Annotated in this window: 46 protein-coding genes, 1 tRNA gene and 1 pseudogene; 29 read left to right on the forward strand and 19 right to left on the reverse strand. The window is 66.1% G+C overall.

Annotated elements, in window-relative coordinates:
• Window positions 1-387 precede the first annotated feature (387 nt).
• From asd to rsgA, 3 genes are all read right to left on the reverse strand, one after another.
• Window positions 388-1251, reverse strand: coding sequence for an archaetidylserine decarboxylase (asd, locus tag ISO4_RS12070; RefSeq protein ID WP_194856387.1), 864 nt, complete (start codon window positions 1249-1251; stop codon window positions 388-390).
• 19 nt (window positions 1252-1270) lie between these two features.
• Window positions 1271-2095: a sulfurtransferase gene (locus ISO4_RS12075; protein WP_194856388.1), complete on the reverse strand. Its 825-nt coding sequence runs from the start codon at window positions 2093-2095 to the stop codon at window positions 1271-1273.
• 93 nt (window positions 2096-2188) lie between these two features.
• The gene (gene rsgA / locus ISO4_RS12080; RefSeq protein ID WP_194856389.1) at window positions 2189-3223 is read right to left on the reverse strand and encodes a small ribosomal subunit biogenesis GTPase RsgA; all 1035 of its coding nucleotides are present in this window, start codon (window positions 3221-3223) and stop codon (window positions 2189-2191) included.
• A 113-nt stretch (window positions 3224-3336) separates the two neighbouring features.
• Between rsgA and orn the strand changes: the two genes are divergently transcribed.
• Window positions 3337-3882: an oligoribonuclease gene (orn, locus tag ISO4_RS12085; RefSeq protein WP_194856390.1), complete on the forward strand. Its 546-nt coding sequence runs from the start codon at window positions 3337-3339 to the stop codon at window positions 3880-3882.
• 195 nt (window positions 3883-4077) lie between these two features.
• On the opposite strand, the gene queG is transcribed toward orn, so the two are convergent.
• The gene (gene queG / locus ISO4_RS12090) at window positions 4078-5127 is read right to left on the reverse strand and encodes a tRNA epoxyqueuosine(34) reductase QueG (RefSeq protein WP_194856391.1); all 1050 of its coding nucleotides are present in this window, start codon (window positions 5125-5127) and stop codon (window positions 4078-4080) included.
• 59 nt (window positions 5128-5186) lie between these two features.
• Here queG and ISO4_RS12095 point away from each other — a divergent pair, with 59 nt between their 5' ends.
• The 12 genes and pseudogenes from ISO4_RS12095 (at window position 5187) to ISO4_RS12145 (ending at window position 18222) form a co-directional block, all read left to right on the forward strand.
• On the forward strand, window positions 5187-6686 hold the full coding sequence (locus tag ISO4_RS12095) for an NAD(P)H-hydrate dehydratase (RefSeq protein WP_194856392.1): 1500 nt from the start codon (window positions 5187-5189) through the stop codon (window positions 6684-6686).
• Complete coding sequence (gene tsaE, locus ISO4_RS12100) at window positions 6687-7112, forward strand: tRNA (adenosine(37)-N6)-threonylcarbamoyltransferase complex ATPase subunit type 1 TsaE (RefSeq protein ID WP_142947436.1); 426 nt, start codon at window positions 6687-6689, stop codon at window positions 7110-7112.
• 37 nt (window positions 7113-7149) lie between these two features.
• Window positions 7150-8454, forward strand: a complete 1305-nt coding sequence (locus ISO4_RS12105) for an N-acetylmuramoyl-L-alanine amidase (protein ID WP_228548097.1) — start codon at window positions 7150-7152, stop codon at window positions 8452-8454.
• A 34-nt stretch (window positions 8455-8488) separates the two neighbouring features.
• The gene (gene mutL, locus ISO4_RS12110; protein WP_194856393.1) at window positions 8489-10345 is read left to right on the forward strand and encodes a DNA mismatch repair endonuclease MutL; all 1857 of its coding nucleotides are present in this window, start codon (window positions 8489-8491) and stop codon (window positions 10343-10345) included.
• A gap of 25 nt (window positions 10346-10370) precedes the next feature.
• Window positions 10371-11321 carry a tRNA (adenosine(37)-N6)-dimethylallyltransferase MiaA gene (miaA, locus tag ISO4_RS12115; RefSeq protein WP_194856418.1) on the forward strand — a complete coding sequence of 317 codons (951 nt, stop codon included), beginning with the start codon at window positions 10371-10373 and terminating at the stop codon, window positions 11319-11321.
• A gap of 242 nt (window positions 11322-11563) precedes the next feature.
• Window positions 11564-11857, forward strand: a complete 294-nt coding sequence (gene hfq / locus ISO4_RS12120) for an RNA chaperone Hfq (RefSeq protein WP_142947434.1) — start codon at window positions 11564-11566, stop codon at window positions 11855-11857.
• 69 nt (window positions 11858-11926) lie between these two features.
• Window positions 11927-13297, forward strand: a complete 1371-nt coding sequence (gene hflX, locus ISO4_RS12125) for a ribosome rescue GTPase HflX (protein WP_142947433.1) — start codon at window positions 11927-11929, stop codon at window positions 13295-13297.
• 11 nt (window positions 13298-13308) lie between these two features.
• The gene (gene hflK, locus ISO4_RS12130) at window positions 13309-14505 is read left to right on the forward strand and encodes an FtsH protease activity modulator HflK (RefSeq protein WP_142947432.1); all 1197 of its coding nucleotides are present in this window, start codon (window positions 13309-13311) and stop codon (window positions 14503-14505) included.
• Window positions 14505-15584 (forward strand): protease modulator HflC, encoded by a 1080-nt coding sequence (hflC, locus tag ISO4_RS12135; protein WP_142947431.1) that lies wholly within the window; start codon window positions 14505-14507, stop codon window positions 15582-15584. Before hflK ends, hflC begins: the two co-directional genes overlap by 1 nt.
• A 157-nt stretch (window positions 15585-15741) precedes the next feature.
• Window positions 15742-16634 (forward strand): annotated as a pseudogene (locus tag ISO4_RS12140) (ATP phosphoribosyltransferase regulatory subunit); the annotation flags it as partial.
• 6 nt (window positions 16635-16640) lie between these two features.
• Window positions 16641-16910 (forward strand): hypothetical protein, encoded by a 270-nt coding sequence (locus ISO4_RS17310; RefSeq protein ID WP_407647930.1) that lies wholly within the window; start codon window positions 16641-16643, stop codon window positions 16908-16910.
• 19 nt (window positions 16911-16929) lie between these two features.
• Window positions 16930-18222: an adenylosuccinate synthase gene (locus ISO4_RS12145; protein WP_194856394.1), complete on the forward strand. Its 1293-nt coding sequence runs from the start codon at window positions 16930-16932 to the stop codon at window positions 18220-18222.
• Between the two features lie 18 nt (window positions 18223-18240).
• On the opposite strand, the gene ISO4_RS12150 is transcribed toward ISO4_RS12145, so the two are convergent.
• The 4 genes from ISO4_RS12150 to ISO4_RS12165 form a co-directional block, all read right to left on the reverse strand.
• Entirely contained in the window at window positions 18241-19902 is a 1662-nt protein-coding gene (locus ISO4_RS12150) for a hypothetical protein (protein ID WP_194856395.1), read from the reverse strand.
• Window positions 19903-19980: 78 nt separating this feature from the next.
• Window positions 19981-21750 carry an alkaline phosphatase PhoX gene (locus ISO4_RS12155; RefSeq protein WP_142947427.1) on the reverse strand — a complete coding sequence of 590 codons (1770 nt, stop codon included), beginning with the start codon at window positions 21748-21750 and terminating at the stop codon, window positions 19981-19983.
• Window positions 21751-21875: 125 nt separating this feature from the next.
• A complete protein-coding gene (locus ISO4_RS12160; RefSeq protein ID WP_194856396.1) occupies window positions 21876-22091 on the reverse strand; it encodes a hypothetical protein in 216 nt (71 codons plus the stop codon).
• 60 nt (window positions 22092-22151) lie between these two features.
• Window positions 22152-22238, reverse strand: a tRNA-Leu gene (locus ISO4_RS12165).
• A 253-nt stretch (window positions 22239-22491) separates the two neighbouring features.
• Between ISO4_RS12165 and rnr the strand changes: the two genes are divergently transcribed.
• The 11 genes from rnr to ISO4_RS12220 all read left to right on the forward strand — a co-directional run bounded on the left by rnr (window position 22492) and on the right by ISO4_RS12220 (window position 33369).
• The gene (gene rnr, locus ISO4_RS12170) at window positions 22492-24969 is read left to right on the forward strand and encodes a ribonuclease R (protein WP_194856397.1); all 2478 of its coding nucleotides are present in this window, start codon (window positions 22492-22494) and stop codon (window positions 24967-24969) included.
• The gene (rlmB, locus tag ISO4_RS12175) at window positions 24966-25718 is read left to right on the forward strand and encodes a 23S rRNA (guanosine(2251)-2'-O)-methyltransferase RlmB (protein ID WP_194856398.1); all 753 of its coding nucleotides are present in this window, start codon (window positions 24966-24968) and stop codon (window positions 25716-25718) included. The genes rnr and rlmB overlap by 4 nt, the downstream gene beginning before the upstream one ends.
• Window positions 25719-26039: 321 nt before the next feature.
• Window positions 26040-26381: a 30S ribosomal protein S6 gene (gene rpsF, locus ISO4_RS12180; RefSeq protein WP_194856399.1), complete on the forward strand. Its 342-nt coding sequence runs from the start codon at window positions 26040-26042 to the stop codon at window positions 26379-26381.
• Complete coding sequence (gene priB / locus ISO4_RS12185; protein WP_194856419.1) at window positions 26381-26695, forward strand: primosomal replication protein N; 315 nt, start codon at window positions 26381-26383, stop codon at window positions 26693-26695. Before rpsF ends, priB begins: the two co-directional genes overlap by 1 nt.
• A gap of 21 nt (window positions 26696-26716) precedes the next feature.
• Window positions 26717-26947, forward strand: a complete 231-nt coding sequence (gene rpsR / locus ISO4_RS12190; RefSeq protein WP_067611543.1) for a 30S ribosomal protein S18 — start codon at window positions 26717-26719, stop codon at window positions 26945-26947.
• Window positions 26948-26962: 15 nt separating this feature from the next.
• Window positions 26963-27415 carry a 50S ribosomal protein L9 gene (rplI, locus tag ISO4_RS12195; RefSeq protein ID WP_142947422.1) on the forward strand — a complete coding sequence of 151 codons (453 nt, stop codon included), beginning with the start codon at window positions 26963-26965 and terminating at the stop codon, window positions 27413-27415.
• Window positions 27416-27515: 100 nt separating this feature from the next.
• Entirely contained in the window at window positions 27516-28907 is a 1392-nt protein-coding gene (gene dnaB / locus ISO4_RS12200; RefSeq protein WP_194856400.1) for a replicative DNA helicase, read from the forward strand.
• A gap of 6 nt (window positions 28908-28913) precedes the next feature.
• On the forward strand, window positions 28914-29981 hold the full coding sequence (gene alr, locus ISO4_RS12205) for an alanine racemase (protein ID WP_194856401.1): 1068 nt from the start codon (window positions 28914-28916) through the stop codon (window positions 29979-29981).
• Window positions 29982-29990: 9 nt separating this feature from the next.
• Window positions 29991-31355 carry a DNA repair protein RadA gene (gene radA / locus ISO4_RS12210; protein ID WP_194856402.1) on the forward strand — a complete coding sequence of 455 codons (1365 nt, stop codon included), beginning with the start codon at window positions 29991-29993 and terminating at the stop codon, window positions 31353-31355.
• On the forward strand, window positions 31352-32002 hold the full coding sequence (locus ISO4_RS12215; RefSeq protein WP_067606441.1) for a potassium channel family protein: 651 nt from the start codon (window positions 31352-31354) through the stop codon (window positions 32000-32002). Before radA ends, ISO4_RS12215 begins: the two co-directional genes overlap by 4 nt.
• Window positions 31999-33369 (forward strand): TrkH family potassium uptake protein, encoded by a 1371-nt coding sequence (locus tag ISO4_RS12220; protein WP_194856403.1) that lies wholly within the window; start codon window positions 31999-32001, stop codon window positions 33367-33369. The genes ISO4_RS12215 and ISO4_RS12220 overlap by 4 nt, the downstream gene beginning before the upstream one ends.
• Window positions 33370-33384: 15 nt before the next feature.
• Here the strand turns inward: ISO4_RS12220 and ISO4_RS12225 are convergent, their stop codons facing one another.
• The 10 genes from ISO4_RS12225 to ettA all read right to left on the reverse strand — a co-directional run bounded on the left by ISO4_RS12225 (window position 33385) and on the right by ettA (window position 44851).
• Window positions 33385-33816, reverse strand: coding sequence for a hypothetical protein (locus ISO4_RS12225; protein WP_194856404.1), 432 nt, complete (start codon window positions 33814-33816; stop codon window positions 33385-33387).
• Between the two features lie 156 nt (window positions 33817-33972).
• Window positions 33973-35067, reverse strand: coding sequence for a PepSY-associated TM helix domain-containing protein (locus tag ISO4_RS12230; protein WP_194856405.1), 1095 nt, complete (start codon window positions 35065-35067; stop codon window positions 33973-33975).
• Between the two features lie 18 nt (window positions 35068-35085).
• Complete coding sequence (locus ISO4_RS12235; protein ID WP_194856406.1) at window positions 35086-37209, reverse strand: TonB-dependent receptor; 2124 nt, start codon at window positions 37207-37209, stop codon at window positions 35086-35088.
• 108 nt (window positions 37210-37317) lie between these two features.
• Entirely contained in the window at window positions 37318-38133 is an 816-nt protein-coding gene (locus ISO4_RS12240; RefSeq protein WP_194856407.1) for a DUF547 domain-containing protein, read from the reverse strand.
• 19 nt (window positions 38134-38152) lie between these two features.
• Complete coding sequence (locus tag ISO4_RS12245) at window positions 38153-40297, reverse strand: FAD-dependent oxidoreductase (RefSeq protein WP_194856408.1); 2145 nt, start codon at window positions 40295-40297, stop codon at window positions 38153-38155.
• 185 nt (window positions 40298-40482) lie between these two features.
• Window positions 40483-41529, reverse strand: coding sequence for a methyltransferase domain-containing protein (locus ISO4_RS12250; protein WP_194856409.1), 1047 nt, complete (start codon window positions 41527-41529; stop codon window positions 40483-40485).
• A gap of 66 nt (window positions 41530-41595) precedes the next feature.
• Entirely contained in the window at window positions 41596-42285 is a 690-nt protein-coding gene (locus tag ISO4_RS12255; protein ID WP_194856410.1) for an HvfX family Cu-binding RiPP maturation protein, read from the reverse strand.
• A gap of 33 nt (window positions 42286-42318) precedes the next feature.
• The gene (locus tag ISO4_RS12260) at window positions 42319-42552 is read right to left on the reverse strand and encodes an anti-sigma factor family protein (protein WP_142947409.1); all 234 of its coding nucleotides are present in this window, start codon (window positions 42550-42552) and stop codon (window positions 42319-42321) included.
• Window positions 42546-43163 carry an RNA polymerase sigma factor gene (locus tag ISO4_RS12265; RefSeq protein WP_194856411.1) on the reverse strand — a complete coding sequence of 206 codons (618 nt, stop codon included), beginning with the start codon at window positions 43161-43163 and terminating at the stop codon, window positions 42546-42548. The genes ISO4_RS12260 and ISO4_RS12265 overlap by 7 nt, the downstream gene beginning before the upstream one ends.
• Window positions 43164-43183: 20 nt before the next feature.
• On the reverse strand, window positions 43184-44851 hold the full coding sequence (ettA, locus tag ISO4_RS12270; RefSeq protein WP_194856412.1) for an energy-dependent translational throttle protein EttA: 1668 nt from the start codon (window positions 44849-44851) through the stop codon (window positions 43184-43186).
• 231 nt (window positions 44852-45082) lie between these two features.
• On the opposite strand from ettA, the gene ISO4_RS12275 reads away from it, so the two are divergent.
• Window positions 45083-46726, forward strand: coding sequence for a methyl-accepting chemotaxis protein (locus ISO4_RS12275; protein WP_194856413.1), 1644 nt, complete (start codon window positions 45083-45085; stop codon window positions 46724-46726).
• A gap of 15 nt (window positions 46727-46741) precedes the next feature.
• Here the strand turns inward: ISO4_RS12275 and ISO4_RS12280 are convergent, their stop codons facing one another.
• Window positions 46742-47863: a LuxR C-terminal-related transcriptional regulator gene (locus tag ISO4_RS12280; RefSeq protein ID WP_194856414.1), complete on the reverse strand. Its 1122-nt coding sequence runs from the start codon at window positions 47861-47863 to the stop codon at window positions 46742-46744.
• Window positions 47864-48083: 220 nt separating this feature from the next.
• Between ISO4_RS12280 and glyA the strand changes: the two genes are divergently transcribed.
• The 4 genes from glyA to ribD form a co-directional block, all read left to right on the forward strand.
• On the forward strand, window positions 48084-49340 hold the full coding sequence (glyA, locus tag ISO4_RS12285) for a serine hydroxymethyltransferase (RefSeq protein WP_142947404.1): 1257 nt from the start codon (window positions 48084-48086) through the stop codon (window positions 49338-49340).
• A gap of 60 nt (window positions 49341-49400) precedes the next feature.
• Complete coding sequence (locus ISO4_RS12290; RefSeq protein WP_194856415.1) at window positions 49401-49757, forward strand: four helix bundle protein; 357 nt, start codon at window positions 49401-49403, stop codon at window positions 49755-49757.
• Window positions 49758-49819: 62 nt separating this feature from the next.
• Window positions 49820-50314 (forward strand): transcriptional regulator NrdR, encoded by a 495-nt coding sequence (gene nrdR / locus ISO4_RS12295; RefSeq protein WP_067608907.1) that lies wholly within the window; start codon window positions 49820-49822, stop codon window positions 50312-50314.
• The coding region (gene ribD / locus ISO4_RS12300; RefSeq protein ID WP_194856416.1) for a bifunctional diaminohydroxyphosphoribosylaminopyrimidine deaminase/5-amino-6-(5-phosphoribosylamino)uracil reductase RibD at window positions 50311-51171 on the forward strand (861 nt) is incomplete at its 3' end. The genes nrdR and ribD, both read left to right, overlap by 4 nt.

Below are 51171 nucleotides of genomic sequence, written 5' to 3' on the forward strand. Positions count from 1 at the left end.
GTGGGAGCGGGCCATGCCCGCGAAAGGCGCGGAGCTCCCGGCAAAGGTTGCCCCGCAGGATGCCAGAGAGATTTCTGGCGGCAGCATGATCAGAGTCTCTGGAATCCTGCCGGCCGGCGTTGCCGGCCTTTCGCTTGCAAGGCAAGCTCGCACAAACCCCAAGCTTCGTAGAAAGGTTCGGCGCTGGCGATAACCCGGGGCGGCGGAATCTACCCAGGGAGCGGGTCTGTGTTCTGCCCTTCCGGGACCCTGGAGAACAGGACGTTCGACAGGGAGCCTACAGGGACGTATTCACGGCGTTCCCGGAAGGGCAGAACACAGACCCGCTCCCTGGGTAGATTCCGCCGCCGATGGAGAGAACACCAGGCCCCCGCCGAACCGGCGTCTCTACTGACGCACCGACCCGAAGGCCTCGCCCATCCGCACGGCGGCGCCCGCCGTCAGCTCCGAACCGAACTCAGCGGCGCCCTCCGGGAACAGCACGATCACCGTGGAGCCGAGCAGGAAGCGGCCCAGCTCGTCGCCCTTGCGCAGGGTCACCGGCGCCGGATTGCGGTAGTCGACCCGGGTCACGGTGGTGGACTGCGGCGTCACCTGGCCGGCGAACACGGTCTCGATGCCGGCGACGATCATGGCCCCCACCAGCACCACCGCCATCGGCCCCACCTCGGTATCGAACACGCACACCAGCCGTTCATTGCGCGCGAACAGGCGCGGCACCCGCTCGGTGGTGGTCTGGTTCACCGAGAACAGGCGCCCGGGCACGTAGCAGATTTCGCGCAGGGTGCCGGTGAACGGCATGTGCACGCGGTGATAATCCTTCGGCGACAAATAGACGGTGGCGAAGTGGCCGTTCTGGAACTCCGCCGCCAGCGCGCCGTCGCCGCCCAGCAGCTCGAAGGCGGAATAATGGTGGCCCTTGGCCTGGAACAGGTCGCCGCCGCGCAGCGGGCCCAGCTGGCTGACGGTGCCGTCCGCCGGGCAGGCCAGCACCCGCTCGCCGTCGGCGATGGGGCGGGCGCCGTCTTTCAACGCGCGGGTGAAGAAGGCGTTGAAGTTCTCGAAGCGGTCCGGGTCTTCGATTTCCGCTTCGCTGAGGTCCACCCCGAAGTGCTGGATGAAGCGGTTGATGAAGGTGGTTTTGATCCACGGAATCTCGCTGCGCGCCACCCAGCCCACCAGGCGGGACAGGAGGTGCTGGGGGACGACGTGCTGAAGCGCGATAAACAGCTTTTCTTTTAGAGCGTGCAAAGAGTGAGCCTCAAGGTGATTACTCGGACTTTTCCGTGGGGGTGTCGGGGTGGTTGCCCCATTCGGCCCAGGAGCCGGGGTAGCCGCGAATGCGCTCGAAACCGAGGATTTTGCCCACCAGCCAGGTGAAGCTGGAGCGGTGGTGGGTCTGGCAGTGTGTGATCACTTCCTTGTTGCTCTGGATGCCGCGCTCGGCCAGCTCCCGGCGTATCTCTTCCAGATCGCGCAGGCGCAGGTTGTTGTGCTTGTCCATGGCGTCGGTCCACTCGTAGTGGGTGGCGCCGGGGATATGGCCGGCCTTCTGGGCGAAGGCGCGCACGCCGGCGAATTCCTCCTCCGAGCGGGCGTCCCAGATCACCACGTCCGGGTCGGTGTGGTGCTTGAGCACGTAGTCCAGATCGACACTGGTGGCCGGGTCGTGCTCGCCGACCCGATAGTCGCTGGGCTCCGGCCGGGTGCGGTCGCTGCTGGTGCTCAGTTCCGCCGCCAGCCAGCCGTGGATGCCGCCATTGAGGTAGGAATATTTCTTGTGGCCGATCACATCCAGGGTCCACAGCAGGCGCCCGGCCCAGCCGCCGCCTTCGTCGTCGTAGGCGACCACCTGGGTGTCCGGGGTCAGGCCCAGTTCGGAGAACAGCGCGGACAGGGCGTCGTCGCTGGGCAGCAGCCCGGGCGCCGGCTGGGTGCCGGCGAGCAGGCGCTTGAAGTCCAGGTGCACGGCGCCGGGCACGTGGGCCTGGTCGTAGACCTGATCCTTGCTCAGATCCACGATCAGCAGATTGTCGTCGTCCAAATGGGCCGCCAGGTCGGCGGGTTCCAGCAGTAGCGGCAGTTGAGCGGTCATGGCTAATCGTCTTCGCTGCGGAATGGGGTGCGTGAAAACAAACCTGATTGTAATGGAGGGACCCCATGGCTGTCAGATGTGTTCCCCGAAGGTCTACCGGTAGCGCTCGCGGCCTTCCTCATCCAGGGTGTCGGCGATCTGGAAGAAATTGTGCAGCCGCTCCTCGCTCACCTCGCCGTTTTCCGCCGCCTCACGCAGGGCGCAGCCCGGTTCGTGGCGGTGGGTGCAGTTGCGGAAGCGGCAGTGACCGGCCCGTTCGGAGAGCTCCCGATAGCCGTGCAGCAGCTCCTCTTCGCTGATGTGCCAGAGCCCGAATTCGCGGATCCCCGGTGAATCGATCAGCCGGCCGCCGTCCGGCAGGCGGAACAGGCGCGCGGTGGTGGTGGTGTGCTGGCCCAGGCCGGACACCCCGGACAGGTCGCCCACCGCCAGCTCGGCGCCGGGCAGCACCGCGTTCACCAGCGACGACTTGCCGACCCCGGACTGGCCCACGAACGCGCAGGTGTACCCGGTCAGCGCGGTTTTAAGCGCGGCCAGGCCGGCGCCGTCCTCGGCGGACGCCTCGATCACCGGGTAGCCCAGGTGGCGGTAAATGTCGGTGATCTCGTCCAGGGCGTCGCGGCTCTCGGCGTCGATCAGATCGGCCTTGTTCAGCACCAGGGTGGCGGGAATCCCGGACAGCTCCGCCGCCACCAGGTAGCGGTCGAGCAGGGCGGTGGAGGGCACCGGCATGGGCGCGAACACCACCAGCAACCGGTCCACGTTGGCGGCCACCGGCTTCAGGTTGCCGTAGTTATCCGGCCGCTTGAGCACGCTCTGGCGGGGTTCGATGGCGGTGACCACGCCGTCGCCGTCGCCTTCCACCCGCGGCGCCTGCCAGATCACCCGGTCGCCCACCACCAGCTGCTCCAGATTGGCGCGGAAGTGGCAGCGTGCCGGAACGCCGGCCTCGTCTTCCACCAGCACCTGGCCGCCGAAGTGGGCCACCACCGTGCCCAATTGCTCATCGCCCAGGGCGGTGGCCACCGGGTTTTCCTGGCCGGCCCGGCGTTGGGCCCGCTGGCGCCGTTCCGCCTGGATTTTCTCGATCCGCCACTTCTGGCGCCGGTTCAGTTTGCGTTTCGCCATAAATCACTGGGCGGCCGTACCGCCGTTAGCTGGGGATGCAGGCTGCAGGATACAGGAGCGCGCCCCGATCCGTTATCCTGCAACCTGCATCGCATTGATCATTCGGGAGCCCCATGACGCAATCACGAGACAACCTGATCTGGATCGACCTGGAAATGACCGGGCTGGACCCGGCCAATGACCGCATCATCGAGATCGCCACCATTGTCACCGACGCCCATTTGAACGTCCTCGCGGAGGGGCCCGTGATGGCGGTGCATCAGAGCGACGCGCTGCTCAACGGCATGGACGATTGGAACACCGAGCACCACAACAATTCCGGCCTGGTGGAGCGGGTCCGCAAAAGCGACCTGGACGACGCCGAGGCGGAGCGCCGCACCCTGGTGTTTCTGGAGCAGTACGTGGAAGCGGGCATGTCGCCGATGTGCGGCAACAGCATCTGTCAGGACCGCCGTTTCCTGGCCAATTACATGCCGCGCCTGGAAGCGTTTTTCCACTACCGCAACCTGGATGTGTCCACCCTCAAGGAGCTGGCGCGGCGCTGGAAGCCGGACATTCTGCCCGGCTTCAAGAAGGAAAATAAGCACCTGGCGCTGGACGACATCCGAGAGTCCATCCAGGAACTGGCCTACTACCGCGAGCACCTGATCCGCCTGTAACGCCGGACTTTCTTGCCTTTCTACGAAGCTCGAATTGTGGGAGCTTGCCTTGCAAGCGAAAGGGTGGCTTTAGCCACCCGGCAGGATACCAGAGAGGTTGTTTGTGCTGCCGTTAGATAGGTCTCTGGGATCCTGCCGGGAGCTTCGCTCCCTTTCGCGGGCGAGGCCCGCTCGCACAACCGCTCCCACAGGATCTTACTTTTCGCGAAGGCGCCGCAGCGCCCAAGAGGCGTGCTCCCGGACCAAATCGCTGGGATCGCCGATCGCCGCTTCCAGGGCCGCCAGAGCCTGGGGCGAGGCCGGCCCGTTACCCAGCGCCACCGCCAGGTTGCGCCGCCAGCGTTCGAAGCCGGCGCGGCGGATCGGTGAGCCTTCGGTGCGGCGCAGAAACGTCTCTTCGTCCCATTGGAACAGCGTCACCAGCTCGCTGTCCGCCAGGCCGTGGCGCGGCTGGAAATCGGTTTCCTTGCTGTGCGAGGCGAAGCGGTTCCAGGGGCACATCAACTGGCAGTCGTCGCAGCCGAACACCCGGTTGCCGATGCCGCGGCGCAGGTCCTCCGGAATCGATCCGGGATGCTCGATGGTCAGGTAGGAGATGCAGCGCCGGGCGTCCAGCTGGTAGGGCGCGACAATGGCATCGGTCGGGCACACCGTCATGCAGGCGGAGCACTTGCCGCAGTGGTCCTCGGCGGGCTCGTCCACCGGCAGCGGCAGGTCGGTGTAAATCTCGCCGAGGAAAAACCAGCTGCCCGCGTGGCGATTGAGAATCAGGGTGTGCTTGCCCTGCCAGCCGAGCCCGGCTTTCTCGGCGAGGGGTTTTTCCATCACCGGCGCGCTGTCCACGAAGGCGCGGGCCAGACGGGTGTCGGCCACTTCTTCGCGGATCAGCGCCGCCAGCCGCGCCAGCCGTTTGCGCACCAGCTTGTGGTAGTCGCGGCCCAGGGCGTAGCGGGACACATAGGCTTTCTCTTTTTGCTGCAGCACCTTGACCGGCTGGGTGTCCGGCGGCAGGTAGTCCATGCGCAGCGACAGCACACGCACGGTGTCCGGCTCCAGCTCCGCCGGCCGCGAGCGCTTGTTGCCGTGGGCGGCCATCCAGCCCATCTCGCCGTGGCGGCCGGCGGCTAGCCAGTCGTGCAGGCGCTGTTCCGCCTGGCTCAGGTCCAGGTCGGCGACGCCCATCTGCTGGAAGCCCAGCGCCCGGGCGTGCTCGGCGATGCGTGTTTTCAGGTCGCTGAAATCCATGGAAGCCAAGGTGGGTGATATAGTGTGGGTCATCCGTTCGAACGCAAGGATAACAGTGAATGCCGGTTAGATCGTTGCCCGAGGCGCTGTACAGCGCCGATCAGACCCGCGAACTGGACCGCCTGGCCGGTGAGGCCGGCCTCAGCGGTGAGGAACTGATGGAGCGCGCCGGCCGCGCCGCGTTCGATGTGCTGCTGTCGCGCTGGCCGGACGTGTCGCGGCCGGCGGTGCTGTGCGGCGGCGGCAACAACGGCGGCGACGGCTATGTGGTGGCGCGGCTGGCCCGCGAAGCCGGCCTGGAGCCGGTGATCCACCATCTGCGCGACCCGGAGCGAATGAAGGGCGATGCCCTGACCATGGCGCGGCGCGCCCGCGATGCCGGCGTGCCGATGCGGCCGTTGTCCGTGGACGATCTGCCGGTCGACGCGCCGCTGCTGGTGGACGGCCTGCTCGGCACCGGCATCAGCGACGCCCTGCGCGACGATATCCGCGCGCTGATCGAAGCGCTGGGCCGTCTCGGCAAGCCGGTGCTGGCCCTGGACGTGCCCTCCGGCCTCAACGCGGATACCGGCGCCCCGGCCGGCGCGGTGCTGAGCGCCGACTGCACCATTACCTTTATCGGTGTGAACCGGGGCCTGCTCACCGGCGCCGGCCCGGTGCACAGCGGCGAGCTGCTGTTCGACGACCTGGGTGTGGACCGGCCGGTCTACCAGCACATCGACCGCCCCGTTTGGCGGCCCTCGCCGGCTCGCCTGCGGCACTGGCTGCCGCCCCGGCGCCGCGACGCGCACAAGGGCCACTTCGGCCATGTGCTGGTGGTGGGCGGCGATCATGGCTTCGCCGGGGCGCCGTTGATGACGGCCCAGGCGGCGGCCCGTTGCGGCGCCGGCCTGGTGAGCCTGGCCACGCGGCCGGAGCACGCCCCGGCGGTGCTCGCCCGCCAGCCGGAGATCATGGTGCGCGGCGTGGACGGCGCCGAATCGCTGCGGCCGCTGCTGGAAAAAGCGTCGGTGGTGGCGGTGGGTCCGGGCCTGGGCACCGGTCCCTGGGGCCGGGTGTTGCTGGAGGAAGTGCTGGAAAGCGGTCTGCCGCTGGTGATCGACGCGGACGGCCTGAACGTGTTGATCGAACTGGATGCGGACGCCCGTGACAACTGGATTCTTACCCCGCACCCCGGCGAGGCGGGCCGGCTCCTGGGCAGCGACGGCGCCACCGTCCAGGCCGACCGCTTCGCGGCGCTGGAAAGCCTGGCCGCTCGTTACGGCGGCACGGTGCTGCTCAAAGGACTGGGCACCCTGGTGCGCGGTGACGGCGGCACCGCGCTGATCAGCGACGGCAACCCGGGCATGGCCACCGGCGGCATGGGCGACGTGCTCACCGGGGTGATCGCCGCCCTGCACGCCCAGGGTCTGCCCGGCTACCAGGCGGCGGCGCTGGGCGCCATGGCCCACGCCCGCGCCGCCGACCGGGCCGCCGCCGCGGGCGGCGAGCGGGGTTTGCTGGCCACCGACCTGCTGGCCGCGCTGCGGCCGGTGCTGAACGGAGACGACGAGCGTTAGATGAACGAACAGCATTTTCTCGCCGACGAGCAGGCCACGCTGGATCTGGGCGCGGCGCTGGCGTCACGTCTGGGCGCCGGCCAGTGCGTGTATCTGCGCGGCGACCTGGGCGCCGGTAAAACCACGCTGGTGCGCGGCCTGCTGCGCGCGCTCGGCCACGCCGGCTCGGTGAAGAGCCCGACGTACACCCTGGTGGAACCCTATGACGTGGCCGGCGTCCATATCTATCATTTTGATTTATATCGGCTCGGGGACCCCGAGGAACTGGAGATGATCGGCATTCGCGACTACTTTGACGGTCATGCACTGTGCGTGCTGGAGTGGCCTGAACGTGGAAGCGGGGTTATTCCGCCGCCGGACCTCACCGTTACCCTGGCCGTGGAGAAACAGGGACGATATGCGAAGCTGGAATGGGCCGATGGCTGATAACTGTGTCCGAAGGATGCGCCGCAACGGACTGAAAATGGCCGTGTTGATCGCCGGCCTGCTGGCGATGGTCGGCGCCCGCGCGGCGATTACCGTGGATTCCGTGCGCCTGCACCGGGCCCCGGACCACACCCGTATCGTCTTCGATCTGCCCGAGCCGGTGGAGCATACCCTGGACAAACTGGCCGATCCGGACCGGGTGGTGGTGGATCTGATGGACGCGGATCTGGCCTTCGACGTGAGCGCCCTGGATTACAAGGACAGCCCGATCGAGAACATCCGCGTCGGCAAGCACGAGGACAAGACGCGGGTGGTGTTCGACCTCAGCGCCGCGGTGCGCCCGCGCACCAACCTGCTGAAACCGGTGGACCCGCACAGCTGGCGGCTGGTGGTGGATCTCTTCGACAGCGACCCTAAGCCGGTGAAAACCATCGAGGAACCCGAGGCCGACAGCGGCGAACCGCGCCAGATGATCGTCGCCATCGACCCGGGCCACGGCGGCGAGGACCCGGGCGCCCTGGGCCCCGGCAATTTGCTGGAAAAAGAGGTGGTGCTGCAGATCGCCCGCAAGGTGAAGGCGCGCATCGACCGCGAGCCGGGCATGAAGGCGGTGATGGTCCGCGACGGCGACTACTACGTGCCGCTGGCCGAACGCCGCCGGGTGGCGCGCCAGGACAACCACGCGGATGTGTTTATTTCCATCCACGCGGACGCCTTCACCGACCCGCGCGCCCATGGCGCCAGCGTGTTCGCCCTCTCCAATCGCGGCGCCACCAGCGCCCGCGCCGCCTATGTGGCGAAAATGGCCAACGAGTCGGACAAAGTGGCCGGGGTCTACGAGGAAGAGAAGGACGATTCCAACCTGCTCAATGTGCTGGCGGACATGCGCATGAGCGGCTCCATGGCCCACAGCCTGTACCTGGGCCGCCAGATTCTCGAGGAAATGGGACAGATCACCAAGCTGCACGGCGGCCGCAAGACCGTGGAGCAGGCCGCCTTCGTGGTGCTCAAGGAGCCGGAGATGGTCTCCGTGCTGGTGGAAACCGGCTTTATTTCCAACCGGGAAGAGGCGCGCAATCTCAGTTCCAGCGCCCACCAGGAAAAGCTGGCGCGCTCCATCGTCAACGGCGTGAAGCAGTATTTCCGCACCCATCCGGCGCCGGGCAGCTGGTTCGCCGCCCAGCGCCGTGAGAACGGCGAGCAGCATCGCATCCAGCCCGGTGATACCCTGTCCGGCATCGCCCGCCAGTACCAGGTCTCCGAGCAGGCCCTGCGCGCCGCCAATGATATTCGCGATGACCGCATCATGGTGGGCCAGACCCTGACCATTCCCCGGTCCTGACGGCACAACCCGGTTTTAGTAAAGAGAGTTCTCTGTGGCAAAGATTCATCGGCTGGATTCCCGGCTCGCCAACCAGATCGCCGCCGGCGAGGTGGTGGAGCGCCCCGCCTCGGTGCTTAAGGAGTTGCTGGAAAACGCGCTCGACGCCGGCGCCCGCCAGATCAGCGTGGACGTGGAGCAGGGCGGCACCAAGCTGATCCGGGTGCGCGACGACGGCAGCGGCATCGACCAGGATGACCTGCCGCTGGCCCTGTCCCGCCACGCCACCAGCAAGATCCGCGGCCTCGAAGACCTGGAGGCGATCGGTACCCTCGGTTTCCGGGGCGAGGCGCTGGCGGCGATCAGTTCGGTGTCGCGGTTGAGCCTGGCCAGTAACAGCGGCGACCAGGCCGAAGGCTGGCAGGTCACCGTGGAAGGGCGCGACATGGCGCCGTCCGTGGCGCCCACCGCGCACCCGCGCGGCTGCACCGTGACCATGCGCGACCTGTTCTTCAACACCCCGGCCCGGCGCCGTTTCCTGCGCACCGAGAAAACCGAATTCAACCACCTGGAAGAGGTGTTCCGGCGGGTCGCCCTGAGCGAATTCCAGACCGGCTTCCGCCTCAGCCACAACCAGAAAGTGATCCACCAGCTGCCGCCCGGGGACGACGACACCCTGCGCGCCGCCCGTGTGGCGCGGTTGTGCGGCCGCGCCTTCATGGATCAGGCGCTGACCGTGGACATCGAGCACGCCGGCCTGCGGCTGCACGGCTGGATGGGCCTGCCCACCTTCTCCCGGTCCCAGGCGGATTTGCAGTATTTCTACGTCAACGGCCGGGTGATCCGCGACAAGGTGGTCAGCCACGCGGTGCGCCAGGCCTACGCGGACGTGCTCTACCACGGCCGCCACCCGGCCTATGTGCTGTTCTTCGAAGTGGACCCGGCGCTGGTGGATGTGAACGTGCACCCCACCAAGCACGAGGTGCGGTTCCGCGAACAGCGCATGGTCCACGACTTCCTGTTCCGCAGCCTGCACCGGGCCATCGCCGAGGTGCGCCCCGGCGAGGGTCAGCACGGCGAGGGCCGCCCCGGCGACGCCGCGCCGGCCATGGAAGAGGGGCCGGCGCCCAGCCAGGGCCATATGGCCCTGGGCACCCCGGCCAGTGGCGCGCCGGGCGTCTCGGAGGGGCCGCGCCGGTCTTTCGGCGGCGGCTACGGCGGTGCGTTCAGCGGTGGCACGATCGCCGACGGCGCCCGCCAGGCCGGCGCCTACGGGCAGATGGTGTCGGCCACGCCCGCGCCCGGCGGTGACCCGGAGGCGTCGCACACGCCGCCGCTGGGCTATGCGGTGGCGCAGCTGCACGGCATTTTCATCGTCGCCGAGAACGAACACGGCATGGTGCTGGTGGACATGCACGCCGCCCACGAACGGATCACCTACGAGCGTCTGAAACGGGACTGGGCCGAGGAGAAAGTGCGCAGCCAGCCGCTGCTGGTGCCGGTGTCCATGGCGGTGTCGTCCCGCGAGGCGGATTTCGCCGAGCAGCAGCCCCAGGTGTTCCAGCGCCTGGGCTTCATGGTCGAACGGGCCGGCCCGGAAACCCTGGTGGTGCGCGAGGTGCCGGCGCTGCTGCGCAACGCGGACAGCGAGACGCTGGTCCGGGACGTGCTCAGCGATCTGCTCGCCCACGGCAGCAGCGAGCGCATCGAGCAGCAGCTGGACGCGCTGCTCTCGTCCATGGCCTGCCACGGCAGCGTGCGCGCCAACCGGCGCCTGACCGTGCCGGAGATGAACGCCCTGCTGCGCGACATGGAGGCCACCGAGCGCTCCGGGCAGTGCAACCACGGACGCCCCACCTGGACCCAGATGAGCGTCAAGGAGCTGGACCGGCTCTTTATGCGGGGGCAGTAGCGTGCCCGACCCGATTATCCTCCTGATGGGCCCCACCGGGGCCGGCAAGACCGAGCTGGCGATCCAGGCCGCCGAAACCCTGCCCGTGGAACTGATCAACGTGGACTCGGCGCTGGTCTACCAGGGGCTGGACATCGGCGCGGCGCGGCCCTCGGCGGCGGAGCTGGCGCGGGCGCCGCACCGGCTGATGGGGTTCCGCGACCCGGCCCGGCCCTATTCGGCGGCGGATTTCCGCGCCGACGCCCTGGCGGAAATCGAGGCGATCAGCGCCGCCGGCCGCATTCCGCTGCTGGTGGGCGGCACCATGCTTTACTTCAAGGCGCTGGTGGAAGGCCTGGCGCCGTTGCCCGAGGCCGACCCGGCGGTGCGCGCGGAAATCGCCGCCCTGGCGGAGCGGGAAGGCTGGCCGGCGGTGCACCGCGAGCTGGCCCGGGTGGACCCGCCCAGTGCCGACCGTCTCAAGCCCACGGATGGCCAGCGGCTGCAGCGCGCCCTGGAGGTGTTCCGCCTTACCGGCCGGCCGCTGAGCGCCTTTCACGGCGAGCACGACACCGCCGCCACGCCCCTGGGGGACGGCTTTTTCCGCTTCCCGGGCCTGGACCGGCCGGTGCTGAGTCTGGCGGTGGTGCCGCCGCGCCCGGAGCTGCACCGGCGCATCGAACACCGCTTCATGGCCATGCTGGAAGCCGGGCTGGTGGAGGAGGTGGCGGCCTTGCGCCGGCGCGGCGACCTGCACGCCGAGCTGCCGGCGCTCAAGGCGGTGGGATATCGCCAGGTGTGGCGCTATCTGGAGGGCGATTGGGATTACCCTACCATGGTGGAAAAGGGTATTATTGCCACACGGCAGTTGGCCAAACGGCAGCTTACCTGGCTGCGTAAATGGCCTGGAGTGGAAACCTACGACAACACCCGTGACGAGGGTCGCATCGCCTGTAAAGAGCGGCTTGCAGGGGTTTGTAAAACCGTGTTTAGTTGACTCGCGGACTGTTTTTTTAAGGCTTGTTTTATTGGGACCAAGCCCCATAAAAGAACAACGAGTTAACAGGGCTTTCGGATGGTGGGGTCGGAAACTTTTCCTCGGGAAGGCTGCCATAGAAGTCCCATGGCCCCAGGACCGACCGGCATGGATGGCCGGCGGCACGTGGCCCGGACGTTAGCGCTGATAATTGCCCGCACTGTTTGGGCACCCACTTTTTATGACTCTTAAGGAGATTTGCCATGTCAAAAGGGCACTCGCTACAAGACCCTTTTCTCAATGCCCTGAGAAAGGAGCGCATCCCGGTTTCGATCTTTCTGGTGAACGGCATAAAGTTGCAGGGACAGATTGAGTCCTTCGACCAGTACGTGGTGCTGTTGAAGAACGCCGTCAGCCAGATGGTCTACAAGCACGCTATTTCCACCGTGGTTCCGGCCCGTAATCCGCGTGCCGCGGGCACCGGCGGCAACCCGGCCATGGCCGGCACGGCGGCACCGCAGAACGACGGCCCCGGCGAGGACTTCGGCAATCAGTAAGCCGATTCCCGGATTTCGCCCCCGTCAAAGCCACGCCGTCCGGCGTGGCTTTGTTTTATATTGAGGTCTATGGATCTATTCGATCGTACAGAACAGGTTCGTACCGGCGCCGGTGAGAAAGCGGTGCTGGTGCATATCGACCTGCCCGACGCCCTGGGTCGCGAGGACCTGGACGAGTTTTATCATCTGGTGACCTCCTCCGGGGTGGAGCCGGTGGTGGAGTTGCTGGGCAAGCGCGACCGCCCCGACCCGGCGCTGTTTATCGGTTCCGGCAAGGCGGAAGAGCTGGCGGCGCTGGTGCGCGAGCATCAGGCCGACGTGGTGCTGTTCAACCATGGTCTGAGCGCCGGCCAGGAGCGCAACCTGGAGCGTGCGGTGAAATGCCGCGTGCTCGACCGCACCGGTCTGATTCTGGATATTTTCGCCCAACGGGCGCGTACCCACGAAGGCCGTCTGCAGGTGGAGCTGGCGCAATTGCAGCATCTCTCCACCCGGCTGGTGCGCGGCTGGACCCACCTGGAGCGCCAGAAGGGCGGTATCGGCCTGCGCGGTCCGGGTGAGACCCAGCTGGAAACCGACCGCCGCCTGCTGCGCGAGCGTATCCGCTCGATTCAGGCGCGGCTGGACAAGGTGCGCAAGCAGCGCGCCCAGGGCCGACGTGCCCGGGACCGTTCAGAAACCCCGCTGATCTCCCTGGTGGGGTACACCAACGCCGGCAAGTCGACGCTGTTCAACGCGCTCACCACCGGCGACGTCTACGTGGCCGACAAGCTGTTCGCCACCCTGGACCCGACCCTGCGCAAGGTGCGGGTGCCCGGGGTGGGGCCGGCGATTCTGGCCGACACGGTGGGCTTTATCCGCCACCTGCCGCACCGGCTGGTGCAGGCGTTCCGCGCCACCCTGGAGGAGACCGTTAACGCGTCCTTGCTGCTGCATGTGACAGACAGTAGTGTCGAAGAGAGCGACGCGAACGTGGCCGCGGTGAACGAAGTCCTGGAAGAAATCGGCGCGGATACCGTGCCCGTGCTGCATGTTTACAATAAGGTGGACGCCCTGGAAGACGCATCGCCGCACCTGGAACGCGATGAACAGGGGCTGCCCTGGCGTGTCTGGTTGTCGGCGCGCACCGGCGAGGGCTTCGACCTGTTGCATCAGGCGATCGCCGAGCGACTGGCGGACCGCTGGGTGGATCGCTGGTTGCGGCTGCCTCCGGAGGCCGGCCGCCTGCGGTCGCGCCTCCATGAAGCCGGCGAGGTGCGCGAGGAACAGGCGGCCACCGACGGCGGCATGCTGCTGCGGGTACATGTCAATCGGGTGCACTTCGAACGTCTGCTGCGCGAAGCCGGCCTGCGTGAAGAACAGGTCCGTGTTCCTGACCCTTCGGTTGCAGAGACGGATACCCCTTCCTACAATCCTGAACGCTCGCACAGAGCGGGATAACGGAGAATTCAATGGCCTGGAATGAACCCGGCGGAAACAAACCCAGGGACCCCTGGGGCGGGGGCGGCGGCGGTGGCGATCAGCGACCGCCCGATCTTGATGAAGCGCTGAAAAACCTTAAGGACCGCATCAACAACCTGTTCGGCGGCAAAGGCGGCGGCGGTGGCGGCGGCAACAAGTCGTCCGGCGGCTTCCCCGGCGGCCTGCTGGCGGTGGCCCTGGTGGTGCTGGTGGTCGGTTATGTGCTGATGGGTTTTTACCTGGTGGATCAGCGCGAGCGCGGCGTGGTGCTTCGCTTCGGTGAATTCAACCGCATGGTGGACCCGGGCCTGAACTGGCGCGCGCCGATCATCGAACAAAGCATGGAAGTGGATGTGGGGCAGAACCGCAGCTACGAAATCAGTGAGGAAATGCTCACCGAGGACACCAACATCGTCGCGGTGACCCTGGAAGTCCAGTACAAGGTACTCGACCCCCAGGCGTTCCTGCTGCGCGTGGGCGCGCCGGAGACCATTCTTCAGCACGCCACCAGCTCGGCGCTGCGCCACGTGGTGGGCAGCTCGACCATGGACGACGTGCTGCGCGACCGCCGCGAAGATATTCGTCTGCTGGTGCGCGAGCGGCTGCAGGAGTATCTGGACCGCTACAACACCGGCCTGGTGATCAACCAGGTGGTGCTGGACAAGACCGCCGCGCCGGAAGCGGTGCGTGACGCCTTCGACGACGTGGCCAAGGCCAAGGAAGACGAAGACCGCTTCAAGAAAGAAGCCGAGGCCTACTACAACTCGGTGATTCCGGAAGCCCGCGGCCAGGCCGCGCGCATCACCGAGGAAGCGGAAGCCTACAAGGTCCGCGTGGTGGCCGAGGCCGAGGGTGACGCCGCCCGCTTCACCGACCTGGTAGCGGAATACCGCAAGGCACCGGAAGTGACCCGTCAGCGTCTCTACCTGGACAGCCTCACCGAGGTGTTCAGCAACTCCAGCAAGGTATTGCTGGACGCGCAGGGCAGTGACAGCCTGATGTACCTGCCTCTGGACCAGATGTTCAAGGGCAAGCAGCCGGTGTCCGGCGACAGCGGTGCCGCCAACCGCGGCAGCGGTTCCGGCTCCTCTTCGTCGACCACCTCGAGCGCCGGCGCCGATGACGGCGGCAGTGGCCGTTCCGGCTCGCGCAGTCTGTACCAAAGCAACCGCACGGAGATTCGCTGATGGGCACACGTAGCTGGCTTATGCTGGTGGCAGTGGGCGTGCTGTTGCTGCTGGCTCTGGACTCTTTTTACATCGTCAACGAAACCGAAAAGGCCGTGCTGAAGCGATTCGCACGGGTGGAGAAAGCGGACATCGAACCGGGCATTTACCCGAAGGTGCCGCTGATCGACGACGTGGTGCGGGTGGACGGCCGTCTGCTCACCCACGACGTGCCCACCCAATCGTTTTTGACCGCGGAAAAGAAACTGCTCAACGTGGACGCCTTCGTGACCTGGCGCATCGCCGACGTGCAGCGCTACATCGTCAGTGTCGGCGCCGGCGTCAACGACGGTCTGGCCATGGAGCGCCGCGCCCGGGAGCTGCTCGACCCGCGCGTTAACGAGGCGCTGCGGAACCAGTTCGCCGAGCGCACCGTGCAGGAAGTGGTGGCCGGCCAGGGCGGGGCGCTGCCCGATGAGGCCCTGGACCCCACCGCGGTAAGCACCGAGGACCTCCTTAGCGGCGGCGACGGCGAGGCGAAAACCACCTCCGAAGTGGAGGCGGACGCCGAGGCCCAAGCCGCCGACGACGGCGGAGAGCCCGGCGACACGGCGGCGTCGTCACTGGGCGACGAGACCGATCAGCGCGAGAAGCTGATGAACTCCGTGGCCCAGGAAGTGAACGCCGCCACCCTGGAGGATCTGGGCATCGAAGTGGTCGACGTGCGCGTCAAGCAGGTGGACTGGCCGGATCAGGTGCGTGGCCGGGTCTTCGACCGGATGCGCGCCGAACGTGCCCGTGACGCCGCCGAGCACCGGGCGCGGGGCCGCGAGGACGCCGAGCGCATCCGCGCCGCCGCCGACCGCCAGCAGACGCAGATCGTGGCCCAGGCCTACGAGGAAGCGCAGCGCCTGCGCGGCGCCGGCGACGCCCGCGCCACCTCGATCTACGCCAACGCCTATGGCAAGGACGAGGAGTTCTTCCGCTTCTACCGCAGCCTGCAGGCGTACCGGGAAAGCTTCGACTCCAAGGAAGACGTGCTGATCCTCTCTCCGGACAGCGAGTTCTTCCAGTACATGAAGCAGAACCGCGGACGCTGAACACCGGGTGCCCGCCGCCGGGCGGCGGGTATCTGCCCCTCGGGGGACGTGTTAGAATCCATCAACCGGGTCACGAGGCCCGGTTTTTTTGTGGCCGCCACCTCTGCCGGCCCTCCGTTGGACCCCTGTGTCGATTGAATACCCTCGGGATCGTAAGATGAATCAGGAAGAACAGTGGTTGTTGCCCGACGGCGTCGAGGAAGTGCTTCCCGAACGCGCCCGGGCCATCGAACAACTGCGCCGCCGGGCTCTGGACCTGTACCAGTCCTGGGGCTACGAGCTGGTGTACCCGCCGCTGATCGAATTCCTGGAGTCTCTGCTCAACGGCGCCGGCCGTGACCTGGAGCGGGACACCTTCAAGATCACCGACCAGCTCAGCGGCCGCCTGATGGGCGTGCGCGCGGACATGACCCCGCAGGTGGCGCGCATCGACGCCCACAGCCTGCGCCGCAACGCCCCCACCCGTTTGTGTTACTGCTCCACGGCGCTGCGCGCCCGGCCCACCCAGGTGGGCGGCACCCGGCTGCCCTACCAGCTCGGCGTCGAGCTGTTCGGCCACGCCGGCGGCGACAGCGACCTGGAAGTGATCCTGCTGATGGGCGAGACCCTGGCCCTGGCCGGCGCCAACGACAAAGTGGTGCTGGACCTGGGGCACGTGGGCATTTTCCGCGCCCTGGTGGACGCCTGCGATCTGGACGCCGCCGCCCAGGCGACGCTGGAAGACATCTATCTGCGCAAGGCGCGCACCGAACTGACCCGCTTCCTGGACGGCCAGGCCCTGCCGGAGGCCGCCGCGCGGGCGCTGGCGGCGCTGCCGTTCCTGGACGGCGACACCGGCGTGTTCGCCCAGGCCCGCGGCCTGCTGGCCGACTTTCCGGACGCCACCCGGGCGCTCGCCGACCTGGAGCGGCTGGTGTCGGTGCTCGCCGAGCGCGGTCTCGACGTGCACCTGGACCTGGGTGAGCTGCGCGGCTACCACTACCACACCGGCTGTGTGTTCGCCGCCTACCTGCCCGGCGACAGCGAGCCGCCGGCCGCTACGATCACATCGGTGAAGTGTTCGGCCGGGCGCGCCCGGCCACCGGCTTCAGTGCCGACCTGAAAAAGCTCGCCTCGCTGGCGCCGGTGCCGCGCGCCGGCGCCGTGCTCGCCCGCGGCGAACTGGCGGACGCCGGCTTCGCCGCCCGCGTGGCGGAGCTGCGCGCCCGGGGCGAGCGCGTGGTGCTGGCCCTGGCCGGCGCCGATAACGACCCCGCTGAATTGGGGTGCGACCGTGAGCTGGTGTCCGCCGGCGACGGCTGGACCCTGCAATCCATTTCCTCCTGACAGGCCAAAGCGAACAGCCATGGGCAAGAACGTCGTAATTCTCGGTACCCAATGGGGTGATGAAGGCAAGGGCAAGATCGTCGATCTGCTCACCGATCAGGCCGCCTACGTGGCCCGTTTCCAGGGCGGCCATAACGCCGGCCACACCCTGGTGATCGACGGCGAGAAGACCGTCCTCCACCTGATCCCCTCCGGCATCCTGCGCGACAACGTGCAGTGCCTGATCGGCAACGGCGTGGTGCTGTCGCTGGAAGCCCTGCTCAAGGAGATCCGCGGCCTGGAAGACAAGGGCGTGCCGGTGCGCGAGCGCCTGCGGCTGTCCTCCGCCTGCCCGCTGATCCTGCCGGTGCACGCGGCGCTGGACCAGGCCCGGGAAGTGGCCCGCGGCGCCCAGAAAATCGGCACCACCGGACGCGGCATCGGCCCGGCCTACGAAGACAAGGTGGCGCGGCGGGGCGTGCGCCTGGGTGATGTGTTCCACCGCGAGCGCTTCGCCGCCAAGCTGGGTGAAGTGATGGACTACCACAACTTCATCCTGCGCAGCTTCTACAACGCCGAGCCGGTGGACTTCCAGAAAACCCTGGACGACACCCTGGCCCAGGCCGAGGACATCCGCGCCATGGTGTGCGACGTCACCGCCACCCTGCACGGCGCCCGCGAGCGCGATGAGAACATCATGTTCGAGGGCGCCCAGGGCACGCTGCTGGACATCGACCACGGCACCTACCCCTACGTGACCAGCTCCAACACCACCGCCGGCGGCACCGCCACCGGCACCGGTTTCGGGCCGCTCTATCTGGATTACGTGCTGGGCATCACCAAGGCTTACACCACCCGGGTGGGCAGCGGGCCGTTTCCCACCGAGCTGTTCGATGAGACCGGCCGTTACCTGGCGGAAAAGGGCCACGAGTTCGGCTCCACCACCGGCCGTGCCCGCCGTTGCGGCTGGGTCGACGCGGTGGCGCTCAAGCGCGCCATCCAGATCAACTCGATCAGTGGGCTGTGCCTGACCAAGCTGGACGTGCTCGACGGCCTCGAGGAAGTGAACATTTGCGTGGGCTACCAGGGCCCGGACGGCAAGGCCCTGGAGTGCGCCTGGGACGCGGACAGCTACTCCGAGGTGACCCCGGTGTACGAGTCGGTGCCCGGCTGGTCCGAGTCCACCATCGGCGTTAAGAAGCTGGAGGACCTGCCGGCCAACGCCCGTGCCTACCTCAAGCGTATCGAGGAAGTCACCGGCGCGCCCATCGATATCATCTCCACCGGCCCGGACCGGGCCGAGACCATCGTCCAGCGCCACCCGTTCGGGTAGCGCCGTCGCGGCCGGCCGTCACTCCGTGGCGCCGGCCGCCGACCAGTCCAGGCGGATGTCATAGCCGTCGATACGCCTCTCCGGTTTCAGTGGCGTCACTTCGTCCGGATTGATGTGCCGGTAGACGTTCTCCGCCGGCTTCAACGTGGCGTCGCGGCCGTACAGATAGCTCTGCTCCTCGACGATCAGCTTGTAGGCCTTGTTCAGCGCCAGGGCCCGTTCGCGGCTGGGCGTGATCAGCTCGTAGACGTCGGCGCCGGCCACCTTGTCGCGCTTGAGGCTGCCGTCCTCGTTGAACCAGCGCGCCTGCATCTCGTCGTTTTCGCGGAACTCGTTGCCGCCGCCCACCAGCCGCAGGTACTGGGCGATCTCGCCTTCATCCTGGTTGATCGCCGGGGCGTCGCGCATGCCCTTGATGTCGATGTAGCCCCAGCCTTCGGCGCCGGTGACCTTGCGCGGGAAGGCGAAGGTCTGGTCGATGGTGGTGCCCACGGTGGTGTGGCAGCCCATGCAGAAGCGCTGCTCCTGGTTGCTCTGCGGGCGCAGGCTGCCGTCTTCCTTCTCGATGAAGCCCAGCACCATCCAGCCGAAGCCGTTGTCCATGCCCCGGTCGCCGTGGTCGGTGTAGTAGGGCAGGTTGCCTTCGGCTTTTTCCTGGTGCTCGTTGCCGTACAGGGATTTCAGGTGGGCGCTGTTGTAGAAGCGGATCTTGTTCATATAGCGCACTTCCTTCATGCGCGGCGGCAGGCCGATGCCGCCGTGCGCGTCCACGCCCACGTAGCGCACCGTGTGCAGGAACTCGATGCCTTCCGGGTAGAGCATGTCGGTGACCGGCACGTCGGCGGCGCCGCCCAGGTAGTGGTCGCGCTTCAGCAGGGTGCGGGCGGTGCCGAGGGTGCCGTCGCCGTCCAGGTCGGCGCACACCGCCTGCTCGTCGATGGGCGGCGTGCTGATGCGGTCCAGCTCCTTGATCGCCATCTCCATCAGCGACAGGTTGGCCAGGTAGACGTCCCGGGACGCCGCGTCGTGATCGGCGCAGGTGCTGGTGCGGAACGGCTCCGGCAGCCGCACCATGACGTCGTCGGTGCTGCCGTTGGTGGGCCAGAAGGTGCTCGGCAGCGGCTTGTAGTTGAACGCCACCCAGTGGCTGCCGTCCTTGGCGAAGCCTTGCTCGTCGAACGCCGCGGCGCCCTGCTGCAGGCCTTCGATGTAGGGCAACGGGCCCTGCCAGTCGCTGTCTTCGGCCAGGTCGGTCATCGCCGGGGTGTAATTGTCCTGGTTGATGTAGTCGATGATGGCCTGGTCGGACATCTTCGCCACCTGCTCGCGGCGGTCGACGAACAGGTTGAGCCAGTGGTTGGTTTCCCCCAGCTCGGAAAAGTCGTAAGCACCCTGCAAATAACCGTCCCACATGGTGTTGGGTCGGGCCCGGTCGTCATAGGTCTGGTGGCAGGTGTAGCAGGGGTTGAAGTCGCCCTCGGTGCGCGTGTAGCACTGCGGCGGAATCGGCGCTTCGTGGTTGTAGATAGCGCTGAGATCCGGCGGCAGCTTGCGTTGCGGTGCGTCATTCGGGGCGCTGACGGCGCTACTGGATGGATTGTTTTCCAGCGCTTCACTGTTCGCGGAATCGCAGCCGGCCAAGATCAGACCAATACAAAAAACGACAATGATGTGTTTCATATAAAAAACCGGGATGTGAAAAACAGAAACGGGGAGGGCGCGTGCGCTCCTCCCCGGGCTTTCTCTGAATCGGGGTGGTCAGGCTTCCGGATCCAGCAGCCACACCATGTTGTTTTCGTGGTTGCCGGTGTCTTCGCCGATTAACACTCGGCCATCTTCCATGATCGCGACGTTATCCGGACCAGCGAGGCCGTCGACGCTGCAGGTGTTGGCCGCATCGGTCGGATCGTACGGGCCGCCCAGTTCCACCATTTCCAGGTAGGACACGTTGTAGTCCGCTTCCAGGGGCATCCGGAACACTCCGCCGCAACGGGTATCGTCGTTGGTGAGCTGGATTACCCCTTGGGTATCGGTCATCTTGCCGGTGATATCGGACATCGCCACGTAGACATACGCCTGCGGGCCATCACCTTCGACGCTGGCCTTGGCGCGGGTCATGTTGATGTTGATACCTTCCATCTTGTTGAACTCGCCGGTGGCACCCAGCTTCACCGCCGCCTTGCGGGATTCCAGGAAGGCAACGCGGTCATCGCCGAAGGGATTGGCCGCGACCACACCGTCGCTGTCCAGGTCTTCGCCCAGTTTGGATTCCGCCCACTCGTGAACCTGGCGGTCGGAGATGTAGCTGTTCTCGCCGTCTACGTAGTCCGCGGTGGTGATACCGTCGTATTCGTCCACCCAGCTTTCGATCTCGTCGTTGCTACCGCTGGCGAGTTCCACCCAGCCGATATGAAAGCCCGCTTGAGCCGCGTCCATGACGGGGCTGTCCTGCACCACCCGGGCGGCATACAGGGTGCCGCTGCTCAGGTCACCGGCTGTGTCCGCCACGAATTTGAAGAGAATCACGCCGCCGCCGTCGTCGCTCATGTAGACGGTTTTCTGGTCCGGCATCACCACCGCATTCTCATGGGAGTAGCGGCCCAGCGTGAAGTGTTTCACCGGGGTCGGCGTGCCGGTCGCGTCGGTGATCTCGACGATGTAGCCATAGTCGTAAGGGTTGGGGTAGGTCACCGTGTGGTCGGTGTTGATCTCGCCGGCCAGGTAATCCGCCAGGTCCTGTACTTCGCCCTCGTCGGGTGCGTTCCAATCGATGGTGTGATCGAAGTAGAGCTCTTCGGACGTGAGTGGCGTGTTCCAGGGCGACACGGTGCCGAAGCAGTTCACCCAGGTGCCTTTCACCGCGGAGAAATCCACCATGGTGGCGTCGTTGTCCTTAACCGCCCAGCGACCGTCCTGATCGCGCATCAGATGGAGACGGCTCATGCCGCCGGGGCGGTCTTCCCAGTTGGTGAACAGGTAGCCTTCGTTCTCGCTCACTTCAATCCAGCCGTTGAAGTCGGGGTCGTTGGACACCTTGATCAAGGCGGTGCCGTCCTGCACGGCGATGCCGCCGAGACTCGGTTGTGGCGCGCCCGCCCAGTCGTTGCCTTGCTGGCCCAGCACGTTGTAGCGGCCAAGGGCCACCCGCATGGTTTGCTTTTCTTCATCGGTTTGCGGAACCGACACCGCCTCGAAATGCTTGCGCACATCGGCGTCTTCGATCAGCCCCACGGTGGCCAGGTTGTAAACATTGCCGTCTTCATCCGCGACCGTGTTGGCGTCGGAAGGGTGTTGGATATTGGTGAATACTTCACCGTCGTCTTTGAGGAACAGGCCGGTGGCTTCGGAGCCTAGTGGCAGGGTGGCGATTCGGGTCAGCCGTTCCATCTGCGGTTGGGGGTCGCCACCACCGTCACCACCGCCGATGTTGTCATTGCTGTCGCTGTCGCCACCGCAGGCGGCCAGGGCGAGCGACGTGGCGATGGCCAGCGCGCTCAGTTTAAAACGGGCGTCGTTCCGCAGATACATGGGTTTCTCCGTCTTATTCAGAATGGGATTGGGGAGGTGGCCAATCCTGGCGGAGAAAAATGTCAAATCGGTGTGCTTAAAATGGCGACTATGTGAAGGCGGCCTTCACTGAGACGGGGCTCACGTTATTTCTTGCGGCGGCGGGTGATCACGATCAGGGCGATGGTGAGGCCGAGGGCGCCAGCGGGGAACAGCAGCAGCAGGCGTTCACGGCGTTTGGCCTTCTCCAGCTGGGCGTCGGCTTTCCGGACTTCCGGGTTCACGGCCTGTTCCTGGGCGACCACCGGAGTGGCGGCACTCAAACCCAGAGCCAGAATCAGGGAAGCAAGGAAAAGGCGCATGCTGAAGGGGCCTTTAGAGCGGATACAAAAAGGGCTCCCATGGGGAGCCCTTTTCTGAATTGGTGCCGAGGAGAGGACTTGAACCTCCACGGGGTTGCCCCCACTAGCACCTGAAGCTAGCGTGTCTACCAATTTCACCACCTCGGCTTGTTTCGTTGAACGACCGATTCCGGCCCTTCATCGCGAAAGCGCGTGCATTCTAGTATATGATGCCGGGATGTCAACGGTTAGTTCCGAAAACATTGGGCATTTCGCCCGTTCGAGGCTACCCGCCCGGCCTTCCGCTTCCGGCTCGATTTCGCCGGCCCCCGTGGTGCGTGAGTCCCCTGCTGGGTTAAGGTAGCGCCCGCCGGCGCCATCCGGCGGGCTTATACACATGTATTTTATTAGAGGTTATTGAATGGCACCCAGGAAACGCTATAAGGATCCCCACGCGGACCGGGAGGCGTCGAAGTACGAGAATCCGGTTCCCAGCCGCGAGTTGATCCTGCAGGTCCTCGACGACCAGGGAAAGCCGCTCGGTAAGCACGACCTGGCCGGGCTCCTGGACGTGGACGAAGACGGCGAGGTGGGCCTGGAGCGCCGCCTCAAGGCGATGCTGCGCGACGGCCAGCTGGTGGAAAACCGCAACGGCAAGGTGGGCATCGCCTCGCGCATGGATCTGATCGCCGGCCGGGTGCAGGGCCACCGTGACGGCTTCGGCTTTCTGATCGCCGACGAGCCCGGCCGCAAGGACCTGTTCCTGGCGCCCCGGCAGATGGAAAAGGTGATGGACGGCGACCGGGTGCTGGTGAGCACCGCCGGCGTCAACCGCTTCGGCAAGGAAGAGGCGCGCATCGTGGAGATCACCGAGCGCGCCGTCACCGAGATCGTCGGCCGTTATCACCGCGAGGCCGGGGTCAGCTTCATCGAGCCGGAAAACCGCCGCATCACCAAGGAAGTGCTGGTCGAGGACCTCAACGGCATCAAGCCCGAGCACGGCGACCATGTGCGCGCCGAGATAACCCAGTATCCGTCCCGCGACCAGCACGTGCTGGTGCGCCTGCTCGAGGTGATCGCCACCCCGGACCAGGCCGGCATGGAAGTGGAGGTGGCGCTGCGCCGCTTCGAGATCCCCCACCAGTGGCCCAAGGGCGTGCCCGAGGAAGCCGAGCGCTTCGGCGCCGAGGTGCCGCACCCCGCCAAGGCCCACCGCGTGGACCTGCGCGACCTGCCGCTGGTCACCATCGATGACGAGAGCGCCAAGGATTTCGACGACGCCGTCTATGTGGAGAGCCGCCAGCGCGGCGGCTGGCGCCTGATCGTGGCGATCGCCGACGTCAGCCACTATGTGCATCCGGGCACGGCGCTGGACAACGAGGCGCACAAGCGCGGCAACTCGGTGTACTTCCCCAACCGGGTGGTGCCGATGCTGCCCGAGGCGCTGTCCAACGGCCTGTGCTCGCTGAACCCGCACGTGGACCGGTTGTGCCTGTACTGCGACATGCTGGTGTCCGCCAACGGCCGCATCTCCCGTTTCGTGTTCCGCGAAGGCGTGATGCGTTCCCGCCACCGCCTCACTTATAACAAAGTGGGGGCAATCATCGAGGAGCCGGAATCCGAGCTCGCCACCGAAACCGTGAAGAGCCTGGACGACGAAACCCTGGATTCGGTGTGGGCCTTCCACGAGATGTACTTGGCCCTGCGCCGCCGCCGCGAACTGCGTGGCGCCATCGACTTCGAGAGCAACGAAAGCCGCATCCTGTTCGATGAGCAGTCCAAGATTCGCGACATCGTGCCGGTGCAGCGCAACGTGGCCCACGTGATGATCGAGGAGGCGATGCTGGCGGCCAATATTTGCGCCGCGCGCCTGCTGGAGAAAGCGGAGCTGCCGGCGCTCTACCGGAACCACGAGCCGCCCAAGGAAGAGCGCCTGACCAACCTGCAGCAGTTCCTGGGCGGGCTGGGCCTGAGCATCCCCTGGTCGGAAGGGCCGATCGGCCCGCAGGTGTTCCAAGAGCTCGGCGAGACCATCGCCGACCGGCCGGACCGCCAGGTGATCCAGACCATGATGCTGCGCACCATGAGCCAGGCCAAGTACGAGGCCAACGTGAAGGGGCACTTCGGGCTGGCCTACAACGCCTACACCCACTTCACCTCGCCGATCCGCCGTTACCCGGACCTGCTGGTGCACCGCGCCATCCGCTACCTGATCCGCAGCGGCGCGGACACCCCCCACGCGGACAACCCGGGCGGCCTGCCGGCGATCCAGCGCGATCACATTCTGCCGTTCAGCCTCAACGACATGATCGCCATGGGCGAGCACTGCTCGATGACCGAGCGGCGCGCCGACGACGCCACCCGCGATGTGGAGCAGTGGCTCAAGTGCCAGTACATGGAAGACCACCTGGGCGCTGAGTTCGACGGCGTGGTCAGCGGCGTGGCCGCCTTCGGCCTGTTCGTGCAGATCAACAACCTGCACATCGACGGCCTGGTGCACGTGGCCAACCTGGACAGCGACTACTACCACTTCGACGACGTCAACATGGCGCTGGTGGGAGAGTCGTCCGGGCGCCGCTTCAGCCTCGGTGACGCGGTGACGGTGAAGGTGGCCGGTGTGCACACCGACGACCGCAAGATCGACCTGGAGCTGATCAGTTCCACGCCGGCGCCGGGCAAGCGTGGCGGCCCCAAGCCCAAGGCGGCGGCCAAGAAGGGCGCCCGAAAAGGGGCCAAGAAAGGCGCCGGCCGCAAGAAGCCGGCCGCCGGCAAGGGCGGCGGTGACGCCGGTGGCGGGTCCGAGCGGGAAAAGATCGCCCGCGGTGACATCCCCGGCGACGCCAAGAGCGGCGACGGGGCCAAGAAGAGCGGCCAGCGTAAGCCGCGCCGCCGCCGATGAACAAACCGCTCATGTATTCCGGCATCCACGCGGTGGAGTCTCTGTTGCGGCACCGCCCGGAAGGGGTGCTGGAATTGTTCGTGCTGGACACCCGCGCCAAGCGCGGCGACGCTCGGCTGGAAACCCTGATCATCGCCGCCCGGGACCAGGGCATCGCGGTGCAGTACAGCCGCCGCGAGTCGCTGGACAAGCTGGCCGGCCCCCAGAACCAGGGCGTGGTGGCCCGTGCCCGGCCGCGCAGCGCCGGCGACGAGCAGGCCCTGGCCGCGCATCTGGACGGCCTGGATCATCCGCCCCTGCTGCTGATCCTGGAAGGGGTCACCGACCCGCATAACCTGGGCGCCTGCCTGCGCAGCGCCGACGCCGCCGGCGTCGACGCGGTGGTGGTGCCGCGCCGCCATGCCGCCGGGCTGACGCCGGTGGCCTGCCGCAGCGCCGCCGGCGCCGCCGAGGCGCTGGCCTACTTCGAGGTGGGCAACCTGGCGCGGGTGCTGGAAATGCTCAAGGACCGTCGTATCCAGGTGGCCGGCACCGCGCTCAACGAGCGCAGCCAGTCATTGTTCGATTATCGCCCCGAGGCCGCTTTGGCCGTGGTCATGGGCGCCGAAGGGGAAGGCCTGCGGCGGCTGACCCTGGAGCGTTGCGACGATTTGGTCGCGATTCCGATGGCTGGTGATGTGCAGAGCCTTAATGTCTCCGTGGCGACGGGAGTGGTGCTGTTCCACGTCCGTGCCGCGCTCGCGCGCTAGGAGAATCCAGGGTGTAGGGAGCAGGGGCAAGGTGCTACGAGTGCCTGGTGGGAGCGGGCCTTGCCCGCGAAAGGCAAGCAACGCTTGCCGGCAGGATCCCAGAGACATATCCAACCCTGCCATTAATAACGCCTCTGGTATCCTGCCGGCCGGTTACACCGGCCTTTCGCGGGCGGGGCCCGCTCCCACCCGCCGCCATTACTGGCTTGCAGCATGCAGCTGCTTTGAGCTAGACTCCCCGCCCTTCCGTGCCCTCCGGGGCGCGGACTCCTTGCCTCACCGCCTGTCGCGGGAGGCTGCGCAATCCGTAAGGAGCCAACAATGCGTCATTATGAAGTCGTGTTCCTGGTCCACCCGGACCAGAGTGAACAGGTTCCCGCCATGGTCGAGCGCTACAGCGCTATCGTGACCGACGGCAAGGGCACCATCCACCGCCAGGAAGATTGGGGCCGCCGTCAGCTGGCCTACCCGATCAACAAGATTCATAAAGCACACTACGTGCTGATGAATATTGAATGTGACGGCGACACTCTCGAAGAGCTGGAAAACACCTTCCGCTTTAACGATGCCGTTATCCGTCACCTCGTGGTGCGTCGCGAGCGGGCTATCACCGAGCCTTCGCCGCTGTCCAAAGCCAACGAGAAGGAGGAGGCCACCAGCTGATTTCCGGACACAATCACTGCCAACTCACCGGCGTCATCGCCAGCCTGGAAAAGGTTGCGGTTACACCGGCCGGCGTTCCCCGCCAGCGTTTCTGGCTGGAGCACCGGTCCCGGCAAGTGGAAGACGGTCAACCCCGTGAAGTCCGAGCCCGTATCGCCATTGTTCTGGTCGGCGGCAACGCCAGCCTGATCCAGGGCCAGGGCCTGCGGGAAGGGCAAAGCGTCACGGTCACCGGTTTTCTCTGCCAGGCCGGCTACAAGGGCGAAGCCCGGGACCGTTTGCAGTTGATCGCGGAAACACTGGAGCCCCACTAAGGAATCGAGAGGAGTTTACCCATGGCCCGTTTTTATCGCCGTCGCAAGTTCTGCCGCTTTACCGCGGAAGGTGTCGAGTTCATTGATTTCAAGGATCTGGACACCCTGAAAGCCTACATCACCGAAACCGGCAAGATCGTGCCCAGCCGTATCACCGGCACCAAGGCACGCTATCAGCGTCAGCTGGCCTCCGCTGTCAAGCAGGCCCGCTTCCTGGCGCTGCTGCCGTACGCCGACAGCCACGACAATTAAGCCGAGGGGACCGTCATGCAAGTGATCCTGCTGGAAACCATCAAGAACCTGGGTGACCTGGGCTCCGTGGTGGACGTTCGCCCCGGTTACGGCCGTAACTTCCTGATCCCGCAAGGCAAAGCCCTGCCGGCCACGAAGAACAACCTGGCCGAAGTGGAAGAGCGTCGCGCGGAACTGGAAAAACAGGCCGCCGAGCTGCTGAGCGCCGCCGAAGCGCGCGCCGAGAAGCTGGCTGAAGCCACCATCACCGTGGGCGCCAAGTCCGGTGACGAAGGCAAGCTGTTCGGCTCCGTTGGCACCGCCAACATCGCCGACGCGATCAGCGAGCAGACCGGCGTGGCCGTCGAGAAAGCGGAAGTGAAGCTGCCGCTGGGCGCGATCCGCCAGACCGGCGAGTACGAGATCGACCTGAGCCTGCACGCCGACGTGACCGTGACCATCAAACTGACCGTGGTGCCCCAGGAGTAATCCCGGCCTGCGTAAGCGGTTTGCCCCCACGGGGGCACGGTGACAGAATCAGGGCACTGTCCGGCAACGGGCGGTGCCCTTTTCGTTTAACGGACCTGCCATGAACGAACCCCTGAGTCTGGACGATCATCTCCCGGATAATCTGCGTATCCCGCCCCATTCCCAGGAGGCGGAGCAAGCCGTGCTGGGGGGGTTGCTGCTCAACAACGAAGCCTGGGACGAAGTGGCCGAGCGGGTCGGGCCCAAGGACTTCTACCGCAAGGAACACCGGCTGATCTTCCAGGTGGTCGATCAACTGGTGGAAGAAGAGAAGCCCTGCGACCTGGTGACCGTGTCCCAGGCGCTCACCCACCGTGGCGAGCTGGACGACGTGGGCGGCATGACCTACCTGTCGGACCTGGCCCGTAACACGCCCAGCGCCGCCAACATCAACGCCTACGCGGACATCGTCCGTGAGCGCAGCATCCTGCGCCAGCTGATCCAGGTGTCCCACGGCATCGCCGAGCAGTCCTTCAACCCCAAGGGCACGCCGTCGCTGGAAATTCTCGACGCGGCGGAGTCGGCGATTTTCGAAATCGCCGAGCAGCAGAAGAAGGGCAGCGGCCCGCAGGACATCAAAACGGTCCTGAAAAAAGCCGTCGACCGCATCGACGAGCTCTACAAGAACAAGAACTCGCTGACCGGTCTCACCACCGGCTTCGAGGAGCTGGACAAGATGACCTCCGGCTTGCAGCCCTCGGACATGGTGGTGGTGGCCGGGCGGCCCTCCATGGGTAAAACCACCTTCGCCATGAACCTGTGCGAAAACGTGGCGCTCAAGGCGCACAAGCCGGTGCTGGTGTTCTCCATGGAGATGCCCGCCGACGCCATCGTGATGCGGATGCTGTCCTCGCTGGGGCGCATCAACCAGACCTCGATCCGTTCCGGGCGCCTGGATCAGGATGACTGGCCGCGCATCACCTCCGCGATTCAGATGCTCAGCGAACAGAAGTTCTTCATCGACGACACGCCGGCGCTGAGCCCCCTGGAACTGCGCACCCGGGCGCGACGAGTGGCGCGCGAGTGCGGCGGCCAGCTGGGCATGATCATGATCGATTACCTGCAGCTGATGCAGGTGCCCGGCGCCGACAGCCGTGTTAACGAGATCTCGGAGATTTCCCGCTCGCTGAAGGGCCTGGCCAAGGAGTTGAACTGCCCGGTGGTGGCGCTCTCGCAGCTCAACCGCTCCCTGGAGCAACGCCCCAACAAACGCCCGGTGATGTCCGACCTGCGGGAATCCGGGGCCATCGAGCAGGACGCCGACGTGATCATGTTCCTGTATCGGGACGAGGTCTATAACCAGGACACCACCGAAAAGGGCATCGGCGAAGTGATCATCGGCAAGCAGCGGAACGGCCCCATCGGCACCGTGCGCGTGGCGTTCCGGGGCGAGTACCTGCGCTTCGACGACCTGGCGCCGGAATACTATCAGCAGTATGCCGGCGACGAGTAACGGCGCATGCGCGGTACCTTTCTGGAAATCCGCCCCCGGGCCCTGACCGACAACGCGCGCCGCGCCCGGGCGCTGGCCAACGGCGCCCGGGTGTTCGCCATGGTCAAGGCCAACGGCTACGGCCACGGCCTGGGCCTGGCGGCCCGCGCCTTCGCCAACGCCGTCGACGGTCTGGGCGTGGCGGTGATCGAAGAGGCCCAGGCGCTGCGCCATCTGGGGCTGGCCCATCCGGTACTGGTGGCGGAGGGCTTCTTCGACGCCGACGAGCTGGCCCTCGCCTCGCGGCTGCATGCGGAAGTGGTGGTGCACTCGCCCTGGCAGGTGGACCTGCTGGCGGCGCGCCCGGCCCCGCTGGGGGTCTGGCTCAAGGTCAACACCGGCATGAACCGGCTCGGCATGGCGCCGGACCTGGCCCGGGCCCAGGCGGCGCGCCTGCGCGCCATCCCCGGGGTGCGGCTGCTCGGCGTGATGAGCCATTTCGCTTGCGCCGACGCCGAGGACGACACCTTCACCGACCACCAACTGGCCATCGCCGACACCCTGGCCAAGGAGCTGAACGTGCCGCTCAGCGCCGCCAACTCCGCCGCGCTGATCCGCTACCCCGAGGCCCGTGCCCGGCGTGTGCGCCCCGGCATTATGCTCTACGGCTCCTCGCCGTTCCCCTGGCGCAGCGCCGCCGATCTGCAACTGGCGGTGACCCAGCGCTTCAGCGCCCGGCTGATCGCCATCAACCCGATTCAGGCCGGCGACACCGTCGGCTACGGCGCCACCTGGCGCGCCGACGCCCCGGGCCGCATCGGCGTGGTGGCGGTGGGCTACGGCGACGGCTACCCGCGCCACGCGCCCAGCGGCACCCCGGTGGCGGTGAACGGCCAGCGCACCCGGCTGGTGGGCCGGGTCTCCATGGACATGATCACCGTGGACCTGACCGGCCTGGACGCCCGGGTCGGCGACAGCGTGGAGCTGTGGGGCGACACCGTGGCCGTGGACGAAGTGGCCGCCGCCTGCGGTACCATCAGCTACGAGCTGTTCTGTCAGATCACCGGCCGGCCGGTAAGAGTCATCGCCGAATAAGGAGCTTTCGTGGCGAAAAAGAAAACCGCGTTCGTCTGCAACGAGTGCGGCGCCGACTTCCCCAAGTGGCAGGGTCAGTGCCCGGCCTGCGGCGCCTGGAACACCCTGCAGGAATTCGTCGTCGATCCGGCCATGCCCAAGAGCCGCTCCGCGGAACGCAGCGGTTTCAGCGGCCAGCTCTCCGAAGTGCGCCAGCTCAACGAAATCGCCCTGGAAGACAGCCCCCGCATCAGCGCCGGCATGGACGAGCTGGACCGGGTGCTGGGCGGCGGCCTGGTGCCCGGCTCGGCGATCCTGCTGGGCGGCCATCCGGGGGCCGGTAAATCCACCCTGCTGCTACAGGTGTTGTGCCGGCTGGCGGACCGGGAAAAGTGCTTCTACATCACCGGCGAGGAATCCCTGGCCCAGGTGGCGATGCGCGCCGACCGCCTCAAACTGCCCAAGGAAAAACTGCGCCTGGCGGCGGAAACCGACGTGGAGCAGATCCTCGAGCTGGCCCGCAAGGAACAGCCGCGGCTGCTGGTGGTGGACTCGATCCAGGTGATGTATCTGGCCGGCCTGCAGTCGGCGCCGGGCAGCGTCGCCCAGGTGCGCGAAGGCGCCGCCGCCCTGACCCGCTTCGCCAAGCAGACCGGCACGGTGCTGCTGCTGGTGGGCCACGTCACCAAGGACGGCACCCTGGCCGGGCCCAAGGTGCTGGAGCACATGATCGACTGCTCGCTGATGCTGGAAGGCTCCGCCGACGCCCGCTTCCGCACCCTGCGCGGGCTCAAGAACCGCTTCGGCGCGGTCAACGAACTGGGCGTGTTCGCGATGACCGGCGAGGGCTTGAAAGAGGTGAAGAACCCCTCGGCGATCTTCCTCAACCGCGCCGACGACATCGCCCCCGGCTCGCTGGTGACGGTGGTCTGGGAAGGCACCCGGCCGCTGCTGGTGGAGCTGCAGGCGCTGGTGGACGCCAGCCACTTCGGTAATCCGCGGCGGGTGTGCGTGGGCCTGGAAGCGAACCGTCTGGCCATGCTGCTGGCGGTGCTGCACCGCCACGGCGGCATCCAGGTGGGCGACCAGGACGTGTTCGCCAATGTGGTGGGCGGCGTGAAAGTGGCGGAGACCGCCGCCGACCTGGCGCTGGTGCTGGCGATCGTGTCCAGCTTCCGCGACCGGCCCCTGGGCCGGGATCTGGTGGTGTTCGGCGAGATCGGCCTGTCCGGCGAGATCCGCCCGGTGCCGCAGGGCCAGGAGCGCCTCTACGAAGCGGTCAAGCACGGCTTTAAACGTGCCATTATTCCCAAGGCCAACAAGCCCCGTCAGTTGCCGGACGGCGTCGAAGTGATCGCCGTGAGCACCCTGGCGGAAGCGCTGGAGCAACTATGAAAAAACAATTCGCGGTGATGGGGCTGGGCGGTTTCGGGGAATCCGTCGCCCGGGAACTAATGCGCCTCGGCCATGAAGTGCTGGGCGTGGACATTGATGAGAACAAGGCCAATCAGCTCGCCGACCATCTCACCCAGACGGTGATCGCCGATGCCACCGACGATTCGGCGCTCAAGGAAATGGACCTGCACCGGTTCGACGCCACCCTGGTGGCGATCGGCGAAAACATCGAAGCCAGCATCCTTTGCACCATGCATTTGAAATCCCTGCATGCGAAGGAAGTCTGGGTGAAAGCGATTACGCCCACCCACCATAAAATCGCGGAAAAGCTGGGCGCGGACCGCATCTTCCACCCCGAGTACGAGATGGGGCTGCGGGTGGCGCAAACCATGGCGCACCCCAACATGCTGGACTACATCGCCCTGGGGGATAACTGCTTCGTGATCGAGGTACGCCCCGGGGAGGTACTGGAAGACCGGCCGTTTTCCGACCTGAAGATCGATCCCGAAAAGGTACGCCTGCTGGCGATAAAGCACGGCAACAGCGTGACCTTCCAGCCGACGCCGGATTACCGGCTGCGCCGTAACGATCATCTGGTTCTGCTGGGCGAAGAGAAAGCCCTGCGCCACTTTACCGAGCGCCTATGAGATCCTGGCTGCCGGGTCTGCGCGCGCGGGTAAACCTGAAAGCAAGGCTGCGCCACACCTGGCGCTACAGCCCGCCGACCATTCTCAGTGGCGGTTTTTTGCTGCTCATCGCCGTCGGCACCGCCCTGTTCGCCACGCCTTTCGCCAGCCATCAGGGCATGACGTTCTGGGAAGCGTTGTTCACCGCCACCGCGTCGATCACGGTGACCGGCATGTCGCTGGTGGACCCCGCCAGCGACCTGACCCTGTTTGGTCAGTTGCTGGTGATGGTGTTGTTTCATCTGGGTGGCCTGGGCCTGATGACCTTCGCGGTGCTGACGGTGATGGCCCTGGGCGGCCGGCTCGGGTTGAAAGGCCAGCGGGTGGTCCGCGAGGCCATGGACCAGGCATCGCCCGGGGACGTGATGCTGCTGGTGCGGCGGGTGGCGCTGCTGGCGCTGTGCCTGGAAGTGAGCGGCGCGGCGGTGCTGGCCACGGTCTGGGTGCCGGCCATGGGCTGGACCGAGGGGTTGTGGATGAGCTTTTTCCACGCCGCCTCGGCCTTCAACAACGCCGGGGTCTCGTTGCTGCCTGACGGGCTGGCCCCCTGGGCGGCGACGCCGTTGATAACGCTGGTGATCACCGGCCTGTTCATTACCGGCGGCCTGGGTTTCACCGTGCTCACCGACCTTTGGCGTCAGCGCCGTCTTTCGAAGCTGAGCCTGCACAGCAAGCTGACCCTCACCGGCACCCTGATTCTGGCGGTGGGCGCCTGGCTGCTGATCATGGCCTTTGAATGGACCAACGGCACCACCCTGGCGGCGGTGGACAGCGGCTCACGGCCCTGGCTGGCCTGGTTCGTGGCGGTGGTGCCGCGCAGCGCCGGCTTCTCGGTGGTGGACATGAGCAGCCTGTACGCCCCGAGCGTGTTGCTGGTGATGTTTCTGATCTTCATCGGCGGCGGCAGTAATTCCACCGCCTCGGGCATCAAGGTCAGTACCTTCATGGTGGTGGTGCTGGCCACCCGTGCGTTTCTGACCGGCCGCCGCCGGCCCACCGCCTTCCGCCGCACGGTATCCCTGGATTCGGTGTTCCGGGCCTATACCGTGGTGGTGCTGAGTATGCTGATGGTGATGCTGGGCTGCTTCCTGCTGGTTATCCTGGAGCCGGAAATGAAACCCATGGACGTGCTGTTCGAAGGGTTTTCCGCCTTTGGCACCGCCGGGCTGTCACGGGGTATCACCGAGGATCTGTCCAAGCCCAGCCAGGCGATCCTCATGGTACTGATGTTCGCCGGGCGTATCGGGCCCCTGGCGCTGGCGTTTTCCCTGGCCCGGCCGCGCGCGGTGAAACTGCGTTACGTGGAAGATCAGGTGCAGATCGGCTGATCCGGGTGGCGCGGCTCAGAGGCCGTCCGCCTCCAGGCTGAGATGACGGGAGCGCCACCAGCGCCAGGACACCACGGTGTCGAAGAACAGCGCCACGGAATTAACCATCACCACCAGCACCGCCAGCAGCCATTCGTCCAGATGCATGTCGTCGGCGCCCCAGCCGCCGATCAGGCGCGCCACCAACGCCACCTGCAGCGGCACCCAGGCGATCAGGTGGGGCAGCGCCAGGGCCCGGTTCACGGACGCGTAGTGCCACAGCGTGACGCCGTTGGCCGCCAGCACGAACAGGGTGGCCAGCGCCACCAGACCGCCGCTGGCGGTATGCAGCATGAAGAAGCCGGTGGCATTGACGGGGATCAGGACCAGCAGGATCCAGACGCGCATCGAAAGCGGCAGGCGCTGGCAGGAGGCCTGGATGCGGTCCAGGCGTTCACGATGGCTCATGGCACGTTTCCCTGAGAACGAATTACGATCCGAATTCCGTTTCCGGACTACCTATCATGCCACTTTCAGGGTCAAACCTGCGCCAACAGTGACATGGGATTGTCATCAACCCGTCGGTAAGTAGGGCCGCTGCCTCGGGTTTTCAAGAGCGGAATATCAGCGGGATCGCCGTGACCGGCGCCGCAACTGGTGCTTGCGCCACCACAGGTAGAGGCCGGTGCCGAACAGCAGGGCCGGCAGCCAGCCGCCGAGAAACACCAGCCAGCGGCCGGTGAGTCCCAGGGCATCGCCGTTGTGCAAGGGGAACTGCCAGCCCATGAAGCGGCTGCCGGCGGCCACCGAGAGCGGGTCCCAGGTGGCCAGCACGGCGCCGTCGCGGGGGGCCACCCAGACCCGGCTGGCGCCGTGGTGGGACCAGGCCTCGCCGGGTTGGTTGAACGACAGCCGGTAGGGCGTTTGCGCGTCACCGGGCAGATCAACGCGCTTCAGGGCGCCTTCGGGAAAGGCGCTTTGGCCGGCGGCCACGATCCGATCCACGTTCAGCCTGGTTCCGGTGTCGGGGCGGGCCTCCAGCGTCGGCGCCGGCACCGGTTCCAAGGGCAGGGCGGCGCCCACCAGGGCCTGCACCGGGCCGTGGAACACCAGGCTGACGCCGCTGAAGGCGGCCACCAGCAGGACCGGCGTGATGTAGACGCCGGCGGCCTTGTGCAGATCGAAGTTGAGCCGGAACGGGCCCTTGTCGGTGCGCACGCTGAGTGCCCGCCGCCAGCGGCCTTTGCGTGGCCACCACAGGTACAGGCCGCTGAGGCAGAAGAACATCAGCACCAGGCCGGCCACGCCCACCACGTACTTGCCGGTGGTGCCGGCCAGCAGGGTGTAGTGCAGCCGGTAGACCCAGCTGGTGGGGTAGGCGCCCCACTGGCGTACCGCCAGCACTTCGGCGTCGGCCGGGGAGGCGCTCACCTGCAGCGGGCCGGGGGCGCCTTCCGGGCCGTCGAAGCGCACCGTATGGGGCCGCCCGGGGCCGGGCGAGGGCTCCAGACGCCGTGCCGCCTTGCCGGGCAACGCCGCCTCGGCGGCGGCCAGCACCGCGCTCAGCGACGCCGGGTCGGCGGCGGGCTGGGTGCGCAGTTGCGGGGTCAGCCACTCGTCCAGGGTGTCGTGAAACACCAGCAGGCTGCCGGTGACGCCGGTGAGCGCCAGCAGCAGCCCGGCGATCAGACCGGCGTATTTATGCAGCTTGAGCAGCATGAACTCTCGGGGCGGGGGTTAGAAATCCAGATTGTACCCCAGCGACACCACCCGGCCACGGCCGGCGAAGAAGCGGCTGTCCAGCGCCGAGGCGGCCTGCGAGAAGTAGGTGATGTACTGCTCGTTGAACAGGTTCTCCACGCCCACGGTGACCTGGCCCTTGCCCAGACGGTAGCCGGCGAAGGCATCGAACAACTGGTAGCTGTCGAAGCCGAGTTCCGGGCCGGGGATGCCGCGGCTGAAGTAGTGATTGCCCTGCACCTGGGTGGTCAGTTTCGGCGACCAGTTGGCCTGCCAGCGCACCGTCAGCCGGTCCGGGCCGATGTTGCGGCCGTCCAGACGAGTGTCCACCACGCCGTTGTCGTTGGAATCGAACTTGCCGCTGACGTGGGCGTAGGAGGCGCTCAGGCGGTGACCCTCGCGGAACCGCCAGCCCAGGTCCGCTTCCACGCCGTGAATCTCGGTCTTCTCCCGCTGCACTTCGAACACGCCGTTGCGCAGCGCCAGCCGCGAGCCGAAGTCGGAATCGGATTCGTAGTAGCTCACCTCGAAGTCCACCGCGCCCTGGGACAGGCGCGCGCCGATCTCGCGGTTGTCGGTGACGATCGGCTCCAGATTGACGTAGTCGTCCACGTCCTGGCCCGCTTCGTCCACGGCGCGCAGCACCCGGCCCACGTCCGGCATGCCGAAGCCTTCCGAATAGTTGGCGAACAGCTGCGCCCAGTCGGTGGCCTGGAACACCACGCCGGCGTTGAACAGGGTTTCCTCGAAGCGCGGGCTGCCGCCCTGCACGGTCTGGCTGCCGTAGGAGGCCAGGGTGGTGTAGGTGTCCACGTCGAGCTTGGCGTATTCATGGCGCACGCCGCCGTGCAGGGAAAGCCGGTCGGTGGCCTGGTAGTTCAGCTGCAGGAAGGGCGCCGCGTTCTGGAACTCGGTCTCCGGCACCCATTCGCGGCCGGTCTGGGCCAGAATCTGGCTGGTTTCGTCCTGCAGCAGGTCGAGGCCGGTGGTGGCTTTCAGGTTGCCGTCGAGCAGGCCGTCCCGGGTCAGGGTGAACTTGGCCCCGTACTTGTCGGATTCGTTCTGGGACTGGTCGAACAGGGTGCCGGCCGGAGCAATGGTCGGATCCTGGAAGGTGCCGAAGGTGTCGCCGCCGTAGCGGGCGCGGAAGCGCTGGGTGTACAGCTGCAGGCGCACATCGTTGCCGGCCAGGTCGGTATTGCGGTAGGAGAGGCTGGTGGTGAGCGCCTCGTTGCGCACCGGGTCGCCGGCCGGGTCGCCCTTCACCGAGGTGGCGGGCACGCCATTGGCCCGGTCGCCTTCGATGCCCACGTAGTCGTGGTTGCCTTCCAGCTCGAACCGGTTCATCGAAAGCTCCAGGTTCTGGGTGTCGTCCAGCCAATAGCCGACCTTCATGAACACGTCGTAGCTCTGCGAGTCCATGGTGTCGCCCTGGGCCTGGTCGATGCCCACGGCCCGGCCGTCAGCGTCGTAGAACAGGCCCCGGGATTTGTAGGCGCCGCCGAGCAGGAAATCCCAATCGCCGTGGATGCCCTCCAGGCGGTAATCGGTTTCGTAGCTCAGGCCGTCGGATTCGTAATCGGTGGGGGCGCTCACGCCCACCCCGATGTGCTGGCGCAGGTCGGTGCCTTCCGGGCGGCGGGTGACGAAGTTGATGATGCCACCGGTGGCGCCCAGGCCGTGCTCGGCGCTGGCGCCGTGGATCACCTCGATGCGTTCCACCATGGCCAGGTCGATGGTGTAGCCGTCGCGGCTGCCGTCGCGCAGCGGGTTGGACTGCGGGATGCCGTCGATCAGGAACAGCGGGTCACGGCCGCGGAAGGTTTCGCCGGCGTTGGTCAGCTTCTGGCGGCTGGGCGAATAGGACGGGATCAGATTGCTGAGCACCTGGGCCTGATCATTGGTGATCGCCATTTGCTGCTCGATCTCGTCCCGGTTGATCACGGTGATTTTCTGCGGTGTTTCCCCGGCCTCGCTGTTGCCCCGGGTGGTGGTCACGGTGACCGGCTCCAGCTGGTTGTTGGTGTCTTGCGCCTGGGCGGCGGTGGAGATGGCGGCCGTCAGCGGCAGCAGCGAAAAGGACAGAACAGACAGCGGCAAGCTGTAACGCAAGCGGAGCACGGCAACCCCTCCGAAAAAGTGTCAGATTTGTAAGGCGGAGGGGAACTTATAGTTAATGCGAATTATTGTCAATATCGTTTCAGTTGCCGGGCCGGGCCCGGCAAGGTTTCAGGGATTGTTGCTCGCGGTATTCAGCGACCAGTCGTAGTCCAGAAAGCGGACCGGCAGATCGCCGGCTTCCAGATTCCGGCGGGCTTCCGCCGGCAGCGCCAGAGCATCGGCGTATTGCAGCAGGTAATCGCCGAGGCCGCCGGCGCTGTCCTCGAAGTCCTCTTGGTACCAGTCGAAAATGGACGACACCCTCAACACCCCGGCCTCCGCGTCATAGCGGTTACGGCGCCGGTCGGAAAGAAAGCGCCGGGTGCTGTCGGCGAGCTGCGCGTCCAGCCGCTCGCCGGTGTAGGCTTCCGGGCGCAGGGCCGGGCACCCCACCGAGGCGCAGTTCACCGCGAAGTGAATGCGCGGGTCCATCAGTGCCGGGTTGCCGCGGATCATCTGGTGCTCCAGCTCGTCCAGGGTGCGCTCTTCGCCCAGCAGGGTGAAAAAGCGCTGGCTCCAGGGGCCGGAAAAAATCGAACCGATGTCGCGGATCGAATCCGGCCGGCTGTCCTGCTTGAGAATCAGCTTCACGGTGAAGGCGTTGTAGGCGTTGATCAGGAACGCCAGCTTCTGGTCGTTGCTGAAACCCTTGAAGGTGGCCTGATCCACGGCGCTGAGACGCGCCAGATAGTCGTCCAGGGCGGCCTGGTCCGCGGCCATGCCGTCATAGTCCACGGCGCTGGCGACCCCGTCCCGGTGCTCGCTGACATGCGCCTGAAGCAGGTCGTCCCACGGCTGATGGTCGAACGCCAGCGCCGGTGTCGCCAGCACCGCCATGACGGCGATCAGCGCGCCCAGGGCGGCGCGCAACGTGAGTTTCAGCATGATCTCACCTCCTGTCGATTCAGCGTTGCCAGGCGTGGAAGCGCTCTACCCAGCGCAGCAAGCCCTCCGGTTTGTGCGCCTTCTTCCACTCGCCGGCGGCGAATTTATTGGCCTCCGCCATGGTCGGGTAAATATGGATGGTGCCGAGGATCTTGTTCAGACCCAGCCCATGCTTCATGGCCAGCACGTATTCGCTGATCAGGTCGGAGGCGGACTCGCCGACGATGGTGACGCCCAGGATGGTGTCCTTGCCCGGCGGCGTGAGCACTTTGACGAAGCCGTGGTCGGTGCTGTCGGCAATGGCCCGGTCCAGGTCGTCGATGCCGTAGCGGGTCACTTCCACCTCGATGCCCTGTTCGCGGGCCTCGTCTTCGCTCAGGCCCACGCGGGCCACCTCCGGATCGGTGAAGGTGGCCCAAGGGATCACCCGGTAGTCCACCTGGAACTTCTTGAAGCGGCCGAACAGGGCATTCACCGAGGCGTACCAGGCCTGGTGGGCGGCCACATGGGTGAACTGGTAAGGCCCGGCCACGTCGCCGCAGGCGAAAATATTGGGGAAGCGGGTGCGCAGGAAGCCGTCCACCGCCACGGTGCCGTTTTTCTCGGTGGCGATGTTCATGGCCTCCAGGCCCAGGCCGTCGATGTTGGCGCGGCGGCCCACGGCCACCAGCACCGCGTCGAACGGCAGGCGCTTCTCGCCGTCGTCCGCTTGCACGTACAGCACCTTTTCGCCGTCCTCCACCGCGAAACGCGCCGCCTTATGGTTGGTGAGCACGGTGACGCCGCTGTCGCGCAGGGACGCGGTCACCAGGGCGGCGGCGTCTTCGTCCTCGCGGGGCATCAGGCGCGGCAGCATCTCCACCTGGGTCACCTCGCTGCCCAGGCGCGCGAAGCTTTGCGCCAGCTCACAGCCGATCGGCCCGCCGCCCAGCACGATCAGCCGGCGGGGCTGCTCCGTCAGGGTCCACAGGTTTTCGGAGGTGAGAATGTCGATCTGGTCGATACCGGGGATCGGCGGCACGAACGGCCGCGCGCCGGAGGCGATAATAATATTGCGGGTGGTCAGGGTGCGCTCGCCCTCGGCGGTGTCCACGGTGACTTCCCAGGGCGAGGTGATGCGCGCGCTGCCCTGCACGCAATCCACGCCCAGCTCGGTGTAACGCTCCACCGAATCGTGGGGCTCGATCTTGCCGATCACCTTATGGATGCGCGCCATGACGTCGGCGAAATCGAAACGCGGCGTGATGCTGGTGAAGCCGTAGCGCTGCGGCTTTTGCTCCAGGTGTGCCAGCCGCGCGCTCTTGATCAGTGCCTTGGATGGCACGCAGCCGGTGTTCAGACAATCGCCGCCCATCTCGCCTTTCTCGATCAGCGTGACACTGGCTTTCACCGTGGCGGCGATATAGGCGCTCACCAGCCCGGCGGAGCCGGCGCCGATCACCACCAGATTGCGGTCGAAGTGCTTCGGCTTCCGGTAACCCCGGTACACTTTGCGCGCCTGCAGAAACGCCATCACCGCCTTGGCCAGCCAGGGGAACAGCCCCAGCAGCACGAAGGCGCCGATCAGATCCACCGACAGCAAGCCGGACAGGCTGTCCAGCTCGCCCAATTGAGTGCCCGCGTTCACATACACCGCCGTACCCGCCAGCATCCCCGCCTGGCTGACCCAGTAAAACGTCCAAGTCTTCAGCGGCGTCAGCCCCATCACCAGATTGATCACGAAAAACGGAAACGCCGGAATCAAACGCAACGTAAACAGATAAAAGGCGCCGTCCTTCGCCACGCCCGCGTTGATCTTCTTCAGCCGCTCACCGAAGCGGCTCTGCACCGCGTCCTTGAACAAAAACCGCGACGCCAGAAAGGCCAGGGTCGCGCCCACACTGGACGCGAACGACACCAGCACCAACGCCACCCAGAACCCGAACAGCGCGCCCGCCGCCAGCGTCATGATCGCTGCTCCCGGCAAACTCAACGCCGTCACCGCCACATACAACAAAAAGAACCCGCCCAGCACCAGCACCGGCTGCTCCGCGGCCAGCGACTGAAACGCCCCGCGCTGCGCCTTCAAATAATCCAGGCTCAGATACTGCCCCAGATCAAACACAAAATAAGACGCCACCAGCGCCGCGATCACAATCAAAAGAGCCAGCTTCTTAACGTTCATCAAATCCTTCCTTGCGTATGCGGCGGCTGCTTACCCGGAACCTTTCGGCCGACTCCGGCGCGGTGTGTGTTGGTGACGTCCAGAATCGTATGATCGCAGGGATGCGCGAATCGAGCCCCCAGGGACGGGTTCACGGCGTGTTCTGGACGTCACCAACACACACCGCGGCCCGTCTGGAGAGAAAGTCAGCAACAACTGCTACCAACGGCAGCATCCGAAGAACCATCCTCAAAGGGCATATTCAACCCACACCCCTCAAAAATCCCAAAGTGCGAATCAAAGTTACCAATAAACTCGAAATGCTCCGCGAACCGGCTCTCCGCCAACATTAACCAGGTATTCCCGCACACCGGGAACACCTTGCCGGTCTCAATCACATGATGATCGTCCAGCACGAATGAATGAGGATGATGGTCCACCGTGCCCTTATAGATCACCGCCTGCCCGTAGTCCTCGCAGGCCGGCTCCAGCGCATCAATATTGAACAGCCGGTAGGTGGCCGAGTAGAAGCGGATGTTCCCCAGCTTCGCCTCAATGGCCGGGTTCTCGATGGTCAGCCGGCGCGACTCCACCAACCGCGGATCGCCGAACCCGCACCCCTTGGCCAGGTTGAGGAAGTCGTTCCAGTACAAGGCCCCGGACAGGCATTCCCCGTAGAGCACCGGGTCGGCGGTCAGCGCCGCCGGCACCCGCCGGTCGGCGTACACGTCGGAGAAGTAGAACTCGCCGCCGGGCTTGAGCAGCCGTTTCACATCGCCGATCACCTTGGCCTTGTCGGTGCTCAGGTTGATCACGCAGTTGGACACCACGATATCGAAGTAGCCGTCCTGCAGATCAAGCCGGTCCAGCTCTTCGATATAGCCTTTCAGGAAACGCACATTGCTGCGCGCGTGGCCGAATTCCCGGCGGTGGTACTCCTGATGGCGTGTCGCCACGGCGAGCTGCTCGTCGGTCATGTCCACGCCGACCACCTCACCGCTGTCCCCCACCAGGGCCGAGAGCACGTAGACGTCCCGGCCGGAGCCACAGCCCAGGTCCAGAATGCGCATGCCCTCCAACGCCGCCGGCGCCACCAGGCCGCAGCCGTAGTAACGGGTTACCACCTCGTCATGCAGGCGCGCCAGCAACGGCTTCAGGTGCTCCGGCGGCGCCTGATCGCAGCAGGCGTTGGTCTGCAGATCGTCGCTGCCGGTAAGTTGCTTGCCGTAGTAATCCTGAACCTCTTCACGCATGGTTGAGCCTCTTCAAGTGACACCCGCTCCAGGGAGTATGCTTTAGATGGGAGGGTCGCATCGCGGTCATTTACCCTCCGTGAAGGCCGGGTCACGGGGGCTTTGACGACGCCGGGCGGCCCGCGCGATCCAGTGGTCGACGCCCACATAGCGCCCGGCACCCTGGAAAAACAGCACCAGCAGCATGACCAGGTAGGTCACACCAAACTCAATGCCGTTGTTGAGCACCACGTAACCGCCTTTGGCGGTGAGCCAGTCGTACTGGCCATGCTCGCGCAGTAGCGCTCTGGCTTTGCTGAGACGCTCGCCGACCTGGGCGCTGTTTTCCAGGCTGGCCTGAGCCGCCGGCAGGCCCAGTTCCGCCAGTGGCCGCGCGGTGCTGGTGGCCGGGTCGGAGGGTGCGATCGCGAACCAGCCGTTGCCCCAATGTACGGTGAAGATCGCCACCAGCATGGTGATCATCAGCGGCACGCTGACCCAGCGGGTGGCGAACCCGATCAATAGAAAAATGCCGCCCACCAGCTCGGTGACCGTGGCCAGTAAGGCCAGCAACCAGGGGAAGGGCAGGCCCAGGCCCCAGTCGGCGTTACCGAACCAGGCGACGGTGGAATCGAACGCCAAGGCTTTATTGAGTCCCGCGCTGAAGAACACCGGCGCCAGATAAAGACGCAATGCCAGCGGTGCCAGAAAGTCCAGATGGCGGCTGTGATCAAGCAGTGCCTGTACCTTTTCGCCGCTGTTGATGAGTACGGACATGATGTTCCCCCGTGTCGCGCCCAGGGGCGGCGATCACTCTGATTGGCGGTCCACGATCCGCTCGACCAGCGCCTCGGTGTGTGTGTCCGAAAGCGGGGCCGGCGACCTGCGCAGTGTCCGCACCAGAGCCTGCAACTGACGCAGGTAGCGTCGGCAGTGGCGGCAAATCATCAGGTGGGCCCGTAACGCCAAATGCTCGCCAAACGGCAATCGTTCGCCGTCTACCAGGGCGTCGGCGCGTTGTTCAACGTGCTTGCATTTCAGCATTCGCCGGTCTCCTGGAAGCGGTCCACCATTTGGAACAGTCGGGCGCGGGCCCGGTGCAACAGTACGCGAACGTTGGATGCACTGACGTCCATGATGTTACAGATGTCGTCGAAATCCAGGCCCTGGATGTCCCGCAGCTGCAGCGCCAGGCGCTGGTTGTCCGGCATCGCCGTGATGTGGCTTTCCAGGCAGTGTTGCAGCTCGTCGCGGGTGAGCAGGGCGTCCGGGCCGCTCAGGGCCCAGGCCCGGGGCGGCTCCTGCCAGTGCCCGTTGGCGTTGAAACGATGCGCCAGGGCGTCGGTGGCGCCTTCTTCGGTGGGATCGAACTGAACTTCACGGCCGCCCTTGCGCAGCTGCATGCGCGCCTGATTGATGACGATGCGGGTCAGCCAGGTGAGCAGGGCACTGCGGCCCTCGAATTTGGGTAGCGCCCGGTGGGCGGCGATCCAGCCGTCCTGCACCGCCTCTTCCGCGTCCGCCGGTTGCAGCAGGGTGCGCGCGGCGCCCAGCAGGCGCGGGTGGTAGTGCTTGACCACCAGGGCGAACGCGGCCCGGTCACCCGCCCGCAGGCGTTCGATGAACTCGGGGGTTTCCAAATCCGCATTCGCCATGGGCTTTCCGCCGCTCTGGGTTAGACCTCGATGCGCTTGTACTTCATGCGCTTGGGTTGCAAGGCCTCGTCACCGAGCTGCTTGCGGCGGTATTCCTCGAACTCGGTGTAGGAGCCCTCGAACCACTCCACCTGGGCGTCGCCTTCGAACGCCAGGATGTGCGTGGCCACCCGGTCCAGGAACCAGCGGTCGTGGGAAATCACGATGGCGCAGCCGGGGAACGTCAGCAGCGCTTCTTCCAGCGCCCGCAGGGTTTCCACGTCCAGGTCGTTGGTGGGCTCATCGAGCAGCAGCACGTTGGCGCCCTGCTTAAGCAGCTTGGCCAGGTGCAGGCGGTTGCGCTCCCCCCCGGACAGGTCGCCGACCCGCTTCTGCTGGTCGCCGCCCTTGAAGTTGAAGCGGCCCAGGTAGGCGCGGCTGGGCACCTCGTAGTTGCCGATGCGCAGAATGTCGTTGCCGTCGGACACTTCTTCCCAGACGGTCTTGTTGGCGTCCAGGTCTTCGCGGCTCTGGTCCACGTAGGCCAGGTCCACGGTGTCGCCCACCTCGATGTCGCCGGAGTCCGGCGTTTCCTCGCCGGCGAACATGCGGAACAGGGTGGTCTTACCCGCGCCGTTGGGGCCGATGATGCCGACAATGGCGCCGCGCGGCACCGAGAAGCTCAGGTCTTCATAGAGCAGCTTGCCGTCGAACTGTTTGGAGACACCGTTGATCTCGAACACCTTCTCGCCGAGGCGCTCGCCTGGCGGAATGTACAGTTCCTGGGTCTCGTTGCGCTTCTGGAAGTCCTGGCTGGCCAGTTCCTCGAAGGCGCTCACCCGGGCCTTGTTCTTGGCGCGGCGGCCCTTGGGGTTCTGGCGCACCCATTCCAGCTCTTTCTCCACCGTCTTGCGGTGGGCGCTTTCCTTCTTCTCTTCCTGCTCCAGGCGCTGTTCCTTCTGTTCCAGCCAGGAGGAGTAGTTGCCCTTCCACGGGATGCCGTGGCCCCGGTCCAGTTCCAGGATCCACTCGCAAGAGTTGTCCAGGAAGTAGCGGTCGTGGGTCACCGCCACCACGGTGCCGGAGAACTCGTGCAGGAAGCGCTCCAGCCAGGCCACCGACTCGGCGTCCAGGTGGTTGGTGGGCTCATCCAGCAGCAGCATGTCCGGGGCGCTCATCAGCAGGCGGCACAGCGCCACCCGGCGGCGCTCACCACCGGACAGGGTCTCCACGGAGGCGTCCCAGGGCGGCAGACGCAGGGCGTCGGCGGCGATATCCAGGCGGCGCTCGATATTGTGCGCGTCGGTGGCCTCGATGATGCCTTCCAGCTTCGCCTGCTCCTCGGCCAGCTTCTCGAAGTCCGCGTCTTCCTCGGCGTAGGCGGCGTACACCTCTTCCAGGCGTTCCTGGGCGTTGCGGATCTCGGAGAGGGACTCCTCGACGATCTCGCGCACGTTCTTGTCCGGGTCCAGCTCCGGTTCCTGGGGCAGGTAACCGATGTTGATACCCGGCTGCGGGCGCGCCTCGCCCAGGTAGTCCTTGTCGATGCCGGCCATGATGCGCAGCAGCGTGGATTTACCGGAGCCGTTGAGGCCCAGCACGCCGATCTTGGCGCCCGGGAAGAAGGACAGGGAGATGTCCTTGAGGATCTGTTTCTTAGGCGGGACAACCTTGCCCACCTTATCCATGGTGAAAATGTATTGGGCCATAAAAAGAGATATGCCTGAAAACGTAAGAAAAGCCCGTATGACGGGGCACGGGCGGGTTGGCGCCTAAACTAACCGAACCCGGCCCGGGATGAAAGGGTGCCCTGTGGCCCGGGCCGCCGGTACCGCGCCCGACCGGGCTCAAGTTCGCGCACGCCTTGCCGATATCAGCCACGGAACATGATTTTACTTTTGGGCCCGAGTCGCCCGTTCGCGCTGAGCAGGAGTTGTGCTGTGTTCGCTAAATTCAACCGCATCAATATCAAATACGGCGCCGCCTTCATTGGCGTGGCCCTGGCTTTGCTGGTGGTGGTGACCGCCAACGCCATGCTGGTCAACTCGGTGAAGGATCGCCTGGAAGAGGTCACCTCGACCCTCAACAGAGCCATCTCCCTGGTGCTCAACGCGGACCGCGATCTCTATCAGGCGCGCATGGCTGAAATGGCCTACCTGCGTGGTATTCCCGGTACGCCCGAAGCCGAGACGCAGATCGCCACCTATGAGGAAAACGCCGCCCAGGCCCAGGAGCGCATCCAGCAGGTGGCCGGTCTGATGGCCAACTACGGCGATGTGTCCGACAGCGTTAACACCTTCAACGGGCTGTATGAGCGCTGGCGCGAAGAGTCGGCGCGTTCGATCCAAATGTACAAGGACGAAGACATCGGCGGCGCCATGGAGCAGATCGACGGGGCGTCCCGGGAGAGCTTCGAACAACTGCGCGGCTTCTACGACGCCACCGGGCAGTCCGTGGACGAGCGCGTCCAGGAGCTGGAGGCCACCACCCTGGCGCAGATCAACCGCCAGCAAACCCTGGTCATCGGTTTTGCCGTCCTGGTGGGTCTCGTGGCGATCGCTATTGCCCTGATCGGCCCGCACCTGATGTCCAAGGCGATCCGCCAGGTGAGCGCTCGGATCCGCGAGATCACCGACGGCGACGGCGACCTCACCGCCCGCATCCAGAGCCACCGCAAGGACGAAATCGGCGAGCTGGCCGAGCAGTTCAACCGCTTTATCGAGCGCATCGACACCACCCTGCAATCCGTGCGCACCAGCACCCTGAGCGTCAACACCGCCTCCGACGAGATCGCCAAGGGCAGCCAGGAGCTGGCCTCGCGCACCGAGCAGTCCGCCGCCAACCTGCAGCAGACCTCCGCCTCCATGGAGGAGATCACCACCACCGTGCGCAACACCTCCGACGCCGCCCGTCAGGCCGACGAACTGGTGCAGTCCACCGTGCAGGTGGCCCGGCGCGGCCAGGACGCCATGCGCGAGGTGGAAACCACCATGGGCGAGATCAGCGCCTCCTCGGAGAAGATCAACGAAATCATCACCCTGATCGACGGCATCGCCTTCCAGACCAACATCCTGGCCCTGAACGCCTCCGTGGAAGCGGCCCGCGCCGGCGAGCACGGCCGCGGCTTCGCCGTGGTGGCCCAGGAAGTGCGCACCCTGGCGGGCCGCTCCGGCGACGCCTCCCGGGAAATCCGCGAGCTGGTGGACCGCTCCGTGACCAGCACCCAGACCGGCGCCGGCCTGGTCAAGAACGCCGGCCGCACCATGGAAGACATCGTCGCCAGCATCGACAAGGTCACCCGCGTGATCAGCGAGATCAGCACCGGCGCCCAGGAACAGAGCCAGGGCATCGGCCAGGTCAACACCGCCGTCGCCGAGCTGGACACCATGACCCAGCACAACGCCTCCATGGTGGAAGAAACCAGCTCCGCCGCCGAGGAGATGCGCCACCAGGCCGAGCAGCTGGCGGCCCTGATCGCCAGCTTCCGCCTCAGCGGCCAGACCGATGACGACGGCGGCGAGCGGGTGCCGGTGCTGCGTGCCGTCGCCGCCGACCGGTACGACCCGGAAGGCCGCGCCGCCTGACCGGCGTGCCCCTTTTCAGAGCCGCCGGTTCAAACCGCTGTTGAGCAGCAGGCGCACCACGTCCTGCTGCTTGCTGACGCCCAGCTTGCCGAAAATGCTCTTTAACTGGCTGCGCACGGTTTCCCTGGAGACCTGATGCCGTTCGGCGATCTGTTCCACCGACAGCCCGTTGACCAGGGCGCTGGCGACCCCGCTTTCCGCCCGGGTGAAATGGAACAAGGCGGCCAGGTCCTCTTCGCAGGCATCGAACGGGTGGCCCGGGTCGGACACGTACAGGACGATCTCACCCTCGCCGTAGACACCGGACAGGGACTCAGGGGCGTCCTCTCGCAGCGTCGCCAGGACGATCAGCGGGTGCGGCCGGTCCGGATGGTTCAGGCCCACCGCCTGCTGCCTGGCCTTGCCCTGCCGCAGGCCGGCCACCGCAGCCCACAACTCCGCCGCGTCGCTTGGATACCAGGTGCGAAGCCTGGCGCCATCCATCAGCAGCCCGGCGTGCCGCGACAGCAGGCGCTCGGCGGCGGCGTTGTGGTAGGTCACCTGGTCCTGCCCGTTCAGCACCACCACGCCATGCATCAGCTCGGACAACACCGACTGCAGTGAGGCGGCCCGGTGTGTCGCCTGCTGCAAGGCCTTGTCGATGCGCAGCGCACGCTGAAAGTGCGGGGCCAGCACGTCCAGCAACTGCAGCTCCCGGTCGCCGAACGGCTCGGCCTTGAAGGACCGGTGCACACCGATACCGGCATGCCATTCCTTGTCGTTGAACAGACTGATGGCGGCGACATAGCCCAGATCGTTGGGCTTCATGATCAGACGGTAGTAAAGCGGGTTCTCCGCCACCTGCTCGTCGTGCCGCACCACCAGGGCTGCCTCCGCCACCGGGCGCGCGGCCTGAATACGGTAGACCGGATCATGCCTGGAGAGGCCGAGCCGGTAGGTCGCTTCAGCGAACCGGGGCAGCCCGTGGTTGGCCAGCAGATAACGTTTGCCCGAGGCGTGATCTTCCACGTGGATGCCGCCGGACTTGGCGCCCAGCAGCCGGCAGAGGCGGTCGAGGACCGTGCCCCAGTGGCCGGGCCGGTACGACGCCTCGTAAATGTCCCCAATGAACGACAGCAACCCTTCTTCGGCGGCCAAAAGGTACCCCGCGAACCCAAACCCCGTTATTCCTTAAGGGAATAGCAAAAGTCGTTTAGGGCGTCAAATATGTGAATGGCATCACGCCCGCCCGGCGGCGGGCGGCGCCTGCTCCGTGAGCGTGGCTCCTGCCGGAATGAGTGCAACTCAAGTGCCAACCGGGCCCCTTTTTGGTTAGAATACGCGCCCCTGATCCCGCAATCCGACCCACAGGTAGCCCATGTTCTCTAAATCCATGTCCATCGCCGAGTTCGACCCGGAAATCCAGGCCGCCATCGACGCCGAGCGCGAGCGCCAGGAGCAGCACATCGAGCTGATCGCCTCCGAGAACTACGCCTCGCCCCGGGCCATGGAAGCCCAGGGCTCCGTACTCACCAACAAGTACGCCGAGGGCTACCCGGGCAAGCGCTACTACGGCGGCTGCGAAAACGTGGACGTGGTCGAGAACCTGGCCATCGAACGCGCCTGCCAGCTGTTCGGCGCCGACTGGGCCAACGTCCAGCCCCACGCCGGCTCCCAGGCCAACGCGGCGGTCTACATGGCGGTGCTCAAGCCCGGCGACACCGTGCTCGGCATGAGCCTGGACGCAGGCGGTCACCTGACCCACGGTGCCAAGCCGAACTTCTCCGGCAAGATGTACAACGCCATCCAGTACGGCCTGGACAACGACACCGGCCTGATCGACTACGACCAGGTGGAAAAGCTGGCCCGCGAGCACAAGCCGAAGATGATCGTGGCCGGCTTCTCCGCCTACTCCCAGATCGTCGATTGGCAGCGCTTCCGTGACATCGCCGACGAAGTGGGCGCCATTCTGCTGGTGGACATGGCCCACGTGGCCGGCCTGGTCGCCGCCGGCGTCTACCCCAGCCCGGTGGGCATCGCCGACATCACCACCACCACCACCCACAAGACCCTGGGCGGCCCGCGCGGTGGCCTGATCCTGGGCAAGGCCAACGAAGACCTGCAGAAGAAGATCAACTCCGCCGTCTTCCCCGGCGGCCAGGGCGGCCCGCTGGAACACGTCATCGCCGCCAAGGCGATCTGCTTCAAGGAAGCCATGGACCCGGCCTTCAAGACCTACCAGCAGCAGGTGGTGAAGAACGCCAAGGCGATGGCCAAGGTGTTCATCGACCGTGGCTTCGACGTGGTCTCCAACGGCACCGAAAACCACCTGTTCCTGCTCAGCCTGGTCAAGCAGGACATCACCGGCAAGGACGCGGACGCCGCCCTCGGCCGCGCCCACATCACCGTCAACAAGAACGCCGTGCCCAACGACCCGCGCTCGCCGTTCGTCACCTCCGGCCTGCGCATCGGCTCCCCGGCCATCACCCGCCGCGGCTTCAACGAAGCCGACGCCACCGAACTGGCCGGCTGGATCTGCGACATCCTCGACAACATGGGCGACGAATCCGTGATCGACGCGGTGCGCGGCAAGGTCGGTGAGATCTGTAAGCGCCTGCCCGTTTACGAGCGATAGGTGATGAGTTAATAGTTAACAGGGAACAGTTAATAGCGAAACCAAACCGAGGCGTCAGGGATGACGGGAAGGTTCGTAGCGCGGGAGAAATCCCGCGCTTTTGCGTTGCGGGTGGTGAAAAGCTGCCAATACCTGCAGAGTGAGAAGCAGGAATACGTCTTAAGCAAGCAGTTGCTGCGCAGCGGCACCGCAATCGGAGCGCTGGTGCGTGAGGCCGAGTACGCGGAAAGCCGCGCGGATTTCGTGCACAAGATGCATGTCGCCCTGAAAGAAGCCAATGAAACGGACTACTGGATAGATTTGTTGTCCGCCTCGGGTTACTTCCATCCGGATTCCGGGAAGTCTTTGCAGGCGGACTGCCGGCAACTCCTGAGAATATTGATCGCCATTATCAAAACCACCAAAAGTCGGCGATAATGCCCCCGTGTTTTCGCTATTCACTGTTCACTATTAATTCTTAACTGTTAACTGGTCCTCTCATGTTTTGTCCGTTTTGTGCTGCTCAGGACACCAAGGTGATCGACTCGCGTCTGGTCGCGGACGGCGGGCAGGTGCGCCGGCGCCGGGAATGCCTGAGCTGTAACGAGCGGTTTACCACCTTCGAGACCGCCGAGCTGGTGATGCCCCGGGTGATCAAGTCCGACGGCACCCGCGAGCCGTTCAACGAGCAGAAGCTGCGCGCCGGCATGCTGCGGGCGCTGGAGAAGCGGCCGGTGAGCGTGGAGGACCTGGAAGCGGCGATCAGCCGGCTCTGCCACCGTCTGCGCGCCACCGGCGAGCGGGAGGTGCCGGCCCGGCAGGTGGGCGGCTTCGTGATGGAGGCGCTGCAGCAGCTGGATGACGTGGCCTATGTGCGCTTCGCCTCGGTCTACCGCAGCTTCCAGGACATTTCCGAATTCGCCGCCGAGGTGGACCGTCTGCGCGGCCGCGCCGGCGGCGGCGAACCGCAAGACGACGATACCCCGCAGCAATGAGCGCCGGGCGGTTCAGCGACTTCGACCATGAGTGCATGGCCCGGGCCCTGGAACTGGCCCGGCGTGCGCTCTACACCACCGACCCGAACCCGCGCGTCGGCTGCGTGCTGGCCCATGACAGCCTGATCATCGCCGAGGGCTTCCACGCCCGGGCCGGCGACCCCCACGCGGAGCGCAACGCGCTGGCCACCGCCGGCGAGCACGCCCGCGGCGCCACCGCCTACGTCACCCTGGAACCCTGCTCCCACACCGGCCGTACCGGCCCCTGCGCGGACGCCCTGATTGAGGCCGGCGTGGCACGCGTGGTCGCCGCCATGGAAGACCCCAACCCCCAGGTGGCCGGCAGCGGCCTGCAGCGGCTCCGCGACGCCGGCATCCAGGTGGACACCGGTCTTCAGGAAGCGGACGCCCGCGCGCTGAACCCGGGCTTCGTGCTGCGCATGAGCCAGGGGCGGCCGCTGATCCGCATCAAGGCCGCCGCCAGCCTGGACGGCCGCACCGCCATGGCCAGCGGTGAGTCCCAGTGGATCACAGGCCCCGAGGCCCGCGAGGACGTGCAGCGCCTGCGCGCGCGCAGCAGCGCCATCGTCACCGGCATCGGCACGGTGCTGGCGGACCGGCCTTCCTACACCGTGCGTCCCGAACAATGGCGGCATGGCGAGTACGCCGACGGCCCGGTCCGCGCGCCGCTGCGGGTGATCCTCGACCCGGCCCTGCGCACCCCGGTGGACAGCCCGGTGGTCACCGCCGACGGCGCCTGTCTGATCGCCCACGCCGACGACCCGGACGCCGCCCCGGACGACCGCCGCCGGGCGCTGGAACACGCCGGCGCCGAGCTGCTGGCGCTGCCCCGCGCC

Origin of the sequence: Alloalcanivorax venustensis ISO4 (genome assembly GCF_015356855.1) — a bacterium.
Classification (GTDB): Bacteria; Pseudomonadota; Gammaproteobacteria; order Pseudomonadales; family Alcanivoracaceae; genus Alloalcanivorax; species Alloalcanivorax venustensis.

Coding starts and splice junctions, on each gene's coding strand:
- ISO4_RS12075 (WP_194856388.1), bottom strand. CDS start 2,095: ATGACCGCTCAACTGCCGCTACTGCTGGAACCCGCCGACCTGGCGGCC.
- rsgA (WP_194856389.1), bottom strand. CDS start 3,223: ATGGCGAAACGCAAACTGAACCGGCGCCAGAAGTGGCGGATCGAGAAA.
- orn (WP_194856390.1), top strand. CDS start 3,337: ATGACGCAATCACGAGACAACCTGATCTGGATCGACCTGGAAATGACC.
- queG (WP_194856391.1), bottom strand. CDS start 5,127: ATGGATTTCAGCGACCTGAAAACACGCATCGCCGAGCACGCCCGGGCG.
- ISO4_RS12095 (WP_194856392.1), top strand. CDS start 5,187: ATGCCGGTTAGATCGTTGCCCGAGGCGCTGTACAGCGCCGATCAGACC.
- tsaE (WP_142947436.1), top strand. CDS start 6,687: ATGAACGAACAGCATTTTCTCGCCGACGAGCAGGCCACGCTGGATCTG.
- ISO4_RS12105 (WP_228548097.1), top strand. CDS start 7,150: ATGGCCGTGTTGATCGCCGGCCTGCTGGCGATGGTCGGCGCCCGCGCG.
- miaA (WP_194856418.1), top strand. CDS start 10,371: ATGGGCCCCACCGGGGCCGGCAAGACCGAGCTGGCGATCCAGGCCGCC.
- hfq (WP_142947434.1), top strand. CDS start 11,564: ATGTCAAAAGGGCACTCGCTACAAGACCCTTTTCTCAATGCCCTGAGA.
- hflX (WP_142947433.1), top strand. CDS start 11,927: ATGGATCTATTCGATCGTACAGAACAGGTTCGTACCGGCGCCGGTGAG.
- hflK (WP_142947432.1), top strand. CDS start 13,309: ATGGCCTGGAATGAACCCGGCGGAAACAAACCCAGGGACCCCTGGGGC.
- hflC (WP_142947431.1), top strand. CDS start 14,505: ATGGGCACACGTAGCTGGCTTATGCTGGTGGCAGTGGGCGTGCTGTTG.
- ISO4_RS12145 (WP_194856394.1), top strand. CDS start 16,930: ATGGGCAAGAACGTCGTAATTCTCGGTACCCAATGGGGTGATGAAGGC.
- ISO4_RS12150 (WP_194856395.1), bottom strand. CDS start 19,902: ATGAAACACATCATTGTCGTTTTTTGTATTGGTCTGATCTTGGCCGGC.
- ISO4_RS12155 (WP_142947427.1), bottom strand. CDS start 21,750: ATGTATCTGCGGAACGACGCCCGTTTTAAACTGAGCGCGCTGGCCATC.
- ISO4_RS12160 (WP_194856396.1), bottom strand. CDS start 22,091: ATGCGCCTTTTCCTTGCTTCCCTGATTCTGGCTCTGGGTTTGAGTGCC.
- rnr (WP_194856397.1), top strand. CDS start 22,492: ATGGCACCCAGGAAACGCTATAAGGATCCCCACGCGGACCGGGAGGCG.
- rlmB (WP_194856398.1), top strand. CDS start 24,966: ATGAACAAACCGCTCATGTATTCCGGCATCCACGCGGTGGAGTCTCTG.
- rpsF (WP_194856399.1), top strand. CDS start 26,040: ATGCGTCATTATGAAGTCGTGTTCCTGGTCCACCCGGACCAGAGTGAA.
- rpsR (WP_067611543.1), top strand. CDS start 26,717: ATGGCCCGTTTTTATCGCCGTCGCAAGTTCTGCCGCTTTACCGCGGAA.
- rplI (WP_142947422.1), top strand. CDS start 26,963: ATGCAAGTGATCCTGCTGGAAACCATCAAGAACCTGGGTGACCTGGGC.
- dnaB (WP_194856400.1), top strand. CDS start 27,516: ATGAACGAACCCCTGAGTCTGGACGATCATCTCCCGGATAATCTGCGT.
- alr (WP_194856401.1), top strand. CDS start 28,914: ATGCGCGGTACCTTTCTGGAAATCCGCCCCCGGGCCCTGACCGACAAC.
- ISO4_RS12215 (WP_067606441.1), top strand. CDS start 31,352: ATGAAAAAACAATTCGCGGTGATGGGGCTGGGCGGTTTCGGGGAATCC.
- ISO4_RS12220 (WP_194856403.1), top strand. CDS start 31,999: ATGAGATCCTGGCTGCCGGGTCTGCGCGCGCGGGTAAACCTGAAAGCA.
- ISO4_RS12225 (WP_194856404.1), bottom strand. CDS start 33,816: ATGAGCCATCGTGAACGCCTGGACCGCATCCAGGCCTCCTGCCAGCGC.
- ISO4_RS12230 (WP_194856405.1), bottom strand. CDS start 35,067: ATGCTGCTCAAGCTGCATAAATACGCCGGTCTGATCGCCGGGCTGCTG.
- ISO4_RS12240 (WP_194856407.1), bottom strand. CDS start 38,133: ATGCTGAAACTCACGTTGCGCGCCGCCCTGGGCGCGCTGATCGCCGTC.
- ISO4_RS12245 (WP_194856408.1), bottom strand. CDS start 40,297: ATGAACGTTAAGAAGCTGGCTCTTTTGATTGTGATCGCGGCGCTGGTG.
- ISO4_RS12250 (WP_194856409.1), bottom strand. CDS start 41,529: ATGCGTGAAGAGGTTCAGGATTACTACGGCAAGCAACTTACCGGCAGC.
- ISO4_RS12255 (WP_194856410.1), bottom strand. CDS start 42,285: ATGTCCGTACTCATCAACAGCGGCGAAAAGGTACAGGCACTGCTTGAT.
- ISO4_RS12260 (WP_142947409.1), bottom strand. CDS start 42,552: ATGCTGAAATGCAAGCACGTTGAACAACGCGCCGACGCCCTGGTAGAC.
- ISO4_RS12265 (WP_194856411.1), bottom strand. CDS start 43,163: ATGGCGAATGCGGATTTGGAAACCCCCGAGTTCATCGAACGCCTGCGG.
- ettA (WP_194856412.1), bottom strand. CDS start 44,851: ATGGCCCAATACATTTTCACCATGGATAAGGTGGGCAAGGTTGTCCCG.
- glyA (WP_142947404.1), top strand. CDS start 48,084: ATGTTCTCTAAATCCATGTCCATCGCCGAGTTCGACCCGGAAATCCAG.
- ISO4_RS12290 (WP_194856415.1), top strand. CDS start 49,401: ATGACGGGAAGGTTCGTAGCGCGGGAGAAATCCCGCGCTTTTGCGTTG.
- nrdR (WP_067608907.1), top strand. CDS start 49,820: ATGTTTTGTCCGTTTTGTGCTGCTCAGGACACCAAGGTGATCGACTCG.